The sequence below is a fragment of the Pseudochelatococcus sp. genome (genome assembly GCF_050946405.1).
Lineage (GTDB): Bacteria > Pseudomonadota > Alphaproteobacteria > Rhizobiales > Beijerinckiaceae > Pseudochelatococcus.
Genome location: NZ_JBMNUS010000002.1, coordinates 558,230 through 609,394, shown reverse-complemented (window position 1 = coordinate 609,394; position 51,165 = coordinate 558,230). Strand labels below are relative to the sequence as shown.

Genomic DNA, 51,165 nt, shown 5'->3' with positions numbered 1-51,165 from the left:
GGCTGACTCTCTCTAATAATGTCCATGGCTATAACACCGTCCATATTGACGTCGATATAGCCTGAGCTTTCCGAAAAGGCTCAGATATGCAAGGCGGCCCCCGGCGTATGGATACCGCCAAGAAGCGCGAGGAAAACAGGATCGAGCGCGAGCGGAACCCCGGCAGCCGCGTCAGGGATCCCGGCGAGATCGTCGTTGATGACGTCGTCCGCAGGGAGTTCGACCTCATCGAGGACCAAGTACGCTTCCGCTTCATCCAGCTTGGCAAGGCGTACATCGACATCCTCAACATCGTCCTTCGAGAAACCGGGCAGGAAGGGTTGATCGCCGACGTCTACGACTTCCCGTTAGCGTTGGAGCTTGGCATCCCGACGAAGTCCGGCTGGTCGTTCATGGAGCTCGGCCTGTCCCGGATCGCCGCAACGGCCCTCCAGCCGGAGTTTCCCGACAGCAACCTCACGCCGGATGCTGCACGCAGGTGGCTGGCGGGGATCGAAGACATCGGCACGCTGCGCCTCGGGCCGGTGATCGTGGATGAACTGCGGCGCTTGAAACTCATCCGCCTGGCAGGGTGATCCGATCTGGGCGGACGCTCCGGTGTAGTTCGTCTGAATAGCGACATTGCCCTCACCACGGATGCGCCATAGGGCCGTAAGCCGCCTGTCTGCTTTTAGACGGATCAGGCTGGAAGCGGACCCTGAGCTCACGACCCGTTGGACGACGTTACCACGGGGAAAGTAGGCCCTGTTGGACTGGAGTGATCGACATCGCCGTCATCCCCCCTGTCGGCCGTTCATTCAAATCGCTGTGGATATCCGCTTCCTCCTTCGAATCGAAGGGGCCGTACTGTTTCAAAGGTTGGCGTTCCCAATCACGCACCACCCAGGGCTTCCCTTTCGCACTCATCATCACAGCCGCAGTCTCATCCGGACCTCCGGAAATCATTTCCGGTTTCCGCCATCTCCGGGTGACGCCCTTGCCCACGGTGCCGGCTGCCTGGCCCTTACCCATGGAAGCAGGCGGATCGGTCTGGGTTGGATATCGTCCGTGATGATCGGGTATCTGGCGAGCGCGTCTCGCATCAGCGGCACCTCGGCGATGTTGGTGTAGCGCGTGTTGGTCTCGCCCTCGCTGAGGCGTCCCGTGATGTCGTCGATGATTTCGGGCGGTACGCCACGTTGCTTCAACGTGTCGGACAAGCCGTGGCGCAACGCGTGCAGGGTTCGCTTCCACAGCTCATCGCCGAGGGCCGTCTGCATGAGAGGCACGAACGCGTCGTAGAAGCGGTCGCCGGGATCGTTCCTGGTCAGGTGGGAGAACAGATCCGGGAACAGGGCCTGATAGCCCAGTTCGGCAATCTGTTGCCGATACTCCAGGAAATTGAGGCGTATCAGTTCGTCGGGGAGGGGGAGCTGGCGGTGGGATTGTGGATTCTTGAGGTTGCGAAACGCATTGGGGCGAAGGTCGATGACCCACCCGTGCTCGGCCTGATACACATCCCCGACCGCCAGTCCCGCAAACTCTTTGCGTCGGGCTCCGAGATAGGTGTAGAGCAGGGGCAGGTAATAAAGCGCGTCATGGTAGACGAGCGATCCCGGTGCGCCTCTGTCCTCCGATGATGCGCAGCCCGTGTGTATCGGGGTCGAGAATATCGGCCGCACATCGTTGGGCTTCGGCTTGAATTGCTGAAGGCGGATCTCCCCGGGCTTCAATTTTCTGGGGCGCAGGCCATCGAAGCTCCAGTCGAATATCTGGTAGCCGTTCGCCTTCAGATGCTGGAAGAAGGTTCCGAGATTCGCGAAATGCTTGCGGACCGTATTGCCATGCAGTCCGATGGCGGGCTTCTTGTCTTTCAGCGCCTCGGCCTTCCGCGGATCGGTCATCGCGTCTTCCCATTCGGTCACGAGACGCCGGCCTTCCGCCCTGAGTTCCGCAGGCGACATGGCGCGCATGCGGGCGCTCTGGCCCCATCGGGTGGGAATATCGTGAAAGTGCTGCCGAAGCTGCCCGACGTGATACTGCGTGATCTGGCCTGAATGCTCGACGCCGTGTTCGTGGAGGACGCCGACGAGAATGCTCACCAGCGCGCGTGCGTCACGCGCCGATTCCTCGGTCCAGTCCTGCTTCTTGTTGGCGACGAGCTTCTCGAAGATATCCATGAACTCCGCGATCGGGAGCGGCCTGCCCTTGTTGGCCGCCTCCCGGACCACGAGGATCGGTGAGGCAGACTGGGAGGTCTCGCCCGTGGGGCCGGCGGGAAGGAGCGTGCCCAGCACGATCGCTTCAGGGGCCGCGTCGGGACGGCCGGGCGGGATCGGCACGTCTGCCGTCGGTACGGCAGCGGCGGGCGCCTCCTTTCCCTGTTCGCATTCAGCCGGAGCAGGGGACCGGGAAAGCGGGGTTGAAGCCTCCTCGGCGGCCGGAGCGCTGGCGAAGCCGGGAGCCGTTCCACCCGTCAACGCGCTGAGGCTCTTGTCGGCGAAAGGGTAGCGTTCGTCGACGGCCATCAGGGCGTCGGCGCGGCCGCGTGCAACGTGCTGCAGCGTCTTCTCCCGATTGATGGCGGTGTCCTCGATGTCGAAGGCGGCCATCTTCCGCGCGAGCACATTGGCGCCGTAGCGGGAGAGGAACTCCGCCCGCAACTGGCTGTAATTGTGGAAGATGTTGGCCTGGTGGGCCTCCGGGACGCCGTTGGCGCGGAGATAGCTGCGGCCGGGGCAGCCTTCCGCGAGCGTCAGGGATACCTGTGCGCCGAACATTTCGATGAGCCGATAGGCCCAGGCGTTTTCCAGATCCATCTCGACGTCCTGGATCTGATTTACCCGGCCATGGCGGCGGGAAACGAAGACATGATCGTCTTGGCGATCGAGTTCTTCGTCCCGCTCCGCCGCGCACAGGCGTTGGAGATTCTCGCGTGTTACTGTTCTGCTCATCGGACCGAACTTCAGTTTGGCCAGCAGCGTGTTGAGGCGTCTGGCGATTATTTCCGCTCTTCCATGATCGGAAACCTGAAGACTGAGCGCAAGCCGGCTTCCCGACGGGCAGGCCTCGAAGCGACTCGGGATGCGCGGACGCCAATAGAAAATGTTGCCACGGCGGATGAGATTCTCGACGCGATAGCGCACGGCCATGACGTGCATGCCTCGACCTTTGCCGCAGGCGCCGCCCGGCCGTCGACCGGCATGGGCCTCACCTTTGGGCCTCAGTTTTGGGCATCAGACCTCCTTGATGCCAAAACGGGATCCAGCACGTCCGAAAAAACAAGCATTTCAGGGGATTTGACGAGAATTGGCTGGGGAACCTGGATTCGAACCAGGACTGACGGAGTCAGAGTCCGCAGTTCTACCGTTAAACTATTCCCCAGCAACGAGACATTTCAAAAAAGGTGATATGGCAAAAAACCGTACCGCCTGATTGGTCCCGAACGGGCGATGCAGAGTGCGTCGCCCGATGGCGGATTACTTAGACGCGCCCGCATCGTCCGTCAAGCGTTTCCGCGTATTTTATCCACCGGTGGAAAACGGCGGCGCGGAATGCCTGTCGGTTTTTACTGGCGCGAGAAACGGTATTCCGTGATCTGGCGGTAAAGGCCGCCCGGCCGCAGCACCGGATCGGGAAAGGCGGGCTGGTTGATCGCATCGGGAAAGTTCTGGGCTTCAAGGGAGATGCCCGCGCCGGGGCCGTATCTCACGCCGTCCAGGCCCGGCACCGGCACGTCGAGCTTGCCGCCGTCGTAAACCTGAAGGCCCCGTTCCGTCGTCCATACCTCAAGCGACACATTGTTGATGTACGATGAGAGCAGCGCGGCGCGCGCAAGCGGCGGGGCGTTGTCCTGCGGCGATTCGGAGGGAGGGGAGTCCAGCCGGTCGCGCCGCAGCACGAAGTTGATGTCGTAATGCACCGGCGCACCCGTTTTCGCGTCCGGGAAACGAATGGTGCGGTGGGCGCGGAAATCGTTCGGCGTGCCGCTGACCGGCACGATCGCGCCGGTCGGGATGAGATCCGCGTCGGTCGGCGTGAAGAAATCGGCTTCGATGCTCAGGCGGTGGTTGAAGATCGTCGGCTCGCCGTCGAGGTTGAAATAGGGGTGATGGGCGAGATTGACCGGCGTGGGCCGGTCGGTGGCGGCCTCAAGCTCCAGCCGCAGAACGCCGGGATCGAGCAGACGGTAGGTGCAGGCGACCCGCACCGTGCCGGGAAAGCCATCCTCGCCGTCAGGAGAGACGAGTGTCAGCGTCACACTCGATTCATCGTGCGCGGCCAGCCGCCAGAGCCGGTTTCCGAAGCCGCGGCCGCCGTGCAGCGTATGGCGGCCCGACTGATTGCGCGTCAACGTCCAGGTGCGGCCGTCGAGCGTGAAGCGGCCGTTGGCGATCCGGTTGGCGACGCGGCCCACGATGGCGCCCATATGGGGCGAGTGGGAGACGTAATCCTCAATGGTGTTGAGCCCGAGCACCACGCGCTGATATCGCCCGTGCCCGAGCCGCACCCGCAGGTCGCGGACCACGGCGCCCCACGTCATGACCTTCGCTTCGATGCCGGATTGGGGTGCGCGAATGTCGATTTCGTCGACGCTCTCTCCGTCGATCTCGCCGAACCGGCTTATGGTCATCGTCTCTCCCTGGTCTTGTCTTGTTTTCGCCGTGTGTTTCGGCAGTTTGACGATCGTGCGTTCCGCCCCGGAAAGCCGCGATGCGTAGGGGGCTATGGATGATTCGCCCGTTCGATGATATCCACGCGCCCGTATTGCGCACGGGGAAATGAATCGGCCCGGCGCACGGGGAAGGAGTTTTGTGCACCGGAAAGGCCGGTCATGAAAAAGCCGGTCATGAAGATTCGGTCATGGAAAGCAGATCATGGCAGGAGGAACGCAAACTATGGGGCATGACACAACGTATGCGCATACCCGGCACGCGCATACCCGGCACGCGCATACCCGGATTGCGCCGATGGTGAAAGCGCGTGGAGCGTCCCGCCGCGTTCTGCCGGCGCTGGTTGCCGGCGCATTGGCGGCATTGCTCGCCGGTTGCGCGACGCCCCCGCAGAAAACCGGAACGCGCGGTGTCGGCAGGCCCCCGCCGGAACAGGCTGCGGTAGAGTACAGCCAGTCCCGCCGCGGGCCGCTGATCACGCCGGAAAACGATCCCTTCGCCGTCGATTGACGCAGGGGCGCCTGCCGGGCCGCGCCTACCAGGTGCCGGTGTTGGGCAGGCTCGCCCACGGCTCTTGCGGCGGCAGCGCCTCGCCCTCCTGCAAGAGCTCGATGGAAATGCCTTCCGGCGAGCGGATGAAGGCCATGCGCCCGTCGCGCGGCGGGCGGTTGATGACGATGCCCGCCTTGGCGAGCTTGTCGCAGAAGGCGTAGATGTCGTCGACGCGATAGGCGAGGTGGCCGAAACTCCGCCCGGAAGCATAGTCTTCCGGGTCCCAGTTCCATGTCAGCTCAAGCTCCGGCGAGCGCCGCTCGCGCGCGGATTCGACATCCGCCGGCGCGGCGAGGAATACGAGCGTGTAGCGGCCCGCCTCGTTCTCCACCCGGCGCGTTTCCACGAGGCCGAACTTGTTGACGTAGAAATCGAGCGCAGCGTCGAGATCGCGCACCCTGATCATGGTGTGGACATAACGCATGAGCGTTCCTCTCCTGTGATATCTTCGCTTGACTTGCCGCCGCCGATGACGCGCCCTGCACCTGCGATGCGTTCACGCATCGCAGGTGTGCGCAGTCGCCGCGGTTCGCCCGCGCAATGCGTCAATGAGCCAACAGGTTTCAATCCGCGATGTCAAATGCGGGATGGAGATGATCGATGCGCGGCGGGAATGGCGGCCATGACGCGAATAGCGTCAGACAGGACCATCACGCGAATAGCGTCGGTCGCGGTCGCGATCTGGAGGCGATGAACCGGCGCAAGGAGCGCGTCGCGCTCATGTCGGTGCTCGTGAGCGCGGTGCTGACGGTCGCCAAGGCGATCGGCGGGTTTTCCACGGGCTCGCTGGCCCTGTTGTCGGATGCGGCCAACAGCCTGCTCGACATCGGCGCGACCACGCTGACGTGGCTCGCGGTGCGCGAGGCGCACAAGCCCGCCGACGACAAGCATCATTTCGGCCACGGCAAGTTCGAATCGATGTCGGCGCTGGCCGAAACGGCATTCCTGTTCCTGCTCTCGGGCGTCGTCGCGGTGGAGGGCGTGCGGCGCCTGTCCGCCGGCGAGGATACGGTGCAGCCGAACTGGATGGCGGCCATCATCCTCGTCGTCGCCATCTTCGTGGACGGCTGGCGCTGGTGGACGCTGAAGCGCGTCGCGCGCGAGACCGGCAGCGAGGCGCTGGAGGCGGACGCGCTGCATTTCTCGTCCGATCTGGTCAATTCCATATTCGTGCTGATCGCGCTGGGGCTCGCGGCCGCCGGCTACCAGGCGGCGGATGCGCTGATCGCCATCGGCGTTTCCGCCTACATCGCCGTCGCCGGTTTCGGGCTGGCGCGGCGCACCATCGCCAATCTGCTCGACACCGCGCCGGTGGGCCTCGCGGAGCGCGTGCGGAGCGTGGCGCAGGCCGTGCCGGGCGTCGTCGCGGTGGCGCAGGTGCGCGTGCGGCCGGCCGGCTCCGGCGTGCTGGGGGAAATCGCCGTCGATGTCTCGCGCACCCTGCCGCTGGAGCGCGTGGCCGCCATCCGCAAACGGGTGGCCCAGGCGCTTGCCGACGATCTGGAGCGGGCGGAATTCACGGTGACGGCCAATCCCGTCCAGCTCGGCTCCGAAACCGTGCAGGAGCGCGTCAACCTCATCGCGCACCGCAGCCATCTGCCCGTTCATCATGTCACGGTGCAGAACGTCAACGGCCGGCTGTCGATCAGCCTCGATCTGGAAATCGATGGCCGCACGACGCTGGGCATGGCCCATGCGGCGGCGACCCGGCTCGAAAACGCGCTGCGGGAGGAGTTCGGCGCGGAAACGGAGGTGGAAACCCACATCGAGCCGCTGGAGATCGAACCGCTCGACGGTCAGGATGCCCCGCCGGACGTGGCGGCGCGCATCGCGGAGAGGCTGCGGGCCGATGCCGCCCGCACCGGCGTCATCCACGACATCCATCATGTGCGCGTGCGGGAGACGGCCTGCGGGCTGGTCGTCAATTATCATTGCTGCGCCGCGCCGGCGCTCGACATCGCCGCCGTTCATGCCGGGGTCGACGATCTGGAGCGGGCGTTGCGGCAGGCGATGCCGGAGGTGGCGCGTGTCGTCGGCCACGCCGAGCCGGCGGCGGAAGCGGAGGGGCAGTCCTTGCCTCACGCAGTATCGATGTGACTATACCTCCGTACTTGACTTGCGAAATGGCGCGAGGTGGAATGCAGCAGAACGGTGCGGATGCCGCGTCGTCGAACTGAACGCCGTCTGTATCGCCGGTTATGGCGCGGTGTCGGGCGGGGCGCGGTTCGCATGATGCCGGCCGGCGCGCCCGGTGCGTCGTCGGGGGAGGGAGACGCCGATGTCAGTGCACAGCCCGTCCGCGCCGCCGCCTGGAACGGGCGCCATCATCACGCCGGAGCTGGCCTTGCGGCCGCGGCGGCGGTCCGATCCGCGGATGGAGACGGCGGCGCTTCAGGATCTGGCGCGGCAGATGCTGGAATATCCCGACGCTTTCCTGCCGCATCTCGTGTCGCTCGCGATGCAGGTGAGCGAGGCGCATTCGGCGGGTATCAGCCTGCATGAGCCCGATGCGCCGGAGGGCGACGTCTTTCGCTGGCATTTTCTGAAAGGGGCCTGCGCGCTGTTCATCGGGCGCACGACGCCCCGCGATTCGAGCCCCTGCGGGCTCTGTCTCGATGAGGGCGGGCCGGTGCTGATCGCCTGGCCGGCGCAGTTTTATGCGCAATACGCCATGCCGGATATCGTCAGCTACGAGGCGCTTCTGGTGCCCATCTACAAGGGCGGCAAGGAGCCGCTGGGGGCGCTGTGGGTCATCTCCCATACGCCGGAACGCCGCTTCGACGGGGGCGACGCGCAGGTGCTGACGGAGCTGGCGACCTTCGCCGGCGTGGCCATCAAGATCATCCGCGACGCGCGCGCGCTGAAGGAGGCGCTGGCGATGCAGGAGATGCTGACGCGCGAGATGCGTCATCGCATCAGCAATATTCTCACCGTGGCGAGCGGTCTCATCAGCGCTTCCGCGCGCACGGCGAAAACGCCGCAGGACCTGGCCCTGAACGTGCGCGGGCGGCTGGAGGCGCTGGGGCGGGCGCAGGCGCTCGTGCAGCCCGTCGCTCACCGCGACGAGGAGGCCGAAACCCGCGATCCCGCCGACCGTTCCGCGGAGGCGGCGCTTGCGGCGCAATTGGGCGCGCTGGTGAAGGTGATTGCCGCGCCCTATTGCGACGAAGACAAGCAGGTGGTGCTGGACGTTTCGGAAACGCCTTGCCCCGGCGTGCCGTCCATCGGGCAGAGGGCCTTGACGGCGTTGGGGCTGATTCTGCACGAACTGGCCACCAACGCGGCGAAATACGGCGCGCTGTCGGCCGGCAGCGGCCTTGTCACCGTGAGCTGGCGCGAGGACGGCGACGACTGCATCCTGACATGGGAGGAAAGTGGCGGTCCGGCCATCGCGGCGCCGCCGGCGGAAACGGGATTCGGTTCGGTCCTGATCCAGCGCACGGTGAAGGGCCAGCTCGAAGGCGATATCACCCTCGACTGGACCCCCAAGGGGCTGCGCGCCACCTTCCGCGTGGCGTGCCGCGCGCTGGCGCGCTAAAGCGTTTTCAAGCAAAGCGGATACCGCTTTGCGTGAAGAAAACGCGTCAAGTCAATAAGATAGAGCATTTCGGCGTTTCAACGAAACGCCGAAATGCTCTAGATTCTGTCCCGTTTCAATCGAAACGGGACAGAACCTCGATTTCTTTGTTTGAGCGAATTCCGATCGATCAAATGATTCCATTCGATCGGAAAGCGCTCTGAAGCCCCCTGATCGCGGCCGCCGGTCGGCTACTCCTGCGCGTCCTGCGCCGGCACGCGGCCGCCATGCGGGGCCTGCCCGCCTTTCCGCCCCGCTTCCGCCGCCAGCGTGGGGTTCTGGGAGAAGCTGCGCTTTTCGTCCGGCACGCTGCGTCCGCCCTTTCGTCCGGCTTCCGCCGCCAGTTCGCGGTTCTGCGCGAAGCTGCGCTTTTCGTTCGGCACGCTGCGCCCGCCCTTGGAGGCGATGGCGCGCTGTTTTTCACGGTCCATGGATGCGAAGCCGCGTGTCGAAGCCTTTTTGCCGGTGGTTTTCCTGTCGGAGATCGTGTTGCCGGTCGAAATGCCGTCGGCGCTCGTCATCTGATCCTCATTTGCCTGGTTTTCGTTGCACCCCTGTTTCGCAACGCGCGACGGGCGCGAAAGTTCCCGGAAAACCGGCCGGCGGGGGCTTGTATCGTCGGCCCCGGCTGTCGGATCAGCGCTGGCAGGCGGGACAGAAGAACGTGGAGCGGCCGGACTGGACGATGCGGGCCACGCTGCCGCCGCATCCCGGCGTCGCGCAGGGCGCGCCCTCGCGCCCGTAGACGCGGAACGCATGCTGGAAATAGCCCAGCGATCCGTCGGTATGCGCATAGTCGCGCAGCGTCGAGCCGCCGGCGGCGATGGCCTCGTCCAGCACGTCGCGGATGGCGCGTGTGAGACGGCGCGCCTCCTCGGTGGGGGCGCCGCCGTCGCCCGCGATGGTGCCGGCGGCGCGTTCCGGCGCAAGGCCGGCGCGGTGCAGCGCCTCGCAAACGTAGATATTGCCGAGCCCGGCGATCAGCCGCTGGTCGAGAAGCGCGGCCTTGAGCGGCGCGCGCTTCCCCGCGAACAGCCGCGCGAGCGTTTCGGCGTCGAGCGCGTTGCCGAGCGGCTCGATGCCGATGCCGCGAAACAGCGGATGCGTCTCCCGCTCCCGGGCGGGAACGAGCAGCATGAAACCGAAACGCCGCGTGTCGTTGTAGGTGACGCGCGCGCCGTTCGAGAGATGGAACACCACGTGATCGTGCGCGGGGTTGCCGCCGGCCGGCCGGTGGAACGCGCCGGGCCGGCCGGCGGCGTCCTGCGTCTCGATGAGGAAGCGCCCGCTCATGCCAAGATGCATGACGAGCAGCACGTCTCCCTCGATGTCGGCGACGAGATATTTCGCCCGCCGCGAGAGAGCCTGCACCGTGCGTTCCTGAAGGCGCTGCGCGAAGCGCTCGGGAAAGGGAAAGCGCAGATCGGCCCGGCGCAACTCCGTGCGCATGATGCGCGCGCCGGTCATGACGGGTTCGAGACCGCGGCGAACCGTCTCGACTTCGGGCAATTCCGGCATGGTGGACGAGGGAGCCTTCCGTTTCTATGGTGTAAACCGCCGGTGCAGGACCGGCGGAACAATCGAGATGAGCATAGCGGAGAGGCGGCGCTTTCGCTATGGTCCGCGAAACCGCGGCCAACGGCGCGGTATGGCGTATGCGGCGGGATGATGCTCATGACGAACGAGGCGACGACCCATTTCGGATTTACCGACGTGCCGCTGGCCGAGAAGCAGGGGCTGGTGGACGACGTTTTCCACAAGGTCGCCGGCCGCTACGACCTGATGAACGACCTGATGTCGGCCGGCATGCATCGGTTGTGGAAGGATGCGCTGATCTCCATGCTGCGTCCGCCGCGCCACCGGCCGTTCGACCATCTCGACGTCGCGGGCGGCACCGGCGACATCGCCTTTCGCGTGCTCGATGCGGGCGGACCGCAGACGCGCGTCACCATTCTCGACATCAACGGCGACATGCTGCGCGTGGGGCGGGAGAGGGCGAAACACAGATATGGCGAGCGGCTGCGCTTCGTGCAGGGCAATGCCGAGACGCTGCCCCTGCCGGCCGGCGCCTATGACGGCTACACCATCGCCTTCGGCATCCGCAACGTGCCGGACATTCCGGCGGCGCTGCGCGAGGCGCACCGGGTGCTCCGGCGCGGCGGACGCTTTCTCTGCCTGGAGTTCAGCCGTGTCGACGTGCCGCTGCTCGACACGTTCTACGACACCTATTCGTTCAACGTCATTCCGGGTCTCGGCCGCCTGGTGACGGGCGACGGCGAGCCCTATCGATACCTCGTGGAATCCATCCGCAAGTTTCCGCTGCCGGATGCTTTCGCGGGCATGATTCGCGATGCCGGTTTCGGCCGTGTGAGCTGGCGGCCGCTCAGCGGCGGCATCGTCGCCATTCATTCCGGCTGGAAGCTTTGAGCTCAGGGAACAAGGTGATCATGGCATGATCGGCGGCCTCATTCACACGGCGCGTCTGTCGCGGGTCGGCTTCGTGCTGGCGCGCGAGGGCGCGCTCGGCCTCGTCGATACGACGGAGCTGCCGCCTTCCGCCCGTCTCGCCATCCGGCTCGCGCGCCTCATCGAGCGCCCCGGCCCCGGCGGCAGCGCCGAGCGGCTCGCGGCGGCTCTCACGCGGCTCGGGCCGTCCTATGTGAAGTTCGGCCAGTTTCTCGCCACCCGCCCGGATGTCGTGGGCGCGCGCACGGCGCGGGATCTCGAATCGTTGCAGGACAGGATGCCGCCTTTCGATCAGGCGGTGGCGGTGCGCATCGTTGAGAGCGCCTTCGGCCGCACGCTCGACACGCTGTTCGCGGATTTCAGTTCGCCGATCGCGGCCGCTTCGATCGCGCAGGTGCACCGGGCGCGGCTCGTCGCCGGCGGCGACGAGGTGGCGGTGAAGATCCTGCGGCCCGGCGTGCGCGAGCGCTTCGCGCGCGATCTCGCCGCCATGCGCTTCGCGGCGCGGCTGATGCAGCGGCTGCTGCCCGACATGCGCCGGCTGCGCCCCGTGGAGGTGGTGGAAACCCTGGCCCGTTCCGTCTCCATGGAAATGGACCTGCGGCTGGAGGCGGCGGCGCTGTCCGAAATGGGCGAGAACACCCGCGACGATCCCGATTTCCGTGTGCCGAACGTGGAATGGGACGCGACCGGCCGCGAGGTGATGACCAGCGAATGGGTGCACGGCATTCCGCTCTCGGACATCCCGGCTATCGAGGCGGCGGGGCATGACCGCAAGGCGCTGGCGAAGACGGTGATCCAGTCCTTCCTGCGCCATGCGCTGCGCGACGGCTTCTTTCACGCGGACATGCATCCGGGCAATCTTTTCGTCGATGCGCAAGGGCGGCTCGTGGCCGTCGACTGCGGCATCATGGGCCGGCTGGGCCGGGCGGAGCGGCGCTTTCTGGCGGAAATCCTGCTCGGCTTCATCACCCGCGACTACAGGCGCACCGCGCAGGTGCATTTCGACGCCGGCTACGTGCCGGACCATCATTCCGTGGAGGATTTCGCGCAGGCGATCCGCGCCATCGGCGAGCCGATCCACAACCGGCGCGCCGACGAAATTTCGATGGCGAAGCTGCTGACGCTGCTGTTCGAGATCACGGCGCTGTTCGACATGGCGACGCGGACCGAACTCGTCATGCTGCAAAAGACGATGGTCGTGGTGGAGGGCGTCGCGCGCAAGCTCGATCCGCAGCTCGACATGTGGGGCTCGGCGGAGCCGGTGGTGCGGGAGTGGATCGAGCGCAATCTCGGCCCGCTCGGGCTGGCGGCGGAGGCGGGGCGGGGCGCGCGGGATGTCGGCGGGCTGCTCGCGCGCCTGCCTGCGTTGCTGTCGCGCGGCGAGCGCGTGTTCGCCCGTCTCGAAAAGGCATCGGTGGAAGGCTTCACGCTCTCGCCGGCCACCACGGAAGCCATCGGCAAGGCGGAGGGGCGCGGCAATCGCGGCGTGATGCTCGCCCTGTGGGCGATCGCGCTGATCCAGTTGACCCTGGTGCTCCTGCTGCTTGCGGCATGACGCCGAATGGATGATCGGGAGGTGATGCATGCAACACGATGCGCCTGACGACGATACGCGCGGAACTCACGGCAGTTCTCCGGCCGGCGGCTCTCTGGCGGGAAAACGCCTGCTTCTGGTGATCGGCGGCGGCATCGCGGCCTACAAGGTGCTGGAGTTGATCCGCCGCGCCAAGGATCGCGGCCTTGCCGTGCGCGCCATCATGACGCGCGCCGCGGCCGAATTCGTGACGCCGTTGTCGGTGGCGAGCCTCACCGGCGAGAAGGCGTTCACCGATCTCTTCTCGCTGACCGACGAGGCGGATATCGGCCATATCGCGCTCTCGCGCTCGAGCGATCTCATCGTGGTGGCGCCGGCGACGGCGGACCTGCTGGCGAAGATGGCCAACGGGCTGGCCGACGACCTCGCCTCGACGGCGCTGCTCGCCACCGACACCCCTGTGCTCGTCGCGCCGGCCATGAACCCGCGCATGTGGGCGCATCCGGCCACCGCGCGCAACGTGGCGCGGCTGCGCGCCGACGGCGTGCGGTTCGTCGGCCCCAACAGCGGCGCGATGGCGGAGCGGGGCGAATCGGGTCTCGGGCGCATGGCGGAGCCGGCGGAAATCCTCGCCGCCATCGAGGCGCTGCTCGCGCCCGCGCTGCTGCTGCCGGGCGAGGAACAGGGCGCTCATGCGCCCACGCCCGACAGGCAACTGGCGGTGCTGCCGCTGGCCGGCAAGCGCGTGCTCGTCACCTCCGGCCCCACGCATGAGCCCATCGATCCCGTGCGCTACATCGCCAACCGGTCGTCCGGCCGGCAGGGCCACGCCATCGCCGGGGCGGCGGCGCGCGCCGGAGCGCAGGTCGTGCTCATTTCCGGCCCCGTCAATCTGCCCGACCCGGAAGGCGTGACCGTGCGCCGCGTCACCACCGCGCGCGACATGCTGGCGGCCGTGCTGGCGGCGCTGCCGGTCGACGTCGCCATCTTCGCGGCCGCGGTGGCGGACTGGCGCACCGCGGAGGAGGCCGACGCCAAGATCAAGAAGGGCGCGGGTGCGATGCCGCAATTCACCTTCGTGGAAAATCCCGATATCCTCGCGACCGTCGCGCAGGGCTCGCCGCGCCCGGCGCTCGTCATCGGCTTCGCGGCGGAGACGGACACCGTGCTGGAGCACGCGCAGGCGAAGCTCGCGCGCAAGGGCTGCGACTGGATCGTGGCCAATGACGTCGGCAAGGGCACCGGCGTGATGGGCGGCGAGCGCAACACGGTTCATCTCATCAGCAGGGACGGTGTCGAAAGCTGGCCGACGATGGACAAGACCGAGGTGGCGCGCCGCCTGATCGCGCGGGCGGCCGCCTTTTTCCAGACGTCGACGGGAGCGGGCGCGGATGGCTGACATCAGGTTCAGACGGGTGGAGGGCAATGCGGACCTGCCGCTGCCCGCCTATGCGACGGCGGGCGCGGCCGGCATGGACCTGCGCGCCTTCCTGCCGGAAGGGCCGCTCACCTTCACGCATGGCCGTTTCGCGCTGGTCTCCACGGGTTTTTCCGTGGAACTGCCGCCCGGCACCGAGATGCAGGTGCGCCCGCGCTCGGGGCTCGCGCTGCGGCACGGGCTCATCATTCCCAACAGCCCCGGCACGGTGGATGAGGATTATCGCGGCGTGCTGATGGTCGGCCTCTACCATCTCGGCGCGGAGCCCTTCACCATCCACCACGGCGACCGCATCGCCCAGGCCGTTATCGCCGAGGTGCGACGCTATCCGGTGACGGAAGCCGAAGCCTTGTCGGAAACGGCGCGCGGCGAGGGCGGTTTCGGATCGACCGGGCTGAAATAGCGCGTTTGCGGCAAATGACAGCGCATTTCACGTGCATCGGTGTATGATTGGAAAAGACCGGTACTTACAGAAAATTCATGGAGATGGCTTTTATTTCCCTACTATTCCGGTAATTTGAGTCCGATAGTCGATGCGTCATGCCTCCCGGCGGTGCTGCCGGGGGCGCGGCGACAGACGGGGTAGAGCGTTTTCAAGCGAAACGGGTGCCGCTTTGCGTGAAGAAAACGCGTCGGATCAATAAGATAGAGCCTTTCGGCGTTTCAACGAAATGCCGAAAGGCTCTAGTCCAGGGATAATCGATGAATCTGTTGTCCAGGCGCAGTTTGCTCGCCATTGCCGCGGTTGTCGATGTCGCGATCCATGCGCGGCCGACGCCTGTCGCCGCAAAGTTTCTCGCCGCGCGGCATCATCTGCCGCCGCGTCATCTCGAAACGATTTTGCAGCAGCTCGTGCGGGCGGGTATTCTCAAGGGCGTTCGCGGGCCGCGGGGCGGCTACGAGCTCGCCCGCGAGAGAAGGCGCATCAGCGCCGGCGAAATCGTACGTGCGGCGATGGCGGCGTCGGCGGAGGAAAATCTGCCGCCGGTGCCGGATTCGGAACTGGTCGAACGCGTGATCGCACCCGTCGTCAAGGAGGCGTCGGGTGCGTTCCTGTCGCTTCTGGACGCTGTCACCGTAGAGGATATCTGCCGCCGCGCCGAGAAGACGACCGCGTTCGGTCCGCCGGAGGTCACGACCGATTTCACGATCTGAACCGGTGAATGCGATGGTCGCATTTGCCGAAGGCATTCATGCAGGAGTTTGACGAATGACCGCAACCAGCAATGCAGACAGGCCAAACAAGCCGGGCAGGGGGCGAATCTACGATTCGATTACCGAGACCATCGGCGACACGCCGCTGGTGCGCCTCAACCGGCTGGAGGCTGAAAAGGGCATCAAGGCCCACCTGCTGGCCAAGCTTGAGTTTTTCAACCCGATCTCCAGCGTCAAGGACCGTCTCGGGGTGGCGCTGGTCGACGCGCTCGAGCAGAGCGGCGTGCTGCAACCCGGCGGCACCCTCATCGAGCCGACGTCCGGCAACACCGGCATCGCGCTTGCCTTCGTCGCGGCGGCGCGCGGCTATCGTCTCATCATCGTGATGCCGGAAACGATGTCGGTGGAGCGGCGCAAGATGCTCGCGCTGCTTGGCGCGGAGCTTGAACTGACGCCCGGCGCGCAGGGCATGAAGGGGGCCATCGCCCGCGCCGAGGAGCTGAAGGCGGCGATTCCCGGCGCGGTCATCCCGCAGCAGTTCGCCAACCCGGCCAATCCCGATATCCATCGCCGCACCACGGCCGAAGAGATCTGGAACGATACCGAGGGCTCGGTCGACGTGCTGGTGTCGGGTGTCGGCACCGGCGGCACCATCACCGGCGTGGGGCAGGTGTTGAAGGGCCGCAAGCCCTCCGTGCGCGTCGTCGCGGTCGAGCCCGAGGATTCGCCCGTGCTGTCGGGCGGCACGCCGGGCCCGCACAAGATTCAGGGCATCGGCCCCGGCTTCGTGCCGCAGATCCTCGATCGTTCCGTCATCGACGAGGTGGTGACGGTCGGCAACCAGACCGCGTTCGACACCGCGCGCCTGCTCGCGCGTCTGGAGGGCATTCCGGTCGGCATCTCGTCGGGGGCCGCGATCGCCGCGGCGCTCGAAATCGGCGCGCGTCCCGAGTTCGAGGGCAGGAACATCGTCATCGTCATTCCCTCCTTCGCCGAGCGCTATCTGTCGACCGCGCTGTTCGAGGGGCTTTGACAGCCGCGGCCGATTCCTGATCGGCCGCCATATCATCGCCAAAAGAAAAACGCGGGAAGCACAAGCTTCCCGCGTTTTTTGCAAGCTTGACGAGGCCGCAGGTCGAGCGGCGCTCTCAGGCGGCGCTTTCCTTCGACCGCTCGGCGCGCTTGCGGTCGTTGGGATCGAGATGGATCTTGCGCAGGCGGATGGACTTGGGCGTCACCTCCACCAGCTCGTCGTCCTGGATCCAGGCGAGCGAGCGCTCCAGCGTCATGCGGATCGGCGGCGTCAGGCGCACGGCCTCATCCTTCGAGGTGGTGCGGATGTTGGTGAGCTTCTTGCCCTTGAGCACGTTCACTTCGAGGTCGTTCTCGCGGTTGTGCTCGCCGACGATCATGCCCGTATAGACCTTCCAGCCCGGCTCGATCATCATCGGGCCGCGATCCTCGAGGTTCCACAGCGCATAGGCGACGGCCTCGCCCTGATCGTTGGAGATCAGCACGCCGTTGCGGCGGCCGGGGATCTCGCCCTTGTACGGCGCGTAGTCATGGAACAGCCGGTTCATGATCGCGGTGCCGCGCGTGTCGGTCAGCAGCTCCGACTGATAGCCGATGAGGCCGCGCGTGGGGGCGTGGAACAACAGGCGCTGGCGGTTGCCGCCGGAAGGGCGCATCTCGATCATCTCGGCGCGGCGCTCCGACATCTTCTGCACCACCGGACCGGAGAACTCCTCGTCGACGTCGATGACGACTTCCTCGATCGGCTCAAGCAGATTGCCGTCCTCGTCGCGGCTGAAGACGACGCGCGGACGCGACACGGCCAGCTCGAAACCCTCGCGGCGCATGGTCTCGATCAGGATGGCGAGCTGCAACTCGCCGCGGCCGGAGACGAAGAACGAATCCTTGTCGCCCGATTCCTCGATCTTCAGCGTCACGTTGCCCTCCGCCTCGCGGAAGAGGCGGTCGCGGATCATGCGGCTCGTCACCTTGTCGCCCTCGGTGCCGGCGAGCGGCGAATCGTTGACGAGGAACGACATGGTCACGGTCGGCGGATCGATCGGCTGCGCCAGGATCGGCTCCTCGACCTCCGGCGCGCAGAACGTATCCGCCACCGTGCCCTTGACGAGCCCGGCGATGGAAACGATGTCGCCGGCCTCGCCCACCTCGATCGGCTGGCGCTCGATGCCGCGGAAGGCGAGGATCTTGGACACGCGGCCCTGCTCGACGAGCTTGCCGTCGCGGTCGATCACCTTGATGCTCTGGTTCGGCTTCACGGTGCCCGCCGAAATGCGGCCGGTGATGATGCGGCCGAGGAACGGGTTCGACTCGAGCAGCGTGCCGAGCATGCGGAACGAGCCTTCCTCGACCTTCGCGGGCGGAACATGCTCCAGCACGAGATCGAAGAGCGGCGCGAGTCCCTGGTCCTGCGGTCCCTCGGGAGAGCGCGCCATCCAGCCGTCGCGGCCCGAGCCGTAGAGGATGGGGAAGTCGAGCTGCTCGTCGGTGGCGTCGAGCGCCGCGAAGAGGTCGAACACCTCGTTGACGACCTCCTGGATGCGCGCATCCGGCCGGTCCACCTTGTTGACCGCCACGATGGGGCGCAGGCCGATCTTGAGCGCCTTGGAGACGACGAATTTCGTCTGCGGCATCGGGCCTTCCGCCGCGTCGACGAGCACGATCGCGCCGTCCACCATGTTGAGGATACGCTCCACCTCGCCGCCGAAATCGGCGTGGCCGGGCGTGTCGACGATGTTGATGCGCGTATCGCCCCAGACGACCGACGTCGCCTTGGCGAGAATGGTGATGCCGCGCTCCTTCTCGATATCGCCCGAGTCCATGACGCGCTCCGCCACGCGCTGGTTTTCCCGGAACGCTCCCGATTGCTGGAGGAGTTTGTCCACGAGCGTGGTCTTGCCGTGGTCGACGTGGGCGATGATCGCGATGTTGCGCAGCTTCATAGGGTTTCCTGACCGCGCCGGTCGCGCGCGGTGGTGCTCAAAAGTGACGAAGCCAGATGCCATTGCGAGATGACAACGTGATGTCACCGCAGGCATCCGACGATTTCGTATGATCAGCCCCCGGACCCGACCCGCCAGGTGGCTTTACCGCGCTGCATATAAGGCAATTCGCCCCTAACGGCAATGTTTTCCGGCGCGGGAGGCCGCGAAAAAGCGGATCGCGGGTGCATGCGGCGCCCTGCCGCCTACACCCGCGATCGGTTTCCGCCGTCCGGTCTGCCGGAGCGGCTCCTGACGGCCTGTCCGCCGGGCGCAGGGGTTCCCGGCGGGATCGCGCGGCTCAGGCCGCGCGGATTTCCGTGAAGAAGCGTCCGATCCGCTCGTGCAGGTTGTCGGCCTCCCGCGTCAGTTCGGACGCGGAGTCGCGCACGTTGGCGGCATGGTTGCGGGTATCGGTCGCGCCCGTGGAGATCGCGTGCATTCTGGCGGAAACCTCCTGCGTGCCGACCGCGGCCTGCTGGATGTTTTCGGCGATTTCCCGCGTCGCCAGCCCCTGCTGGGAGACCGCCGAGGAAATTTCCTCGAAAATGCTGTTGATGGTCTCGATGACCGAGCCGACTTCCCGGATCGCGGTGACAGCCGTCTGCGACACGTTCTGGATGGCCTTGATCTGCTCGGAAATGTCCTCCGTCGCCCTTGCCGTCTGGTCGGCCAGCGACTTGACCTCCGTCGCCACGACGGCGAAGCCCTTGCCGGCGTCGCCCGCCCTGGCCGCCTCGATCGTGGCGTTGAGCGCCAGCAGGTTCGTGCGCTGGGCGATGGAGCTGATGAGCGCCACGATTTCGTCGATGCGCTCGCTGGCCGTGACGAGCTGTTGCGCCGTGCTGTCGGTGACGCGCACCGATTCCGAGGCGCGATCGGCGATCTCGCGGGATTCGTCCACTTGCCGCCCGATCTCGCTGATCGAGGCCGCCAGCTCCTCCGACGCCGAGGCGACGTTGTTGACGTTGGAAGAAGCCTGCTCGGCAGCCGTGGAGACGGTGACGACGCCGCCCGCATTCGCATCCGCAGTCGTGTTCAGCGACTGGGCGGTGCCCTCCAGGGTGCCGGAGGAATTTCTGATCAGTTCGAGCACCTTGGCGATTTCATGGTCGAAGTCGCCGATGAGCCGGTCCACCGCTTCCACGCGCTGCACCTGGGCCTCGGTGGCCTGGCGTTGCTGCTCTTCCAGTTCGTAACGCTCGGCGGTGTTCTTCTTGAACACTTCCAGCGCCGACGCCATCGCGCCGATCTCGTCACGCCGCTCCGCGTCGGGGATGGCGGTTTCGAGTTGTCCTTTGGCCAGCCCCTCCATGGCGATCGTGATGCGCTTCAGGGGCTTGGAGATGCCGCGGCTCAGGAGCTGGATCAGCAGCAGGATGGTGAGCAGAACGGCCGTCAGGGTGGCGACGGCGGCGGTGATCCTGAACTCCCGGATCGGCGCGAAAGCCTTGTCCGGGTCGATCGCCGTCACGACGCGCCACTTGACGCCGGGCAGGTCATTGACTGCGGCGGTGGCGACGAGCCATCGACGGCTGCCATCTGAGACTTCCACTATGCCTTCGTTCGGCAAGGAAGCGGAAAAGACGTCCCTGAACTTCTTCTGGACAAGCTTTTGATCAGGATGGATGAGAATAAGCCCCTGATCATCGACAATGAAGACATGCCCCATGCCGCCGAGGTCGACGCCTTTTATCTGCGAAATCAGTGCGCTCAGGGTGAAATCACTTCCCGCGACACCGAAATCGCTGCCCACGACGCCGACGACCTGCTGACCGGACTTCACCGGCACGGCGACGGTGACGACGAGTTCGCCGGTCCCGGCGTCGAGATAAGGAGCGGTCAGCACGGGGCGATGCGCACGCTCGGCGTCCTGATACCAGGGGCGCTTACGGGGGTCGTAATCCTTGGGGAGCGTATCGTCGGACGGCCACTGGGCATACTGCCCTTCCACGCTGCCGAAGTAGGTGAACGAAAACTGTTCTTCCAGCGTTTTGCTCCGGAGCAGTTCCGCCGCGGCTCCCGGCTGCCGGGCAATTCTGTCCGCCACATCCTCGACCAGCCTGACGCGGCCGATAAACCAGTTGGCTATGCTGTCGGAGGCAAGGCTGCCAGCCATGTTCAGCGTGCGAGCGATATGGTCGCGCATGAGGGTGTTTTGCCACCGGTCAATCACGAAAGAAAATGCAGCAAAGGAAAAGGTGACAACGATTGCCGTTGCAATAATGATTCGACGCATCAGGTTCGACTGCCGACCTTTGTTGACGCTGCTCATGCCGTTTCCTTTCCACGAACATCCCGTGCCGCAATGTCGCTTTTTCTCCCGCATCAGGCGGCGAGAGAGGAAACTACGCGCTATATATTTCGCATAAATGACAAATATTACGCGATACTCACCCGATACGAACGGCATGCATGCCCTGCCCGAAGGTTCGTTCATGCCGCCGTTCGGGGATCATGCAGCCGCTCAGGGATAAAGCCGGCTTTTTCGCCAGCCGGCCGTGCCTTCGTTCGCCTCGTCGCGCGCGAATCGCACGCGTTCGTGCAGCCGGAAGGGCCGATCGTGCCAGAACTCGATGGCCAGCGGGAGCACGCGATAGCCGTGCCAGTAGGGCGGACGGGGAATATCGCCGATGGCGTATTTCGCCGCGTGGAGCGCCACTTCCTTTTCCAACGCGAAACGGCTTTCCAGCGGGCGTGACTGCTGCGACGCCCATGCGCCGATTCGGCTGCCGCGCGGACGCGACGCATAATATGCATCGGATTCCGCTTCGCTCACCCACTCCACCGGGCCGCGCACCCGCACCTGGCGGCGCAGGCTCTTCCAGTGGAAAAGCAGCGCCGCCTTCGGCACGGTGGCGAGCTGGCGCCCCTTGGCGCTCTCCTCGTTGGTGAAGAAGACAAAGCCATGCGAATCAAAGGACTTCAGCAACACCATGCGCACGTCCGGCAGGCCGTCCGCATCGGTCGTGGCGAGCGCCATCGCGTTGGGATCGTTGATTTCGGATGCCTCCGCCTCTTTGAGCCAATCCGAAAACAGTGCAAAAGGGTCGTTGTGGTCGTAAAAGTCACCGCTCATTAACGTCTCCGGGGTCAGATGTTTCCTGTCGGATCGCGTGTGCAGGGCCGGCTGCGCGAAGAGTTGCCTGAAGAAGGCAGGTTTTGGAGAAGGCAGGTGAGGCTGTACCGCAGGATGTACGGGTTTATCGTGCCGGGCAAGCCGCGCGTTTTGTCGCTGCGGCTTTCTCTCCCTGCATCCGCCCGCCCGCTGGCCGGCGTCTCGCTGGTCGCCGCCGCCGTGCTGCTCGGCGGGTGCAGCATCGCCGTGCCGGTCGGCGATATGTTCGGCGCCGACGAAACCCTGACCACTTCCTCCCTCGCCGCGAATTCCTCCCCTGCCGCGAACGGCGCGACGATGCTCTCGCCGGAGCTGGCCCCGGAGGACTGGCCGTTCGCCCGCATGGCGCTGGGCACGGCCCTCGATCCGCTCGGGTCGGGGCAGGTCGCGCCGTGGGCCAATCCGCGCACGGGCATCCGCGGCGATGTCGTGGCCGTCGGCAAGCCCTATCTGCACAACGATCTCGTTTGCAGGCGATTCAAGGCCAACCTGTATTTCCAGGGCCAGTCCGACGCGCTCGCAGGCGCGGCCTGCCGCCTTTCCGACGGCCAATGGGCGACGATGGATGTCTCCGCCCTGTGAATGTTGCAAAAGCCGCTTGACCAGTCCGATATTCCACAGAACATACCGACGCACTGTCCTGCGGCGTCGAGAAGCATGTTGCTATTTTGCAACATCCTGACCATATGTTGCGGACGGTTGGTAGTGCGGCGGTGCCGCTGGAGTGGATTGATGCGCAACCCTTACGACATACTTGGCGTTCCCAAAACGGCGAGTGAGGCCGACATCAAGAAGGCGTTCCGCCGTCTGGCGAAGACCTTGCACCCCGATCGCAACGCGGACGATCCCAAGGCCAAGGACAGGTTCGCGGAGCTGAACACCGCCTATGAGGTGTTGGGCGACAAGGACAAGCGCGCCCAGTTCGACCGCGGCGAGATCGATGCCGAGGGCAAGCCGCGCGGCTTCGCCGGCCAGGCGGGGCCCGGGTCGGGAACGGGGCCGGGCGGTTTCGGCTTCCGCTACGGCACGGGCGGGGGCGCGCGCTCGGGCGGCTTCGATCCCGGCGACCTGTTTTCGGATCTGTTCGGCGAGGCGATGCGCTCGGGCGGCAGGGCCTCCGCCGGCGCGCGGCCGGGCCCGGGGCGCGAGCGTCCGCGCGGGCAGGATCTGGAGGCGGAAATCGTGGTGACGCTGGAGCAGATCGCGAGCGGCGGCAAGTGCCGCGTCGCGCTGCCGACCGGGCGGGAGGTGGAAGTGACGTTGCCCGCCGGCGTGAGGGACGGGCAGACGATTCGGCTGCGCGGCCTCGGCGACCCGAGCCCCTTCGGCGGCGAATCGGGCGATGCGCTGCTGACGGTGCACTTCGCGCCGCATCGCGACTTCATCGTGGAGGGACAGACTTTGCGTCTTCGCCTGCCCGTCTCGCTGGAGGACGCCGTGCTCGGCGCCAGCGTGCGCGTGCCGACGCTCGACGGCGCGGTTTCGATGAACATTCCGCCCTATTCGAGTTCGGGAAAGAATTTCAGGTTGCGCGGCAAAGGCTTGCCTGGAAAACCCGCAAACGGGGATCTTATCGTCACCCTCGATATCCAGTTGCCGAAAACGCCCGACCCGGAGCTGGAGGCGCTGATGAGCAAGCGGCGCGCGGCGGCGGGCGCGTGATCGCGGGCGGGAAGCCCCGGCGGCGCGCCATATGGCAGCCCGTTGTTTCGGACGGCTTTTTCGCCCGTTGCTCCCGGCGTCGCGCTCGGGTAATAAGTGACTTTCCCGGACGACAAGGTCCCAGTTCCGAAAGAGAATACCGACGTCATGGCAGACATAATTGCGACGCCCTCTCCCTTGATGGCAGGCAAACGCGGTCTCATCCTGGGGGTTGCGAACAACCGTTCCATCGCCTGGGGCATCGCCCGCGCGGTGCGCGCGCATGGTGCCGAGGTGGCCTTCACGTATCAGGGCGATGCGCTCAAGAAGCGGGTTGAGCCGCTCGCGGCGGAAATCGGCGCCCATGTCGTGGGCCATTGCGACGTGACGGCGCCCGAGACGATCGACGCCGTGTTCGCCGAAATCGAGCGGCTTTGGGGCGGGCTGGATTTTCTCGTCCACGCCATCGCCTTTTCGGACAAGGACGAGCTGACCGGCCGATACATCGATACGTCGGAAGAGAATTTCAGCAAGTCCCTGCTCATTTCCTGCTATTCGCTCACCGCCGTCGCCCAGCGGGCGGAGAAGCTGATGACGAACGGCGGCTCGATCCTCACCATGACCTATTACGGCGCGGAAAAGTGGATGCCGCATTATAACGTCATGGGTGTCGCCAAGGCGGCGCTGGAGGCCAGCGTGCGCTATCTCGCCGCCGATCTCGGCCCGCAGAACATCCGCGTCAACGCCATTTCCGCCGGGCCGATCAAGACGCTCGCGGCCTCCGGCATCGGCGATTTCCGCTATATCCTGAAGTGGAACGAGTACAACGCGCCGCTGCGCCGCACCGTCACGCCGGAGGAAGTCGGCGACACCGGCGTTTACCTGCTGTCGGACCTGTCGCGGGGCGTGACCGGCGAGATTCACCATGTCGACGCGGGCTATCATGTCGTGGGCATGAAGAACCCCGAGGCGCCCGATATCGTTCTGGCAAAGGAATAGCGCGTGAGCAGCCGCCCCACCCTTTACTTCGTTCGCCATGGCGAAACGGACTGGAACGCGGAGGCGCGGCTTCAGGGAACGCGCGACATGCCGCTGAACGCCACCGGGCGCGGCCAGGCGCGGCAGGCGGGCGGGCATTTGCGGGTGCTGCGCCGGGATTTCGATTCGCTCGGCTATGTGGCCAGCCCGCTGACGCGCACCCGCGAGACCATGACGCTGTTGCGCGACGCGCTCGCGCTGCCGCAGGATGGCGTGACGTTCGACGACCGTCTGCGCGAGATCGCCTTCGGTGCGTGGGAAGGGCTGACCTGGCCGGAGATCCGTGCCCGCGACGGCGAGCGCGCCCGCGCCCGCGATGCCGACCGGTGGCACTACACGCCGCCGGAAGGCGAGAGCTACGCCGGCGCATCGGTGCGCGTGCAGGCGTTTCTGGACACGATCGAGCGTGATACCGTGATCGTGGCGCATGGCGGCATTGCGCGCGTCATGCTGGCGCTCCTGGCCGGTTTGCCGGGACAATCGGTCGTTCAATTGCCCATCTGGCAGGGCCGCATTCTCGTCTTCGCCAATGGGCGCCACCGTTGGGTGCCCGCCTGAGCGGGGTGGGGGCGGCCGGCCAGCGGGCTTTCATGCGGGCCTTCCATGCCGGCATTTCCGGCATCGCAACGGAGCACCTTGGTTCATGGCTGAAAACTTTACTCCCGAATCCGTCGAGGCCGCGGCGGAGCGGCTGCTGGCCGCCCGCAACGGCGGTCCTCGCATCATCGATCTGCCGCCCGCGCTGCGTCCGTCGGACTGGAAAACGGCCTATGCCGTTCAGGACGCGCTGATTTCCCGCCTCGGTCCGGTCGTGGGCTGGAAGGTGGGGGCGGCGGACCCGCAGGCCGAGCCCTTCCGCGCCGCGCTGACGGGGCAGACGGTCTCCCTGTCGCCGGCCAGCGTCGCCCACGCCGGACATGCGGTGCTCGGCGTCGAGGCCGAGACGGTCTACCGTTTCGACAAGGCGTTGCCGCCGCGCGAAAAGCCCTACACGGAGGACGAGGTGCTGGCGGCCGTCGGCTCCGTTCATGCCGCCATCGAACTCGTGGATACGCATTTCGCGGCGTGGGGCGCCGCCACGCGCCTCAGCCAGATCGCGGACCAGTTCAACCACGCGCATCTGATCGTCGGCTCCGGCCGTGAAGCGGGCGCGATCGTCGACGCGGAGAACCAGCCCGTCAAGCTGCTGATCAACGGCGAGGTCGTGATCGACCGTCGCGGCGGCAATGCGGCCGGTCCGGCGGCACGCCTGATCGCCTGGCTGGCGAACGGCGGCGCTACCAGCCTCGGCGGACTGAAGGAAGGCACCTACGTGACGACCGGCTCCTGGACGGGCATCACGTTCGTCGCGCCCCGCAGCCATGTCGAAGTGGCGTTCGAGGGTATCGGCACGGCTGTGGTGGATATCGGCGAGTAACGCTCGGGGCCGGCGAGCCTGGAGCGGCGTGCATTCAAGTGGAATCGTCACGCCGCTCTAAATTCTATATTTTACCGCAACTTGCATTCAATTCGATGGATCGGCTTGAACGCAGGTTGCGGTAAAATGTGGAACTGAGAGCGGGATTCAACCTGATCGCATCCCGCTCTAAACGATTCCGCTCAATCGGGAGGCGTTTTTAGTTCCACCGGTCCTTCCAAACAGCACGCTCCACGCGGTGCCGCCAGACGCTTCTGTCTTTGCGTTTCTGCGCCTGCTGAAATTCAGCCTTCGACGTTTCAACATGATTATCGAGTTCCGCATGCGACCGCCTGAAGGGTATGGCATTTTGCGACGTTCCTGCGGGGTATCCTGCTGCTATATACCGCATGTCGACACTCCAGCGGCAACTGCTCGACAGGTTTGGCAAAGAACGGTGTGGTGTAAGCTGTGTGAACAGGATCACGTCGCCACGTTTCATCTCACAGATTTCGGTCTTGAAGGTATTGACCGTTGACGGTTCTATCTCCAAATACCACGACGAGTTTCCAAGCTCCTCGTATTCCTCGGCAACGTGACGTTTCTCGCCGTCACGATGCTGGCCTACGGCCATTTCCATACAGCCATTGTCAACAGTCGCATCCACGAGCGGGACCCAAAAAGTGAGCTGAGGCGACAATTGGGCGCCGTTGGCCAGATACGAGCTGTCCTGATGCCAAGGCACGACAAATAAATCTATTTCGGGCGGCTTGGGGCGTACTGCGAAGAAAGGATGTCCATCGATATCACCTCCGAGTATGGATTCCGCGATATCCAAAGTTTTCTTCGATGACCAAATATTAAATAATCCATCGCCAATGATGTTCGAGTGAGTAAGAGTCAATGCCGCTCCAGGGTGAGCTTTTTCTAAAGCCATCATTCTATCATTAATAGACTGACTCACGCCGCCCAAATCGACCTTCAGATAGCCGGCAAGTTCATCGATCCTTTCGAGAAGATCGCGCTCAACCGGCTTGAATTCGTCATCGGAAAACAATCCTTTGACAACGAAGAATCCTTTTTCATTGAATTCAGCCAAATCTTCCGGCTTAAGCATTGAAGGGCCCCTTAATCTAAACTTGCGAACAGAATGGTATCCGTGCAGCTTTTCGATTGATGCTTTAGTCTGAGTTTGTAGTCGGGGACCAGATTCAGCAGCAACTCGGCGATTCTGACAAAATCCTCAACCTTGTGATACAGGCAGATCGCAAGCTTCGGTCTGAATTTTTGTATCAGCTGCGCCGCGCCCTGAAGAGCCTCATATTCTCCCCCCTCAATATCCATTTTGACAATCGAAACGTCTTCGTTCAGCAACAAGGAATCCAGTTTGGTGACGGGAATAGAAATCAAATCCTCCTCGTCGGCTGCATCAGCTCCGACGATGTTGGAATAAACGCCATTCGTCCTGAAGCTGAGGGTGCCGTCACTATTCGATACGCCTTTCGGAATAATCCTGATTTTTCCGTTTTCGCTGTCCGACACCGCATTCAGGCTTCTTTGCATCGCGGGGTCGGGCTCAAAGGCGAATATTTTGTGATATCCTTCATCGGCCGCCTTCAAGAACAACTTAAGCGTGTCGCCATCGTAAGCCCCACAGTCAACATAGACGGTTTCGGCCGTTGGCTTGAGAAGGCTCTGAAATAAATACCAATCATCATTTCCGGTGAAAGCATCCTCAAAATCCTCTCGCCTCCCGCTCATATGGGCCTTGATGATTTTGAAGTACGTTTCTTTCGATTCCTCGTCTTCTAAGCTTTCATGAATTTTACGGAGGCGCGGTAATTCGGATGTAAAAAATTCATTGAATTCACCCTTCTCAAAATAATGGGCGCATTCCAAGTCCACGTCGCAGAGGTTACGTTCATCAAGCGATTCCCTGAGAAATGAATATATTTCGGCAAAATAATCGGGACTCGATATTACGAAGCGCGCATGGGGAAAATCCCGGCGCGCCGCTTCAAAAGACATAACAGGGTAAGTATCGCGAAATTTCCGGCCGTGTTTTCGGGTGTCGGAGTCACAGACCGCAAGAATTAAAAATCCATACGATTCCAGTTTTCGCAAGATCGCGGGCATGGCAAAACCGGCGCCATACAATACGACAGAAGGATTATCCTTAGACGTTTCCAAGAATTCATCAATCTTACTGGTTGTTTCCAAGAGACGCTCCAGCATTGAACACACCCTTGTTCCTGCGGCGAGCGAGACCGTTTCCCAATTGGAATAGCCTACTCAGCATTGCAAATTGCTTCGCGATAGAAATTGATTCAAAGAAAAAACACAAGGATGTTTATCGTCTACGATGCAAATAACGTCGCAACCCGCATTGCCCCGGTTAAGCGGAAAGCGCTCCGGAGGTTGTTCAGGGGTTGGTTGCCACTGAATACTTAAAAATTTTCTTGCTTTTAGCTTGGTCGCGCTTATCGCAACTGGATATCAGTGCTTATATAGACTTACCGATGACGGAATGACCAGTCACTCCGTCAGAAAGCCGCAGGCAAATCTCTTTTTTTAAAGAAGTAGATTTGTATTCCCGGTTCATAACGATCTTTAATGCGGCAACCGATACTGCGCCAGCTTGAGCGGCGCGGCGCTGAAGGAACGGGCGCGCATGAGCGCATCGTCCGCCGGCCCGGTGAAGGAAACCTTGGTGGCGGAAACAAGGGCCGGCGTCGGCGCTGCGGCGGTGATGGCGGCAGCCGCATCCGTCGTCTGCGGGCTCACGGTCGCCTTGACCGTCGTATCGGCGCTCACGTCGACCGCGGCGATTTGCGGCGCGTCCTCGGCTTTCGCCTCGGCCGGCCGGGCCGTCGCACCGGCATAGGCGAGCACCGGCCCGGAGGTGACGCGCGGCGCATTGCGGCCGACCTTCGTGTAGAAAATGTTGCCTCCCGCGACTTGCAGGTAGCGCATGTTCGGATATTTGTAGCGGCGCGAGGCGACATGGAAGAACATGGCGTCGCCGATGCCCGTGTGACGCTTGCCGGCCAGCACCTCGTCGGCCACCGCATCGGCATGGATACGCTCGCGCTCCGTCATGGCCCGCGTCAGCACGCCCGGCGCGAACTGGTTTTTTTGCCCGACGACGGAGCAGATGGTTCCCGGATAGCTCGACGAGTTGAGCCTGTTCATCACCACCGTGCCGACGGCCAGCAGACCCTCGCGGCTGGAGCGATGCGATTCGAAATACATGGCCCGCACGAGGCATTCGCGTTCACCGCCAGCGGAAGCCATCTGCCTGCGCGGAGCCGTCCGCGTGTTCGCCGCGGCGACATCGCGCGATTTCCTGTCGGGGGCTTTGGCATGCGCCGCCGGCTTGCCATCGCCGCCCTTGACCTTCGCGGTATTCTGCGTCTTCGGACTATTTTGCGATTTCCCGGAAACCGCCGCGGAGGATGCCGTCAATGATCGCTCGGGAGAATATCCGCAACCACCGAGGGCCAATCCGATCAGCAGGACGGGCATCGTCAGGGCGGCCCTGGTCGTCAGGGGACGGCAACGCGCGGGGATGTTCACAGGCAGCCTCTCGTGTGTCCGTCGCGCTCATTGGGCGACACAAAGCTGTTAACCAAACATAAAGCTTGTGGCAACCCCGTCGCGTTCGATTTAACGATGGTTCCCCACCACTCCGCTGTGCAAACGTTTGGAAAACCGGTACGACGCATGACTTCCATCTCGCGGAAAATCGCCCAGGAACTTGGCATCGAGGCGCGGCAGGCCGAGGCCGCGATCGCGCTGCTCGACGAGGGCGCGACCGTTCCGTTCATCGCCCGCTACCGCAAGGAGGCGACCGGCGCGCTCGACGACGCGCAGTTGCGCGCGCTGGAGGAGCGGTTGCGCTACTTGCGGGAGCTGGAGGAACGCCGCGCCGCCGTGCTCGCCGGCATCGAGGAGCAGGGAAAGCTGACGGAGGAACTGCGCGCGGCCATTCTCGCCGCCGATACGAAGGCGCGCATCGAGGACATCTATCTGCCGTACAAGCCCCGGCGCCGCACCAAGGCGCAGATCGCCCGCGAGGCGGGGCTGGGGCCGCTCGCCGACGCGCTGCATGCCGATCCTTCCCGCCCGCCCGAGACGCAGGCGGCCGCTTTCGTGGACGAGGCGCGGGGCGTGGCCACCGTTCAATCCGCGCTCGAGGGGGCGCGCGCGATCCTTGTCGAGCGGTTTGCGGAAGACGCCGACCTGATCGGCGCGCTGCGCGAAGACATGTGGCGGCAAGGGCGGCTCGTGTCGAAAGTGCGCGAGGGCAAGGAGACCGAAGGGGCGAAGTTCGCCGACTACTTCGATTTTTCGGAGCCGTTCGGCAAGTTGCCGTCACATCGCATTCTGGCGCTGTTTCGCGGCGAGAAGGAGGAGGTGCTCACCCTTGCCTTCGAGCCGGAACCGGCGAGCGACGCCCCGCCTTCCGGCCCCGGCCCCTATGAGCTGGGCATCGGCAGACGCTTCGCCATCGCGGATCTCGGCCGCCCCGGCGACGCATGGCTGCGCGATGCCGTGCGCTGGGCATGGCGCACGCGCATTCTGGTTTCCCTGTCGCTCGATCTGCGCGCGCGTCTGTGGCAGGCGGCGGAGGACGAGGCCGTCCGCGTATTCGCGGGCAACCTGCGCGATCTGCTGCTCGCCGCGCCGGCCGGCATGCGCGCGACCATGGGGCTCGATCCCGGCTATCGCACCGGCGTGAAGGTGGCCGTGACCGATGGCACCGGCAAGGTCGTCGCCACGACCGCCATCTTCCCCCACGAGCCGCAACGGCGCTGGGACGAGGCGCTGGCGACGCTCGCCGCGCTCGCCGGCCGGCACAAGGTGGAGCTCATCGCCATCGGCAACGGCACCGCCTCCCGCGAGACGGACAGGCTCGCGGCCGAGCTCATCAAAAAATATCCGCAGCTCGGGCTGACGAAGATCGTGGTGTCGGAAGCGGGCGCATCGGTCTATTCCGCTTCCGCCTACGCCTCGCAGGAATTGCCCGAGCTCGACGTAACCTTGCGCGGCGCCGTCTCCATCGCGCGCCGCTTGCAGGACCCGCTGGCGGAACTCGTCAAGATCGATCCGAAATCCATCGGCGTCGGCCAATACCAGCACGATCTCGCGGAAGCGAAGCTCTCGCGTTCGCTCGATGCGGTGGTCGAGGATTGCGTGAACGGCGTCGGCGTCGACGTCAACACCGCCTCCGTGCCGCTGCTCGCGCGCGTGTCGGGAGTGGGCGAGGGGCTCGCGCGCAACATCGTGCTCCATCGCGACGAGAACGGCCCCTTCCGCAAGCGCGCCGACCTGAAGAAAGTGTCCCGCCTCGGGCCGAAGGCGTTCGAGCTTTGCGCCGGCTTTCTGCGCATCCGCGGCGGCGATGATCCGCTCGATGCGTCCGGCGTTCACCCCGAATCCTATCCCGTGGTGCGGCGCATTCTGGCGGCGGCGAAGAGCGACATCCGCGCGCTGATCGGCGACACACAGACGCTGCGCGGTCTTTCGCCGGCGCGGTTCACGGACGACACGTTCGGCGTGCCCACCGTGACCGATATCTTGCGCGAGCTGGAAAAGCCCGGCCGCGATCCGCGTCCCGCCTTTCGCACGGCGACGTTCCGCGAGGGCGTGGAGAAGATCGGCGACCTTGCCCCCGGCATGGTTCTGGAGGGCGTCGTCACCAATGTCGCGGCCTTCGGCGCCTTCGTCGACATCGGCGTGCATCAGGACGGGCTGGTGCATATTTCCGCCATGGCCAGCACTTTCGTCAAGGACCCGCGCGACGTCGCCCGGCCCGGTGACGTGGTGCGGGTGAAGGTGCTGGAGGTCGATGCGGCGCGCAAGCGCATCGCGCTGACCATGCGGCTCGACGACGAGGCGGGCGGCAACCGCAGAAATACCCCCGACCCCCGGCCGCAGCGGGCCGAAGGGCGTCCGCAGGCCAACCGCAAGAGCGGCGGGGCGGAAGCCTCCGGCGCCGGTTCCGCCAATGGTTCCGCCAATGGTTCCGCCTTGGCGGAGGCGCTGCGCCGCGCGGGCCTTTCACCTGGCAAGAAAGGCTGAAGGTTTACGCGCCATCCCCACGAGAATGGATGGAGCGTTTCCGCGCAAGGTGGGCGTCATTGGCAGAATTTTTTTGCCTCCGGCGTCCAGTTGCCGAATCCCGTCGCGACCATGTTGGTGATGACGCGGCAGATGTAGCGTTTTTGCGCCGGATTGTTGTTTGGGCCGGCGTGATAGCGCGCTACCGCCATCGTCCAGTTGCCTTCGCGCCGGTGCAGTTCCTTCAGGAAGCGGGCGGCGTAGTTGACGTTGGCGCGCGGGTCCAGCATCTGGGCCGCCGATGCGAACCTGTCGCTGTGGTAGTGATGGTTGATCTGCATGCAGCCGAGGTCGATCAGCTTCACGCCCCTCGCGCGCTCGGCGTTGAGACGCCTGACGGCGTCTTGCGCGCTCGCGGCGAAATAGGCCGTGCCGGCGATGTTCATCGCATAAGGTTGCAACGACCCGCGCCGGCCGGTCTCCGTCAGGCCGACGGCGTAGAGAATGTTCACCGGCACGCCGAACTCGCGCGCGGCGCGGATCATCTCCCGCTCGCAGGCGTTGCGCGCGGACGCGGCCATTTCCGATGCCGCCGCCGCATCGGCTGTTCCGCTGCTCGCGGCGAGCGCGAGAAAAGCGCCCAGACATCCGAGCAGGCGGCTTCCGGCCGGAGGCTTTCCGCGTTTTACTGAAACGCAAGAAGCTCCCGGGTTTCTGACTTTGAGCGAATCCTCATCGATTGAATGTTTCCATTCAATCGGAAAACGCTTTGGAGCGGCATTTGCCCGAATGCGGGAAATCCGGGCGCACGCGGTCCAGGTGCGCGAATGTAGCATCGCCCGGCGCAGGAGATCGTCAAAGATAAACCGCATCCGCATCGTGCCCGGTGCGCAAGCGGGCTTCCGCATGCGCGTCGTCCGTCTCCCGCTCGCTTGCCTGCCTGTCGGCGGTCTCCCGCTCCTGCCGTCCGTCGCCGCCGGCAAGGTTCGTGCCGCCATTGCCGTCCTGCGCCATCGGCTGCCCGGCCGCTTGTCCGGCCGTCTGTGCCGTCGGCTGCGAAGACAGGGATGGAGCGGGAGTATGCGGACGCGCGAAATCGATTGAGGCGATCTCCGCCTTGTAGCCGGCGCGGCGCAGCGTTTCCAGCAATCCCTCCTGATCGCGGCGCAGCGCCTCGACGGACTGCTGCCGGTCCGCGGTCAGCCGCACTTCCAGCACGCCGCCGACGATGCGCAGTCGCGCGGTGACGAGTCCGAGCTCCTCAGGCTGCAATTGCAGCCGCAGGATACGCACCGGCCCGCCGTCTTGCACGGCCGTGAAAGCCGGGGTGCTCCGCGCCACGTTCGCTGGCGCAGCGGCGGCAGCGGGAGCCGACAAGCCCGCGAGTTCGCGCGCCTGAGCGACGATCTGCTCGACAGCGCCGGAAAGCGCGCCGCTCACGCTGTCCACGCCCCCGACGTTGACGGCCGCCTTGCTCGCGCCGGCGAGGGCAGGAGCATCCGGGGAACTGACATCGGAAGTCCCGGCGCTGACCAGCCTGGCATCGACAAGCTTTGTGTCGGCGGATTTCGTGTCGGGAGATCCCGCGTTCTCGATCGAGATGGGGAGGGCGTCCGCGTCCGGGGAAGCGGCGGGGGAAGAAATACCGGGCGCCTGGCGGGCGGGCGAAGAGGTGCCCGTCGAAGAAACGCCGGCGGAAGATATGAGGGTTGATAACTGCGCGGAGACGCGTGCATCCGCATCCGCGGAAACGGGGAGGGAAGAAGCGTCGGGCGCCTGGCGGGCGGCCGAAAAGACGCTGGCCGAAGACATGCCGGTCGACGAGAGGCGGGCGGAAGATATGAGGGCCGACAAACGCGCGGATACACGCGCATCCGGCAGTCGCTCGGCGGGAATGTCGGCTTGATCGGCTGCGGTCGCGCCGCCGCCGTTCTCGCCATCGGTGACGGGGGAAGTGCCGCCGGCCGGCACGGCTTGCGAGTTCAGCGAGGGACCGGAAGCAGTTTCACCGCGGTGCAAGGGTGCGCCGAGGACCGGGGCGAAATGGGTTTCCCGCCCGATGATCGTCACGCGCGCCGCTTTCTGGCCGGTGGTCGCGTCCGCTGCGCGCTCGCCGTCGTCTTGTTGTGTCGCCGGCGCCGCTCGCGCGCCCCTGCTATCGGCCCGCGCAGGCGTTTGCGGGGCGTCGGCCTGTGCGCCCACGTCCAGGAGCAGCGCGAGCGCGATAGCGGGATCGGATGCCGATTGCGCCGTTGCCGACCCGTCTCGCACGTTTTCGCTGCTATCGTCGGCGGCGCGGGAGGGGCTCGGCCTCGTTTGCAGGCCGGCATCGCGCGCGGGCTTGTCCGCCTTGCGGGTGGTAGAGCGGTCGCCCGGCAGATCGTCTTTCGCGGCTTCGCCGCCGGCAAGCGAATCGTAAACGATCGAGAAGCTGCCGTCGTCATCCGTCTCGCCGCTGCGCGGCTTCAAGCTTGCGGCGCCGGCGGCGCCGGCGGCCAATGGGGTGGCGATCGTGCTCATGAACCCGACTCCTCGTTGATCAACCTGTCGCTATCGCCGATCAATTGCCTGATCCTGTCCACCGTGGCGTTGAAAGCCGGCTCCGTCTCGACGCTGCCGCCCCGTCCGGCCGGAGGGGCGGGGGGAGCGGCCGCCGACGCGGCGTTGGCCTGCTGCACGGGCGCGGGAATCGCCCCCGGCATGCGCGGCAGTTCCCGGATGCGCGTGGCGAGATAGGTCGCGGAATCCAGCAGGCCGATGTCGTCCGCCGGCAGCAATTGGCGTCTGATGGTTTGCAGCGCCTGTTTTCCGGCAAGGAAATCGCTCTCGTTGATGATAATCGCCGCCGCATTATAGAGCTTGGCCCGCTCGTGGGCGGAAGTGTCGGGCGGCGCGATTTCCATGAGGCGCCGGGCCACGAGCACCGCCATGCGCGTCTTGCCGTTCGAGATGGCCTGCTTGGCGAGAATGAGGCTGATGTTGATCTGCGCGGGCATGTCCAGCGCCGCCAGCAGATCGGTGAGCCATTTTTCATCCTCGCTGGTGCCGCTCATGTTGAACCGGACGAGGACGGTCGAAAAGCGATGATGGAAATCGCCCGCGTAGACCGATTGGGGATAGCGCTGCAAATAATGCTTCGAGAGCGTCTTGAACCGCTCGTCGAGGCCGAGCTGGCCGGCGAGAAACACCTGGCGGCGCAAGGCGCCTTCATCAACCAGCGTCCCGGGAAGGAGCAAGCGGCTGAGGTCGAGATACGCCATTGCCTTCGCGCCGTCCCGGCGGGCGTAGAGCGCCGACTGTATGAGCGCGATGCGGCCGTTGAGGCCGGGCGCCAGGGTCCGGGGATCTATCTTTTCAAGCTCCCGGATCGCCTCGTCCTCGTCGCCTTCGACATAGGCGTGCACCCCCTTGAGCAGCTCCGGCGCGATCGCGGGCGGCGGCTCGAGTCGGGCAAGCTTGCGCAGAATGGCCGGAGAGCCGCCGCTGAGAGCGAAGGACAGCGCGGCGCGGGCGTTGCGGGGCTCCTGCCAGGTCTCGTTCGGCGCAGCCATCAGTTGCCGCTCGATCTGCGCCAGCAGCGGCGATTGCGCCGTCAGCGCCTCCCGCGAGCCATGCGCGGTGCGATCCTGTATGGCCTGCAACGTGCGCACGAGCTGGTACGGCTCTTTCTGCGCCGTCGCTTCCTGTTCCGGGGCGGTTTCCTGCGGGGTTGTTTGCGCTACGGCGTGAGCTGTCGGCAGGAACATGCCGAAGCAGGCGAGGCCGGCCAGAAAGGCGCGTACATGAGCAAAGAGGCATTGGGCAACGCGGCGACGGGCAACGGGGCGCGATACGATCATACGCGCTTCTCCCGCAGCAGGATCTCGATGCGCCGGTTTTCCGGCGCTCGCCCGTCCGCCGAGTTGCGCGGCAGGCGGTCCGCATATCCCTCGATGCGCTCGATACGCGCCTCCTTGAGCCCGCCGCGCATCAGCATGTAGGAAGCCATATGCGCGCGCGCGGAGGAAAGTCGCCAGTTGTCATAGGTATCCGACTTGAAGGGAACCGAATCCGTATGCCCGCGAATGACGATCGTGCCCGGCCGGTCGGCGAGGGAAGCCGCGATGCGCGCAAGCGCGCGCACCACCGCCGGATTGGGCTCGGCCGAGCCGAGCGCGAACATGCTGAACCGATCGGCGTCCGTCAGGCTGATCAGGATGCCCTCGTCGGTGCCCTCCACCTTGATATCGGGCGCGCCGGCCCGGCGGCTCTCATTCTTCAACGCATCCGCGATGTCGGCTCTCAGCTCGGATACTTCCTGCGCCTGCGCTGCCAGCGACTGCAAGCTGCCTGTCCGGGCGGCATCGGCGGCCGGCGGCTCGGACGCCGGCGAGGCGGCCGCATCGGCGGTGGCGGAAGCCGCGCCGCCTGCCGTGCCCGCCTGCGGCTGGCCGTCCTGAGAGATCGCGGAAGGTCGCCCCTCGGGCGCCAGACGCCAGTAGGAGGGATCGAACGGATCCCGGATCACGGGAGAACTGGAGGCGCCATTGTCGTCCGCGGAGGATGATTCCCGCGCGCCGGACGGATTCACCGGCTTTTCCTCTTCCGCAATCTTGGCGAGAATTGCATACGGGTCCACGAACAGGGCGCCGTCGGGATATTTCGGCTTGCTCGTATGAATGGATTCACCCGCCATGTTTTCGGTAGCCCCGGCGCGGTCGTCCTCGACCCTGCCCGTGCCGCCTTCGTCGGTCTGCGTGGGGCCGGGGTCCTTCCCGGTGGCGTCGCTGTCCCGGATGGTTTTCCGCGGGTCGACCACGCCCTTGCGGGCAGGAGACGCATCGGAGAGCTTGATCGGGTTGAAGTAGTTGGCGACGGAAGCGCGCTGCTCCTTGCTCGTCGAACTCAGCAGCCACATGATCAGGAAGAACGCCATGAGCGCAGTCATGAAGTCGGCATAGGCGATCTTCCAGATGCCGTGGGCCCCGTGCTCCTCGGGCTCCTCATGGCGACGCTGGATGAGGATCATATCCTTATCGCTCTTGTCCATACCGTATCCTCACACCAGCGGGCGCGCGCGAACGCTACCTCGCATTCAGGGCGTTCTCGATCAGCCTGTTCCAGGCTTCCAGTTGCGTCGCGCAAACAATATCCCCCGCGACGACCCGGACATCCGGCCCGTCGGCGGTCGCGAAAGCGATCCGCTGCACGCGCTCGGGCACGCTCGCGGCGATCGCCTCACGGAGAGCGTCGATCAGGTCGCCGGGACCGCTGATCGCGATCGTCGCGTGGCTCGCGTCGTCGAGAAGGGTGAGAACGCTCTCGCGCAGCCCCGCGATCGCTTTCTCGCGGACGGCCGCCGTGAGAAAGGGCGTGAAGATGCGCGTCACCGTTTCGCAGAGGCCGTTTTCGATCTCGCCCAGCGTCGCGCGCAGCCGTTCGGCCAGGACGCCGGCCTCGTCGGCCGCCCAGCGCGCGCGCGCCTGCGCAAGCTGCTCGGCATGAAGCGCGCGCTCCTTCTCAAGCGCCGCAGCCAGCGCGATCCCGGCCTTCTTCGCCTCCTCGTCGCGCACCTTGTCGCCGTGCTCCTTGAGCAACGCGTCGATATCGACAGGCGGGGTCGGCTCGACGAGCGGAGCGATGAAAGGCTCGTCGGCCAGCCCGATCTGCCGCACGACAGACCGCAGCTTGCTGCGCGCGGACTTGATCGTCGCGCCGGCCGGAACCTTCCGGGTTTCATCCCGCACGACGGATTTCGACACCGGCGCAGCCGGCTTCGCCGTTGCCGGGGAAGCCGGCCTGGCGGTGCCGGCGGCCGGAGCCTTGGCGGTCGTCGCGGCGGAAAAATCCTCGATGTCGGAGGCGTCGGTTTCGGTGCCGAAGTCGGGCAGACAGGCGGCAAGAGACGTGTTCATCAAGCGGCACTTTCACGATAGAGCCATTCACGCAGAACGGCGGCGGCCCGCTCTTCGTCATGCGTGATAATCTGTTCGAGTTGCTTTTGCGCCTTGTTGTGAATGCCGGAGGCGATGTTCTCGAGAAAGTTGATATCCTCGGGGGGAGCGGCAAGGGCGCCGGTCGCGTCGAACGCCACTTGCGGCAGCGCCCCGTCCGGCGCATCCGCCAGCGCCAGCGCCGTCTCTGCGCTCTCCGGGCTCTGCGGACGCGCCAGAATGGCGTTGACCGCCGGACGCAGGCCGAACCAGATCAGCAGCAGCGAGACGACGAGGATCGTCGCCGCGTTGATGACGTTGCCCATCTGGCGCAGCAGCAACTCGGTGATGGAGAGCGGCGGATAGGGCTCGAGCAGCCTGCCGTCGTCCGGGAAATCGACCGCCAGCACCTTGATCGTGTCGCCCCGGCTCTCCGAATAGCCGGCGGCGGAGCGCGTCAACTGCTCGAGTTCAGCGACTTGCCTGTCGATAGCCTCGTCGGAAGCGTTCTGGCCGATCAACTGCCGGATGCGGGCGCGATTGATCAACACCGCCACCGACATCGATTCGATGCTGTAACCGTCGCGGACCGTCTGCACGGTCTTGGACGAGATTTCGTAGTTGGTGATATCCTCGCGCCGGTTGGACTCGGCGCTGGCCGTCTCGCCCGGCCCCGCGTCCGGCCCCTGCTGCGGAATGTTCTGCTGCACCGTCGTCGGCGTCTGCTGGTTGGCGTTCTGCGAGGTCTCGGTTTCGCGCACGGCGCGCGTCGACCGCTCGACGCGCGACTCGGGATCGAAAATCGTTTCCTGCGTGCTGGTCCTGTCCGTGTTCAGATTGACCGCGATGCTGACCTCGAAGTTGTCGACGCCGAGGAAAGGGGACAGCGACCGCCTGACGTTCTCCTGCAAGTCGCGGGCGATCGATTTCTCCATCGCGTTCGCCTGGCTGGTCATCACGCCGCTGCGTCCGTCGCCGGCCGCGAGCAGGACGCCGTCCGTGTTGAGCACCGACACCCGCTCCACCGTCATGCCCGGAATGGCCGAGGCGACGAGGCTGCGGATGGCCTGCGCGGAACTCGCGTCGTCGGACGGCTCGGTGCGGATGACGACCGACGCGGATGCCGGCTGCTGATCCCGGCGGAATGAGCCGCGGTCGGGCATCACGATATGCACGCGCGCCGCCTTGACGCCCTTGATCGACTGCACCGTGCGCGCGATCTCGCCTTCGAGCGCGCGCACGCGCGTCACTTCCTGCATGAAGGAGGTGAGGCCGAGCGAACCCAGATCGTTGAACAGCTCGTAGCCGGAACTCGCGCTTTGCGGCAGCCCCTTGCCGGCCAGCAGCATGCGCGCGGTGGCGGTGTTGCCGTGCGACACGTAGACGCTCGTGCCGTCCGCGCTGACGTCGAACGGAATGTCGCCGTCGCGCAGCGCGGAGCCGATCCGTGTTACGTCCTCCCGGCTGAGGCCCGTATACAGAACCTCCATCTCCGGGCGGCTCAGATAATAGGCGCCTATCGCGACGGCGAAGAACACCGTCAGGCCGATGACGGCGAGCGCCGTGAGCTTGCGCGCGCCAAGGCCCCTGATATTGCCCCAAAGCCTCTCGGCATGTTCGCGACCGGTCATTACCATCCCACGTCAAAAATGCATGAACGCGACATCAACCAATTGTTAACCAAAATGCTGTTTTGTCGAAACCCGAACGGAATCAGCCAATTCAGACCTTGCGTTAAGATTGCCACGACAACCTTGTCTGGAGATTGCGCCGCCGTTTTCCTGCCGGGGCGGCGTTGGCGGCGGGCGCGGAAGCGTTTATCATCGCGCCATGAGATACTTCTTCCTCGCGAGACGCGGCTTTCTTCGCCCGCATGCTGCCGGAAAGCGGCATTGGTTCCTGTGCGCCTGCGCGGCGGCGCTTGCGCTCGTGCCGCAGTCTTCTCGCGGCGCACCGACCGTTGCGGAGGTGGCCGCCGTGTCGGCGCCCGGCGATGAGGCGCGCCGGGAAACCGACAGGCGGGCCGACGGCGGCGCCGGCAGCCCGCTCGACACACTCTACGATCGTCTGGCGGACGCACGCGATGCGTCGGAGGCGCGACGGGTCGAGGCCGCCATTGTGCGTAGCTGGCTGCGCTCGGGCAGCGACACCGCCGATCTGCTGCTGACCCGCGCCCATACCGCGCTGGGCATCGACGACCCGGCGCTCGCCATAGAACTGATCGACAGGGCGCTCGTTCTCGCGCCCGATTGGGCGGAAGCCTATGCCGTGCGGGCGCAGGTGTTCGCCGCGCTCGGCGATGACGAACGGGCCGTCGCCGATCTCAATCAGGTGTTGTTACGGGATGCGCGGCATTTTGTCGCGCTTCGGACTCTTGCCGATATCTTCGGGCGCACCGGCGTCCGGGCCGGCGCACTGGCGCTCTACGAGCGGACGCTGTCGATCCATCCGTATCTGGAGGGCGTGCGCGCCGCGCTGGAAAAGTTGCGCGCGGCGGTCGAGGGGCAACCGCTGTGAGGCATGTGGCTCCCGCCGCGCCGGGGGCGCATGCGGTCTTTTCGCGGAATCGGCAACACGCGCCGGGTTGCCGATTTCAAGAAATTTCCGTCCGTTCGGACCATTTCGTCTGAACGGATGATGCCGCAACTCCCGATCCAATGATTCCGTCTGAATGAAAAACACCCAGGCGCTACGCGGGCTTAGAGCGTTTTCAAGCAAAGTGGATACCACTTTGCCTGAAGAAAACGCGTCAAGTCAATAAGATAGAGCATCTCGACGCTTCAACGAAATGCCGGGACTAAACACTTAGAATGCGAGCTCCTGCTGTCGGTCGAGCTGTCGGCTCGGGCAGGCGCGCGAGGTCGAGGCCCGCTCACCCTTCAGCACCCGAGCGATCGCCTGTCCCGCAGCCTTCGCGAGTGGCGGCGGGACGGCGTTGCCTACTTGGGTTCTGACGTCCGTGCGATTGCCGAGGAAGCGGAAGTCGTCCGGGAAGCCCTGGAGGCGCGCCGCCTCGCGAGGGGTGATGGCTCGATGCTGGGTAGGGTGTCCGTATCTGCCTCGCGTGAAGCTGTCGAAGCCTACCGTGATGGTGGGGCACTGCCCCTCCCACGTCAGGCGTCCGTAGACGTCCGGCCATCCGCCGCTCTTCACGTCGGCGACCTTGTGGCACGGCAGCCTCAGGTCCCATGGGATGTCCTGCCAGCCACCGCCCGGAGGGACGTGGGAGAACCTTTCCTCGTTGAGCGCGGTGATCCTACACTTCCGATGGTTGTAGTGGTCCGGATGCTCGCTGTAGTCGTCGGGAGGGGGAGGCAGGTCCCCTATGACGTCCCTGACCGAGACATACTCGTCGGATGTTTCCAGAAACGGGCTGGGTCCACCGACGTCGTTTCTGATACCTATTATCAGGAATCGGCCGCGCGTCTGCGCCAGCCCGAAGTCGGAGCCGCAGACCTGGAAGCAGGTGATGGAGTAATCGCTTAAAACCTCCGCAATCTCCTTGATGAAGGGAGCGCCCCGCTTCTGTCCGAACATCGCCACGTTCTCGAAGAGAAACGCCTTCGGATACATCTCGTTCGTCAGGCGGGCGAAGTCCAGGACCAGCCTGTTCCGCGGATCTTGCAGCAGAGCCGCCCCTCTCCTTTGCTTGGAGAAGCCTTGGCAAGGCGGTCCGCCGGAGAACAGGTCGAGCTCGCCGCGCCGTATACCGGTCATGGCCAATAATTCGGCACCGCCCACCTTGCTGGCGTCCATGACGTGTGAGTGCGGGCCCAAATTGTGATTGTACGTCTTGGTGTGGGCGGGATCATTGTCGAAGGCGAGCTTCACGTCGAAGCCCGCCTCCCGGATGCCGAGAGCCATTCCACCGGCCCCGCAGAATGACTCTATCGAACTCAGCATCGACTTCCCTTCAATCGAGTCACTCTCCAGAATCACAACTCGAGTTTTTCCACCGTAATCGCATCTTTCGGCTTTCGCAGTAAGCTCCGGGAGTTGCGCGCAGTTTTTCGCGTCCGATTTCCGTCATGGCAGTGCCTTTCGGTTCCCGCGACGCCGGTCGGGGCAGCGTGGATCCGTTGTCATATCCTCTTGCGGGACCGGCGATTGCAAATGCCGATGTTAGAGCCGTATTCGGACGGACAATCGCACCTGTTCCTGCTTCTGCGGCCAGGTTTGTCTTGCCAATGGCATTCGCACCGATCAGCGGCCATCGGTTCAGGCGGGAACGAGCCCGTGGTGGAGCATGATCTCGTTTGCTTTGGCCAGGTCGAGTTTGCCGGGCACGTTGATTACCTCGGCGATTTCCTCGAAATAGCGGCGGCCGATCGTTCCCGGTGTTATCGCCACGAGGGCCTTCGCGGTGGTTCCATGCAGGTTTTCATGATGATGCACGGCGCCTCGCGGGACGAATACGGCGTCGCCCACGCCCAGTTCCTGCGTCCGGCCGTCGACGGTGACTGTCAGGATGCCCTCCAGTCCATAGAGAAACTCGTCGGCATCCTTGTGATAGTGCGGCGCGGGTACGCGGGCCTGCGCGGGCACGGTGAGTTCGAAGACCGTCGCTCCTTCTTCGTTGACAATGAAGCGCAATTCCAACTGACCAATCCGCACCGTATCGATTTTATCAGATTGCATTGCTTTACTTTCTTATATAAGTCTATTTTAATAAAAAATATAAAATTACTTTATAAATATGTCAATGCGTATCGCTGAACGGTCCGCTGGCGGCATCCGGGCCGGCTCACCCTTCTTCGGACGTTCCGCCCATCGTCGGCTCATGCCGGCGTCGTAACGAAACGGTGACATGCGCTAACATCGCGCGGTGTTCCGTATTGCTCTCGCGAGGACTGTGAAAATTCTCTCGTGTGCGAGTTGCGTGACATTGAAGCGCAGGAACGAGGAGGCGGATTGCGAGGCGCTGAACACGTTTCCCGGCGCGAGGATGATCTTTTCCGTCATACAATGCCGTGCAATCGCCGCCGCGTCATGTCCGTCCGGCAAACGGCACCAGAGATAGAACCCTCCGCGCGGCAGCGTCCAGGGAACGAGGCCGAGGGGCGCCAGCCGGGTTATCGCCTCCGCGCGGGCGCGCGCCAGGCGTCGGCGTATCCCGTCCATGTGTTTGCGGTAGCCGCCGCCGGCCAGGACACCCGCTATCAGCGCCGTTGCGACCGGACTGGGGCCGCCGAAGCTCGTGGCGACCTGGAGATTGACGAGACCTTCGATCCAGTCCGGCCGGGCCGCGATATAGCCGCAGCGCATGGAGGCCGAGAGCGTCTTGGAAAAGCTGCCGATCCTGATGACGCGATTCAGGCCGTCGAGGACGGCGAGGCGTGGCGACGGCGCGGGCTCGAAATCCGCGAAGATGTCGTCCTCGACGATCGTCACGCCATGGGCTGCTGCGGCGCTCAGGACGCGATGCGCGGTCTGGGGCGAGATGCTGGCGCCGGTCGGATTGTGAAGGGCCGAATTGGTGATGTAGAGGCGGGGACTTGTGTCGCTGACGGCCCGCGCGAAGGCGGCGGTGTCCGGCCCCGTCGGTGTGAAGGGAACGCCGACGATCCGCACCCGATGCGCCCGCAACAGCGCCTGAAAATTGAAGTAGCAGGGATCGTCCACCAGAACGGCGTCGCCGGGTTGCAGCAACAGGCGGCATATCAGGTCGATCGCCTGCGTGCCCGAGCCGGTCAGCATGATCCGGTCGGCCGTAGTCGCGATCCCCTCGTCGGCGAAGCGGCCCGCCAGCAGGCGGCGCAGCGCGAGCGCGCCGTGCGCGCTGCCATAATCGGACAGCAGCGTGTCATCAGCCCGGCCGAGCGCCCGCAATCCTTTCCTGAGCGCGGCATGGGGCATCCAGTCGGCGGGCAGCCATCCGCAGCCCGGCTTGAGCACGGATGAATCGGCGTCCAGCGATTGTCTCGAAATCCAGAACGGATCGACGTCGCGCTCTCGCGCCGGCCCCATCTCCGCCAGAGCCATCGGCGGAAGATCGGCGCCCGTCACGTAGAAGCCGGAGCCGCGCCGCGCGCGGATGACGCCTTCGGCTTCCAGGCGGTCGTAAGCCTCGACCACGGTGGACGGCGATACGCCCATGGTCTCCGCGAAGCGCCGGATCGAGGGCAGGCGCTCTCCCGGCCCGGGCGCCCTGTTCGCGATCCTGATGCGGACGGCATCCATGAGCGCCTCCGTGCGCGTCTTTCGCTCCGAATCCACGATCTGCTCCGCTTGAAACCGTATGAGTCATCTTATCAATACGGATTTCCGCAATTGTATGGATCTGTGCCTGTTCGCGCCAGCCCTCGTCCCTGTATTTTCCAACGCGGAAAGGTGAGGGCAGATGGAACGAACAGCAACCGGATGGGGCAGCGGCCTTCTCGGCGTGATGATATTCAGCGGGTCTTTGCCCGCGACCCGTGTCGCGATCGCGGATTTTTCGCCGATGTTCCTGACTTCGGCGCGCGCGGTGATCGCCGCGCTGCTCGGGGCCTTGTTTCTGCTGGCGTTGCGCCAGACGCGGCCCGGACGCCGGGATGTCATTTCCTTGACGCTGGTCGCCGTCGGCGTGGTGATGGGATTTCCGCTGCTGACCGCGCTCGCGCTTCAGCACGTCACCGCCGCCCATTCCATCGTCTTTGTCGGATTGCTCCCGCTCGCCACGGCCATCTTCGGCGTGCTGCGCGGAGGCGAGCGGCCGAAGCCGGCCTTCTGGCTGTTCTCGCTCGCCGGCGCGGCCGTGACGGCGGGATTCGCGCTCTTCGGCAGCGAAGGCGGAACCGTTGCAGGCGATCTGCTGATGGTCGCCGCCGTGCTCGCATGCGGCCTCGGCTATGCGGAAGGGGCGACGCTTTCCCGGCGTCTCGGCGGCTGGCAGGTCATTTCATGGGCGCTGCTGCTGTCCTTGCCGGTCATGGCGGCCATCGCCCTGCTCACCCTGCCTGCCGCGTGGGGCGGCATCGGCTTTCCCGCCTGGATCGGCCTCGCCTATGTGTCGGTCTTCAGCATGATGGTGGGGTTCATTTTCTGGTATCGCGGCCTGGCCCTGGGCGGCATCGCGGGGGTGGGCCAGTTGCAGCTTCTGCAACCGTTCTTCGGCTTCCTGCTGGCGGCGATCTTTCTGGGCGAGCCGATCGCCTGGACCATGGTCGCATCCGCGGCGATCGTCGTCCTGTGCGTGGCGGGCGCAAAACGTTTTGCCTGAACGGCCGCGGCCGGCCGCGGCTCGCGCGGGCTTCAGGGCGAGCCGGCGATCACGGGTCGGGCGGCCGTTTCCCCGACGATGCGCCGCAGGTCGCTTTCGGTCAGCGTCTCCTTTTCCAGCAGCAGCTTCGCCGACCGCTCCAGCGTATCGCGGCGCTTGCCGAGCAGCGCCACCGTCCTGTCGAACGCCTCATCCACGATCCGGCGCACCTCGCCGTCGATCGCCGCCGCCGTCGCTTCCGAATAGCTGCGCTCCGGCGGGCCGAAGAAGGGCTGATCGGCGGTGAGAAAGGAGCTTCTGTCCTTCTCCAGCGCGATGTGGCCGAGCTTCTCCGCCATGCCGTAGCGCGTGACCATGGCGCGCGCGATATCCGTCACGCGGGCGAGATCGTCGGCGGCGCCCGTCGACAGATGGTGGAAGACGATCCATTCCGCCGCGCGCCCGCCCAGCAGCACGCACATCTTGTTCTCCAGTTCCTCCCGCGTCATCAGGAACCGGTCCTCGGTCGGCCGCTGGATCGTGTAGCCGAGCGCGCCGACGCCGCGCGGGATGATCGAGACCTTGTGCACCACGTCCGTTCCCGGCAGCGACATCGCCACGAGCGCGTGGCCCATCTCATGACAGGCGACGATCTCGCGCTCCTTCGGGTTGAGCAGCCGGTTGCGCTTTTCCAGCCCCGCGACGATGCGCTCCACCGCGTTGCCGAAGTCTTCCATTGCCACGGCATCGGCATTGCGGCGGGTGGCGAGCAGCGTCGCCTCGTTGACCAGATTGGCGAGATCGGCGCCCGTGAAGCCCGGCGTCAACGCGGCGATCTGTTCCGGCGATACGTCCGCCGCGAGTTTCGCCTTCTTCAGATGGACGCCGAGAATCTGGATGCGTCCGATCCTGTCGGGCCGGTCGACGAGCACCTGACGGTCGAAACGGCCGGCGCGCAGCAAGGCGGGATCGAGGATCTCCGGCCGGTTGGTGGCGGCGAGCAGCACGAGCCCGGCAGAGGGGTCGAAACCATCGAGCTCGGCGAGAAGCTGGTTGAGCGTCTGCTCCTTCTCGTCCTGCCCGCCCATGCTCGGCCCAAAGCCGCGGGCGCGCCCCAGCGCGTCGAGTTCGTCGATGAAGATGATGGCCGGCGCCCGCGCGCGTGCCTGCTCGAACAGATCCCGGACGCGCGCCGCGCCGACGCCGACGAACATCTCCACGAATTCCGAACCGGAAATGGAGAAGAACGGCACGCCCGCCTCGCCCGCCACGGCGCGCGCGAGCAGGGTCTTGCCGGTGCCCGGCGGGCCGACCAGCAGGATGCCCTTCGGCATGCGCCCGCCGAGCCGGCCGTAACCCTTCGGATCCTTCAGGAAGGCGACGATCTCCTTCAGCTCGTCCTTGGCCTCGTCAACGCCCGCGACATCCTTGAAGGTGACGCCGGTGTCGGCCTGCACGTAGATGCGCGCCTTCGACCTGCCGATCTGCATCAGCCCGCCGCCGTTGGCGCCCATGCGCCGCAGGAAGTAGATCCAGACGACGATGAACAGCCCCACGGGAACGATCCACGACAGCAGATCGCGCAGGAAGGTGCTCTCGATCCGCCCGGTGACGACGACGCCGCGCGACTGGAGATCGCGGGCGAGATCGGGCTCCACCCGCGTCGTGACGAACATCGGCCGGCCGTCGACGGGTTCCCTGAACCGCCCCTGAATGAAGCGGTCCGAAACGGCGACCTCGGCGATCTGGCCGTTGTCGAGATAGGTCGCGAACTGGCTGTAGGGGATTTCGGCGACCTGCGTGGCGGTCGAGAACACGTACTGGAATGCCATCAGCCCCAGAAAGGCGGCGGCCCAATACCAGATGTTGAACTGCGTTTTCCCGTTCATTCCCATCGCCATGGCCTTACGCTCCCGCGCCGTCGGATCCGCGCGCAGCATAACGCATCCGTCCCGGAAACGGGTATCGTTGTCGGGAAAAACACGATGCGCGGATGGCGGGACGGAGCGGCATTCGCTTCGTCCCGCCGTCTGTGCCGGGCTGGCCCGGCCGCCGATGTTACAGGGCGTAGCGCAGGATGGCGGCCAGCGCGCCGCCGCCGGGAATGTCGGCCTTGCGCGCGGCGACCACCCGCCCGCCGGATTGCAGCACGCGCCGGGCGATTTCATCCGTCACGCCGTAGTTCACCGCGTCGGGCGCCTCGTCGAACGTGACGCTGCCGTCATCGTCCGAGACGGTGCCCGATATCGTGGCGTCGATATCGGTGATGAGCGTGTCGACGGCGCCGAACGTCGCCGCGCGGGCGGCGGCCGCGATGTCGGTGGTGGCGCGTCCCTGTGCCTCGCGCGCCGTGTAGAGATCGCCCAGCGCCCGGATTTCGGCGGCGTAAACATTGTCGAGCACGCCGCGCGCGGCGGTGGCCAGCACGTTTTCGGAGGTTTCCCCGGCGCTGCCGGGAATGACCTCGGCCGCGACATGGGGATAGCTGCTGACGGAGCGGAACAGCGACGCCAGCGGCTCGGTGGCGGCGATGATCAGCGGGCGCTCGTCGCCGGCGAGCACGGGACGCAGCCCCCGGTCGATGGCGCGCACGTAGCGCAGCAGGTTGGCGTGTTCGCCGGGGCCGGCGCCGCCGCGCGGGTCGCGATCGCGCTCCAGATGATTGCGACCGCTCGGCAATTCGCCGAGGTTGCGCGGCAGGCCCGGCACGCTGACCTCGTGGGGCGGCAGATCGGCGGAGACTTCGATCAGCCGCACGGCGCCGACGCTGATCGCCAGCACGTAGGCGTGGTGCGGGAAGGTGACGGAGCGGATGAGCGGCTTCAGGTGGAAGCGGTCGGACACCTCGACGATATTCGTCAGGTTGTTGGGAAGCCGGAAGGTGCGGATGTTCTCGGGCGTGGCGAAGATCGCGAGGCTGTTGGCCTGCTCGATCCAGAAACCGTCATCCTCGATCAGCGCCTCGATCCCTTCCTGGATCGGCCATATCGAACGCTTGGGCGTATCGGCTTCCTCCAGCTCGGTGATCGCCTGCCTGAGAAGGTTCTTCAGCGTGATGCGGTCGGCCTTCGCTTCCGGGTCCTGCGGCGTGGTGCGCAGATAGATCGACACCGCCGGCGCGCTGCGGTAGCGGGCGAGCGCGTCGATCTGGGACCGGGTGGGAAGATCAATGTGCAACATGTGTCGTTTCCTGCCTGTCGTTCGGATATGTGATTCGGTATCGCGCCGAATGAAACATGCCCTCACTCTAGGCGGTGCCGGCGGATCGCGTGTTGATCGAACACAAATCGCTGCACGGCGCCGGAACCGGCGGCGGAGCACCTGACGGCCTTGCACCTGACGGCCTTGCGCTCGGCGGCCTTGCGCTCGGCGGAGCGTTGTGACAAGAACGTCCCGGAGTACTTTCCAATTCCGCGAAATCGGAAAGCATTCCGCGATTCTTCCCGGAAGCAGGTTCTGATCGGTGAATCCAGATCGGGGTGCTTCGGGCCTTTCGACAGAGGGATGGCGGCACCGCGCCGTCCTGTCGCGATTCTCCGGTCGGCGGGTTGCGCTTGCGGAAGGCGGAAATCGCTTCTCCCGGCTTCGGGCCAGTAGCTCAATGGTTAGAGCCGGCCGCTCATAACGGTCTGGTTGGGGGTTCGAGTCCCTCCTGGCCCACCAAATCCAGATATAGCATTGAAATTTCAGGACGTTTCAGGTTCGCGGCGATCGGCGCCGCCCGGCGTTTCCGTTGTATTGCGCCATCCTGCTTCGCGCCGCTCCGCGAAAATCCGCGCCATTCGCCAATGAGCCCGCTGCGGCGAAAAGAGGGGGAGATATCCTCTTCAGTGAGAGTCGACTTTTCCTATAGATAATATAGATGTTTTTTGCCGCAAGCGGCGGCGGGGCGCCGCGCGGCGAAGGTTGTCGATTGGTCAATTATCGAGGATAACGACAAATGACGGTGACGATAGATTACTTCTACGGGATCGGCTCTCCATGGGCCTTCATCGGGCTTGAGCCGTTTGTCGCGCTCGCCCGCCGTTTCGATGCGGAAATCCGGCCCTACCTCATTCCCCTGATCGAAGAGAACGGCGCCATCTATTCACGCAACCGCCCGGAAGCGCGGCGCGTCTATGGACGGACGGACCTGAAGCGCTGGGCGGCGCTGCGCGGAAAGAAGCTCGATCTGGACAACCGCGCCGGATTGTCCGACCCGACGCCGGCGGGCTTTCTGGCGCTCGCCGCGCAGCTCGAGGGTCAGGACTGGCTGCGCTTGACGGCGGCGTTGCAGGAGGCGCTCTGGGTGAGGGCCGAGGATATCGGCAACGCCGATGTGCGCCGCGCGATCGCGGACGCCGCCGGCTTCGACGGCGCGGCGCTGGAGGCGCGCGCGCAGCAGGACGACGTGCAAGGCGTCTGGAAATCGAACTACGCGGTGGCGAAGGCCGCCGGCGTTTTCGGCCTGCCCACCTTCCGCTACGATGGGGAACTCTATTGGGGGCAGGACAGCCTGCCGTTTCTGGAGCGCCACCTGAACGGGGAAAATCCGGCGCACTGATTTCCGCGCGCGTCGGAGGGAAATCACGGCCGTGACGACCCATCGCACGGCCGTTGTCCCGGACGGAAGCCCCGCCAGCGGGGCCGACGTTCCGATCCGGTAGACGGCGCCGCCGGCCCGAAGCAGCCGCGCCTTACCAGTCGCTGCCCGCGACATAGGTCGCCGCGAGTCGCTCGAAGCCGATACGGTCGGCCTCGCTGAAGCGGCCGGGCAGGGGGCTGTCGAGGTCGAGTACGCCGAGCACTGTACCAGGTTCGGTGCCGCCCTCGCGGATCAGCGGCACGACCAGCTCCGAACGCGAGGCGGCATCGCAGGCGATGTGGCCGGGAAAGGCGTGAACGTCCTCGACGACGATCGATTGCCGCCGCTGCGCCGCCGCGCCGCAAACGCCCTTGCCCACCGCGATGCGCACGCACGCCGGCTTGCCCTGGAAAGGGCCGACGACAAGCTCCCGCTCCGTGTGCAGAAAGTAGAAGCCCGCCCAGTTGAGACCGGGCACGAGCTGGAAGATGAGCGCCGATGCGTTGGCCGCGTTGGCGATCCTGTCGCGCTCGCCCGCGATCAGGGCGCGCAGTTGCCGGTCGAGTTCCGCGTGGAACCGCAGCGGATCGGAAGCGTCGACGGGAACGGCCTCGAACATTGAAAATCCCCCGGAGGCTTTCCGCGTTTCGCTGATTGGAGCGCATTCTCGTCGATCGGATGATTCCATTTGATCGGCAAGCGCTCCGGCATGGAGCCTCATTGCATCGGGCCTCGCGGCGGGCGTCAAGCGGATGTTGCGTCTTTTCCGGCGGTCCGGGTGCTCCCGGACACGTCGCGCGCGCCGGCGCGGTCGGCGGCCGGATTGACGCGCCGTCCCGCAGCCCTTCATATGGGGGCGTGAAGCGGAAGGGGGCTCACGCTTCGGGGCGGCGGACGTGACATGCCGAATCGTGTCGCTGCTCCGTCAACCTGTTTACGCATCAGGTTTTTCGGCCCAAAAGGCTGCGAGGCGATAAAGTGCGCGCGCTCGTCGGCTTGATGCTCCTGACGACGCCAATTGCGGGAAATGCAGTGTCATGATGCCCTTGTCCATTCTCGATCTCGTCCGCGTCACGCAGGCGACCGACGCACGCGGCGCGCTGCTCAACGCGCGCGATGTCGCCGTCCATGCCGAAACGTGGGGCTACAGCCGCATCTGGATCGCGGAACATCACAACATGGCCGGCGTCGCCAGCGCCGCCACCGCCGTCGTGATCGGCTTCATCGCCGATGGCACGCAGCGCATCCGCGTGGGAGCGGGCGGCATCATGCTGCCCAACCACGCGCCCTATGTCGTCGCGGAGCAGTTCGGCACACTGGAGCGGCTGTTTCCGGGGCGCATCGACCTGGGGCTCGGCCGCGCGCCGGGCACGGATCAGCTCACCCTGCGCGCCTTGCGCCGGTCGCCGGAGGCATCGGACCTTTTCCCGCAGGATGTGCTGGAGTTGCAGGCGTTTCTCGCGCCCGCCGGCCCCGATCAGCGCATCGTCGCGGTGCCGGCCGCGGGCACCGAGGTGCCGCTCTGGATTCTCGGCTCCAGCGGCTTCGGCGCTTCGCTCGCGGCCGAACTCGGCCTGCCGTTCGCCTTCGCGTCGCATTTCGCGCCCGATTATCTCCTGCCGGCGCTCGATCTCTATCGCAGCCGCTTCAAGCCGTCCGAGCAACTCGCGAAGCCCTATGCCATGGTGGGCGTCAACATCGTCGCCGCCGACAGCGACGCCGAAGCGCGGCGGCTGGCCACGACACAGCAGATGTCCTTCGCCAATCTCGTCGTCGGCAAGCGCGGCCTCAGCCTCCCGCCGATCGACGACATCGAGACCTATTGGTCCGGCGGCCAGAAGGCGCAGGCGCAGCGGATGCTCGCG

Annotated in this window: 43 protein-coding genes and 2 tRNA genes (1 of these 45 running past the window's edge); 21 read left to right on the top strand and 24 right to left on the bottom strand. The window is 65.3% G+C overall.

The genetic code is table 11. From position 1 onward, the window contains the following. Nucleotides 1–107 precede the first annotated feature (107 nt). On the top strand, nucleotides 108–575 hold the full coding sequence (locus tag ACOYJQ_RS06415) for a hypothetical protein (RefSeq protein WP_433457172.1): 468 nt from the start codon (nucleotides 108–110) through the stop codon (nucleotides 573–575). Between the two features lie 366 nt (nucleotides 576–941). Here ACOYJQ_RS06415 and ACOYJQ_RS06410 read toward each other — a convergent pair whose 3' ends face one another. From ACOYJQ_RS06410 to ACOYJQ_RS06400, 3 genes are all read right to left on the bottom strand, one after another. Then, a complete protein-coding gene (locus tag ACOYJQ_RS06410) occupies nucleotides 942–3,131 on the bottom strand; it encodes a DUF6538 domain-containing protein (RefSeq protein WP_433457171.1) in 2,190 nt (729 codons plus the stop codon). Between the two features lie 158 nt (nucleotides 3,132–3,289). After that, nucleotides 3,290–3,363 (bottom strand) — tRNA-Gln (locus tag ACOYJQ_RS06405). A gap of 184 nt (nucleotides 3,364–3,547) precedes the next feature. After that, complete coding sequence (locus ACOYJQ_RS06400; RefSeq protein ID WP_433457170.1) at nucleotides 3,548–4,612, bottom strand: aldose epimerase family protein; 1,065 nt, start codon at nucleotides 4,610–4,612, stop codon at nucleotides 3,548–3,550. Between the two features lie 337 nt (nucleotides 4,613–4,949). On the opposite strand from ACOYJQ_RS06400, the gene ACOYJQ_RS06395 reads away from it, so the two are divergent. Then, nucleotides 4,950–5,162 (top strand): hypothetical protein, encoded by a 213-nt coding sequence (locus ACOYJQ_RS06395; protein WP_433457168.1) that lies wholly within the window; start codon nucleotides 4,950–4,952, stop codon nucleotides 5,160–5,162. 25 nt (nucleotides 5,163–5,187) lie between these two features. Here ACOYJQ_RS06395 and ACOYJQ_RS06390 read toward each other — a convergent pair whose 3' ends face one another. Further along, a complete protein-coding gene (locus tag ACOYJQ_RS06390; RefSeq protein ID WP_433457167.1) occupies nucleotides 5,188–5,628 on the bottom strand; it encodes a VOC family protein in 441 nt (146 codons plus the stop codon). Between the two features lie 266 nt (nucleotides 5,629–5,894). Here ACOYJQ_RS06390 and ACOYJQ_RS06385 point away from each other — a divergent pair, with 266 nt between their 5' ends. Beyond that, a complete protein-coding gene (locus ACOYJQ_RS06385) occupies nucleotides 5,895–7,301 on the top strand; it encodes a cation diffusion facilitator family transporter (RefSeq protein WP_433457166.1) in 1,407 nt (468 codons plus the stop codon). Between the two features lie 181 nt (nucleotides 7,302–7,482). Further along, a complete protein-coding gene (locus ACOYJQ_RS06380) occupies nucleotides 7,483–8,742 on the top strand; it encodes a sensor histidine kinase (RefSeq protein ID WP_433457165.1) in 1,260 nt (419 codons plus the stop codon). 230 nt (nucleotides 8,743–8,972) lie between these two features. Here the strand turns inward: ACOYJQ_RS06380 and ACOYJQ_RS06375 are convergent, their stop codons facing one another. Both ACOYJQ_RS06375 and mutM read right to left on the bottom strand, forming a co-directional pair. After that, nucleotides 8,973–9,302 carry a KGG domain-containing protein gene (locus tag ACOYJQ_RS06375; RefSeq protein WP_433457164.1) on the bottom strand — a complete coding sequence of 110 codons (330 nt, stop codon included), beginning with the start codon at nucleotides 9,300–9,302 and terminating at the stop codon, nucleotides 8,973–8,975. Between the two features lie 115 nt (nucleotides 9,303–9,417). After that, a complete protein-coding gene (gene mutM / locus ACOYJQ_RS06370) occupies nucleotides 9,418–10,299 on the bottom strand; it encodes a bifunctional DNA-formamidopyrimidine glycosylase/DNA-(apurinic or apyrimidinic site) lyase (protein WP_433457163.1) in 882 nt (293 codons plus the stop codon). A gap of 156 nt (nucleotides 10,300–10,455) precedes the next feature. Between mutM and ubiE the strand changes: the two genes are divergently transcribed. From ubiE to cysK, 6 genes are all read left to right on the top strand, one after another. Beyond that, entirely contained in the window at nucleotides 10,456–11,208 is a 753-nt protein-coding gene (gene ubiE / locus ACOYJQ_RS06365; protein WP_433457162.1) for a bifunctional demethylmenaquinone methyltransferase/2-methoxy-6-polyprenyl-1,4-benzoquinol methylase UbiE, read from the top strand. 25 nt (nucleotides 11,209–11,233) lie between these two features. Next, nucleotides 11,234–12,805, top strand: a complete 1,572-nt coding sequence (gene ubiB, locus ACOYJQ_RS06360) for a 2-polyprenylphenol 6-hydroxylase (RefSeq protein ID WP_433457161.1) — start codon at nucleotides 11,234–11,236, stop codon at nucleotides 12,803–12,805. A gap of 28 nt (nucleotides 12,806–12,833) precedes the next feature. Beyond that, the gene (locus ACOYJQ_RS06355; protein ID WP_433457160.1) at nucleotides 12,834–14,183 is read left to right on the top strand and encodes a phosphopantothenoylcysteine decarboxylase domain-containing protein; all 1,350 of its coding nucleotides are present in this window, start codon (nucleotides 12,834–12,836) and stop codon (nucleotides 14,181–14,183) included. Continuing rightward, a complete protein-coding gene (gene dut, locus ACOYJQ_RS06350) occupies nucleotides 14,176–14,625 on the top strand; it encodes a dUTP diphosphatase (RefSeq protein WP_433457159.1) in 450 nt (149 codons plus the stop codon). The genes ACOYJQ_RS06355 and dut overlap by 8 nt, the downstream gene beginning before the upstream one ends. A 299-nt stretch (nucleotides 14,626–14,924) precedes the next feature. Beyond that, complete coding sequence (locus ACOYJQ_RS06345; protein ID WP_433457158.1) at nucleotides 14,925–15,377, top strand: RrF2 family transcriptional regulator; 453 nt, start codon at nucleotides 14,925–14,927, stop codon at nucleotides 15,375–15,377. Between the two features lie 55 nt (nucleotides 15,378–15,432). Beyond that, nucleotides 15,433–16,410, top strand: a complete 978-nt coding sequence (cysK, locus tag ACOYJQ_RS06340; RefSeq protein ID WP_433457157.1) for a cysteine synthase A — start codon at nucleotides 15,433–15,435, stop codon at nucleotides 16,408–16,410. A gap of 115 nt (nucleotides 16,411–16,525) precedes the next feature. Here cysK and typA read toward each other — a convergent pair whose 3' ends face one another. From typA to pdxH, 3 genes are all read right to left on the bottom strand, one after another. Beyond that, entirely contained in the window at nucleotides 16,526–18,349 is a 1,824-nt protein-coding gene (typA, locus tag ACOYJQ_RS06335) for a translational GTPase TypA (RefSeq protein WP_433457156.1), read from the bottom strand. Between the two features lie 340 nt (nucleotides 18,350–18,689). Beyond that, nucleotides 18,690–20,801 (bottom strand): methyl-accepting chemotaxis protein, encoded by a 2,112-nt coding sequence (locus ACOYJQ_RS06330; protein WP_433457155.1) that lies wholly within the window; start codon nucleotides 20,799–20,801, stop codon nucleotides 18,690–18,692. Nucleotides 20,802–20,855: 54 nt separating this feature from the next. Then, nucleotides 20,856–21,467, bottom strand: a complete 612-nt coding sequence (pdxH, locus tag ACOYJQ_RS06325) for a pyridoxamine 5'-phosphate oxidase (RefSeq protein WP_433457154.1) — start codon at nucleotides 21,465–21,467, stop codon at nucleotides 20,856–20,858. A gap of 114 nt (nucleotides 21,468–21,581) precedes the next feature. On the opposite strand from pdxH, the gene ACOYJQ_RS06320 reads away from it, so the two are divergent. The 5 genes from ACOYJQ_RS06320 (at nucleotide 21,582) to ACOYJQ_RS06300 (ending at nucleotide 25,602) form a co-directional block, all read left to right on the top strand. Next, nucleotides 21,582–22,088, top strand: a complete 507-nt coding sequence (locus ACOYJQ_RS06320) for an RT0821/Lpp0805 family surface protein (RefSeq protein ID WP_433457153.1) — start codon at nucleotides 21,582–21,584, stop codon at nucleotides 22,086–22,088. Nucleotides 22,089–22,238: 150 nt separating this feature from the next. After that, nucleotides 22,239–23,168 carry a DnaJ C-terminal domain-containing protein gene (locus ACOYJQ_RS06315; protein WP_433457152.1) on the top strand — a complete coding sequence of 310 codons (930 nt, stop codon included), beginning with the start codon at nucleotides 22,239–22,241 and terminating at the stop codon, nucleotides 23,166–23,168. Between the two features lie 159 nt (nucleotides 23,169–23,327). Further along, complete coding sequence (fabI, locus tag ACOYJQ_RS06310) at nucleotides 23,328–24,146, top strand: enoyl-ACP reductase FabI (protein WP_433457204.1); 819 nt, start codon at nucleotides 23,328–23,330, stop codon at nucleotides 24,144–24,146. A gap of 3 nt (nucleotides 24,147–24,149) precedes the next feature. Next, entirely contained in the window at nucleotides 24,150–24,743 is a 594-nt protein-coding gene (locus ACOYJQ_RS06305) for a histidine phosphatase family protein (protein WP_433457151.1), read from the top strand. Between the two features lie 85 nt (nucleotides 24,744–24,828). Next, nucleotides 24,829–25,602, top strand: a complete 774-nt coding sequence (locus tag ACOYJQ_RS06300; protein WP_433457150.1) for a 2-keto-4-pentenoate hydratase — start codon at nucleotides 24,829–24,831, stop codon at nucleotides 25,600–25,602. 199 nt (nucleotides 25,603–25,801) lie between these two features. Here ACOYJQ_RS06300 and ACOYJQ_RS06295 read toward each other — a convergent pair whose 3' ends face one another. The 3 genes from ACOYJQ_RS06295 to ACOYJQ_RS06285 all read right to left on the bottom strand — a co-directional run bounded on the left by ACOYJQ_RS06295 (nucleotide 25,802) and on the right by ACOYJQ_RS06285 (nucleotide 29,046). After that, complete coding sequence (locus tag ACOYJQ_RS06295; protein ID WP_433457148.1) at nucleotides 25,802–26,698, bottom strand: phytanoyl-CoA dioxygenase family protein; 897 nt, start codon at nucleotides 26,696–26,698, stop codon at nucleotides 25,802–25,804. An 11-nt stretch (nucleotides 26,699–26,709) separates the two neighbouring features. Further along, nucleotides 26,710–27,816 (bottom strand): FkbM family methyltransferase, encoded by a 1,107-nt coding sequence (locus ACOYJQ_RS06290; protein ID WP_433457146.1) that lies wholly within the window; start codon nucleotides 27,814–27,816, stop codon nucleotides 26,710–26,712. 375 nt (nucleotides 27,817–28,191) lie between these two features. Continuing rightward, nucleotides 28,192–29,046, bottom strand: coding sequence for a cell wall hydrolase (locus ACOYJQ_RS06285; RefSeq protein WP_433457145.1), 855 nt, complete (start codon nucleotides 29,044–29,046; stop codon nucleotides 28,192–28,194). Nucleotides 29,047–29,304: 258 nt separating this feature from the next. Between ACOYJQ_RS06285 and ACOYJQ_RS06280 the strand changes: the two genes are divergently transcribed. Continuing rightward, nucleotides 29,305–31,665 carry a Tex family protein gene (locus ACOYJQ_RS06280; RefSeq protein WP_433457144.1) on the top strand — a complete coding sequence of 787 codons (2,361 nt, stop codon included), beginning with the start codon at nucleotides 29,305–29,307 and terminating at the stop codon, nucleotides 31,663–31,665. 56 nt (nucleotides 31,666–31,721) lie between these two features. Here the strand turns inward: ACOYJQ_RS06280 and ACOYJQ_RS06275 are convergent, their stop codons facing one another. The 6 genes from ACOYJQ_RS06275 to fliF all read right to left on the bottom strand — a co-directional run bounded on the left by ACOYJQ_RS06275 (nucleotide 31,722) and on the right by fliF (nucleotide 39,187). Next, complete coding sequence (locus tag ACOYJQ_RS06275) at nucleotides 31,722–32,225, bottom strand: transglycosylase SLT domain-containing protein (RefSeq protein ID WP_433457143.1); 504 nt, start codon at nucleotides 32,223–32,225, stop codon at nucleotides 31,722–31,724. Nucleotides 32,226–32,499: 274 nt separating this feature from the next. Next, nucleotides 32,500–34,164 carry a flagellar hook-length control protein FliK gene (locus tag ACOYJQ_RS06270; RefSeq protein ID WP_433457142.1) on the bottom strand — a complete coding sequence of 555 codons (1,665 nt, stop codon included), beginning with the start codon at nucleotides 34,162–34,164 and terminating at the stop codon, nucleotides 32,500–32,502. Next, nucleotides 34,161–35,483, bottom strand: a complete 1,323-nt coding sequence (locus tag ACOYJQ_RS06265; protein ID WP_433457141.1) for a chemotaxis protein MotC — start codon at nucleotides 35,481–35,483, stop codon at nucleotides 34,161–34,163. Before ACOYJQ_RS06265 ends, ACOYJQ_RS06270 begins: the two co-directional genes overlap by 4 nt. Further along, entirely contained in the window at nucleotides 35,480–36,673 is a 1,194-nt protein-coding gene (locus ACOYJQ_RS06260; protein WP_433457140.1) for a flagellar motor protein MotB, read from the bottom strand. The genes ACOYJQ_RS06265 and ACOYJQ_RS06260 overlap by 4 nt, the downstream gene beginning before the upstream one ends. Nucleotides 36,674–36,707: 34 nt before the next feature. After that, nucleotides 36,708–37,538 (bottom strand): hypothetical protein, encoded by an 831-nt coding sequence (locus tag ACOYJQ_RS06255; RefSeq protein ID WP_433457139.1) that lies wholly within the window; start codon nucleotides 37,536–37,538, stop codon nucleotides 36,708–36,710. Further along, entirely contained in the window at nucleotides 37,538–39,187 is a 1,650-nt protein-coding gene (gene fliF, locus ACOYJQ_RS06250) for a flagellar basal-body MS-ring/collar protein FliF (RefSeq protein ID WP_433457138.1), read from the bottom strand. The genes ACOYJQ_RS06255 and fliF overlap by 1 nt, the downstream gene beginning before the upstream one ends. A 298-nt stretch (nucleotides 39,188–39,485) precedes the next feature. On the opposite strand from fliF, the gene ACOYJQ_RS06245 reads away from it, so the two are divergent. Then, nucleotides 39,486–40,073, top strand: a complete 588-nt coding sequence (locus tag ACOYJQ_RS06245; RefSeq protein ID WP_433457137.1) for a tetratricopeptide repeat protein — start codon at nucleotides 39,486–39,488, stop codon at nucleotides 40,071–40,073. A 288-nt stretch (nucleotides 40,074–40,361) separates the two neighbouring features. Here ACOYJQ_RS06245 and ACOYJQ_RS06240 read toward each other — a convergent pair whose 3' ends face one another. The 3 genes from ACOYJQ_RS06240 to ACOYJQ_RS06230 all read right to left on the bottom strand — a co-directional run bounded on the left by ACOYJQ_RS06240 (nucleotide 40,362) and on the right by ACOYJQ_RS06230 (nucleotide 43,772). After that, nucleotides 40,362–41,459, bottom strand: a complete 1,098-nt coding sequence (locus tag ACOYJQ_RS06240; protein WP_433457136.1) for a DNA cytosine methyltransferase — start codon at nucleotides 41,457–41,459, stop codon at nucleotides 40,362–40,364. A gap of 315 nt (nucleotides 41,460–41,774) precedes the next feature. Next, a complete protein-coding gene (locus ACOYJQ_RS06235) occupies nucleotides 41,775–42,194 on the bottom strand; it encodes a cupin domain-containing protein (RefSeq protein WP_433457135.1) in 420 nt (139 codons plus the stop codon). Nucleotides 42,195–42,368: 174 nt separating this feature from the next. Then, nucleotides 42,369–43,772 carry a PLP-dependent aminotransferase family protein gene (locus ACOYJQ_RS06230; protein ID WP_433457133.1) on the bottom strand — a complete coding sequence of 468 codons (1,404 nt, stop codon included), beginning with the start codon at nucleotides 43,770–43,772 and terminating at the stop codon, nucleotides 42,369–42,371. A 124-nt stretch (nucleotides 43,773–43,896) separates the two neighbouring features. On the opposite strand from ACOYJQ_RS06230, the gene ACOYJQ_RS06225 reads away from it, so the two are divergent. Further along, complete coding sequence (locus tag ACOYJQ_RS06225; protein WP_433457132.1) at nucleotides 43,897–44,757, top strand: DMT family transporter; 861 nt, start codon at nucleotides 43,897–43,899, stop codon at nucleotides 44,755–44,757. Nucleotides 44,758–44,789: 32 nt separating this feature from the next. On the opposite strand, the gene ftsH is transcribed toward ACOYJQ_RS06225, so the two are convergent. Both ftsH and ACOYJQ_RS06215 read right to left on the bottom strand, forming a co-directional pair. Beyond that, entirely contained in the window at nucleotides 44,790–46,631 is a 1,842-nt protein-coding gene (ftsH, locus tag ACOYJQ_RS06220) for an ATP-dependent zinc metalloprotease FtsH (protein ID WP_433457203.1), read from the bottom strand. 163 nt (nucleotides 46,632–46,794) lie between these two features. Then, a complete protein-coding gene (locus ACOYJQ_RS06215) occupies nucleotides 46,795–47,916 on the bottom strand; it encodes a hypothetical protein (RefSeq protein WP_433457130.1) in 1,122 nt (373 codons plus the stop codon). A 407-nt stretch (nucleotides 47,917–48,323) separates the two neighbouring features. On the opposite strand from ACOYJQ_RS06215, the gene ACOYJQ_RS06210 reads away from it, so the two are divergent. Beyond that, nucleotides 48,324–48,399 (top strand) — tRNA-Ile (locus ACOYJQ_RS06210). 277 nt (nucleotides 48,400–48,676) lie between these two features. Beyond that, nucleotides 48,677–49,279 carry a 2-hydroxychromene-2-carboxylate isomerase gene (locus tag ACOYJQ_RS06205; protein ID WP_433457129.1) on the top strand — a complete coding sequence of 201 codons (603 nt, stop codon included), beginning with the start codon at nucleotides 48,677–48,679 and terminating at the stop codon, nucleotides 49,277–49,279. 133 nt (nucleotides 49,280–49,412) lie between these two features. Here ACOYJQ_RS06205 and ACOYJQ_RS06200 read toward each other — a convergent pair whose 3' ends face one another. Further along, the gene (locus tag ACOYJQ_RS06200; RefSeq protein ID WP_433457127.1) at nucleotides 49,413–49,919 is read right to left on the bottom strand and encodes a GAF domain-containing protein; all 507 of its coding nucleotides are present in this window, start codon (nucleotides 49,917–49,919) and stop codon (nucleotides 49,413–49,415) included. 418 nt (nucleotides 49,920–50,337) lie between these two features. Between ACOYJQ_RS06200 and ACOYJQ_RS06195 the strand changes: the two genes are divergently transcribed. Then, nucleotides 50,338–51,165, top strand: partial view of an LLM class flavin-dependent oxidoreductase gene (locus tag ACOYJQ_RS06195; RefSeq protein ID WP_433457126.1) — the 5' portion only. Its footprint extends 171 nt past the window's final position; 828 of the gene's 999 nt are visible here — the first part of the coding sequence; it begins with the start codon at nucleotides 50,338–50,340; its stop codon lies beyond the right edge, outside the window.

Coding starts and splice junctions, on each gene's coding strand:
- ACOYJQ_RS06415 (WP_433457172.1), top strand. CDS start 108: ATGGATACCGCCAAGAAGCGCGAGGAAAACAGGATCGAGCGCGAGCGG.
- ACOYJQ_RS06410 (WP_433457171.1), bottom strand. CDS start 3,131: ATGGCCGTGCGCTATCGCGTCGAGAATCTCATCCGCCGTGGCAACATT.
- ACOYJQ_RS06400 (WP_433457170.1), bottom strand. CDS start 4,612: ATGACCATAAGCCGGTTCGGCGAGATCGACGGAGAGAGCGTCGACGAA.
- ACOYJQ_RS06395 (WP_433457168.1), top strand. CDS start 4,950: ATGGTGAAAGCGCGTGGAGCGTCCCGCCGCGTTCTGCCGGCGCTGGTT.
- ACOYJQ_RS06390 (WP_433457167.1), bottom strand. CDS start 5,628: ATGCGTTATGTCCACACCATGATCAGGGTGCGCGATCTCGACGCTGCG.
- ACOYJQ_RS06385 (WP_433457166.1), top strand. CDS start 5,895: ATGAACCGGCGCAAGGAGCGCGTCGCGCTCATGTCGGTGCTCGTGAGC.
- ACOYJQ_RS06380 (WP_433457165.1), top strand. CDS start 7,483: ATGTCAGTGCACAGCCCGTCCGCGCCGCCGCCTGGAACGGGCGCCATC.
- ACOYJQ_RS06375 (WP_433457164.1), bottom strand. CDS start 9,302: ATGACGAGCGCCGACGGCATTTCGACCGGCAACACGATCTCCGACAGG.
- mutM (WP_433457163.1), bottom strand. CDS start 10,299: ATGCCGGAATTGCCCGAAGTCGAGACGGTTCGCCGCGGTCTCGAACCC.
- ubiE (WP_433457162.1), top strand. CDS start 10,456: ATGACGAACGAGGCGACGACCCATTTCGGATTTACCGACGTGCCGCTG.
- ubiB (WP_433457161.1), top strand. CDS start 11,234: ATGATCGGCGGCCTCATTCACACGGCGCGTCTGTCGCGGGTCGGCTTC.
- ACOYJQ_RS06355 (WP_433457160.1), top strand. CDS start 12,834: ATGCAACACGATGCGCCTGACGACGATACGCGCGGAACTCACGGCAGT.
- dut (WP_433457159.1), top strand. CDS start 14,176: ATGGCTGACATCAGGTTCAGACGGGTGGAGGGCAATGCGGACCTGCCG.
- ACOYJQ_RS06345 (WP_433457158.1), top strand. CDS start 14,925: ATGAATCTGTTGTCCAGGCGCAGTTTGCTCGCCATTGCCGCGGTTGTC.
- cysK (WP_433457157.1), top strand. CDS start 15,433: ATGACCGCAACCAGCAATGCAGACAGGCCAAACAAGCCGGGCAGGGGG.
- typA (WP_433457156.1), bottom strand. CDS start 18,349: ATGAAGCTGCGCAACATCGCGATCATCGCCCACGTCGACCACGGCAAG.
- ACOYJQ_RS06330 (WP_433457155.1), bottom strand. CDS start 20,801: ATGCCGTTCGTATCGGGTGAGTATCGCGTAATATTTGTCATTTATGCG.
- pdxH (WP_433457154.1), bottom strand. CDS start 21,467: ATGAGCGGTGACTTTTACGACCACAACGACCCTTTTGCACTGTTTTCG.
- ACOYJQ_RS06320 (WP_433457153.1), top strand. CDS start 21,582: ATGTACGGGTTTATCGTGCCGGGCAAGCCGCGCGTTTTGTCGCTGCGG.
- ACOYJQ_RS06315 (WP_433457152.1), top strand. CDS start 22,239: ATGCGCAACCCTTACGACATACTTGGCGTTCCCAAAACGGCGAGTGAG.
- ACOYJQ_RS06300 (WP_433457150.1), top strand. CDS start 24,829: ATGGCTGAAAACTTTACTCCCGAATCCGTCGAGGCCGCGGCGGAGCGG.
- ACOYJQ_RS06295 (WP_433457148.1), bottom strand. CDS start 26,698: ATGCTTAAGCCGGAAGATTTGGCTGAATTCAATGAAAAAGGATTCTTC.
- ACOYJQ_RS06290 (WP_433457146.1), bottom strand. CDS start 27,816: ATGCTGGAGCGTCTCTTGGAAACAACCAGTAAGATTGATGAATTCTTG.
- ACOYJQ_RS06280 (WP_433457144.1), top strand. CDS start 29,305: ATGACTTCCATCTCGCGGAAAATCGCCCAGGAACTTGGCATCGAGGCG.
- ACOYJQ_RS06275 (WP_433457143.1), bottom strand. CDS start 32,225: ATGGCCGCGTCCGCGCGCAACGCCTGCGAGCGGGAGATGATCCGCGCC.
- ACOYJQ_RS06270 (WP_433457142.1), bottom strand. CDS start 34,164: ATGAGCACGATCGCCACCCCATTGGCCGCCGGCGCCGCCGGCGCCGCA.
- ACOYJQ_RS06265 (WP_433457141.1), bottom strand. CDS start 35,483: ATGATCGTATCGCGCCCCGTTGCCCGTCGCCGCGTTGCCCAATGCCTC.
- ACOYJQ_RS06260 (WP_433457140.1), bottom strand. CDS start 36,673: ATGGACAAGAGCGATAAGGATATGATCCTCATCCAGCGTCGCCATGAG.
- ACOYJQ_RS06255 (WP_433457139.1), bottom strand. CDS start 37,538: ATGAACACGTCTCTTGCCGCCTGTCTGCCCGACTTCGGCACCGAAACC.
- fliF (WP_433457138.1), bottom strand. CDS start 39,187: ATGACCGGTCGCGAACATGCCGAGAGGCTTTGGGGCAATATCAGGGGC.
- ACOYJQ_RS06240 (WP_433457136.1), bottom strand. CDS start 41,459: ATGCTGAGTTCGATAGAGTCATTCTGCGGGGCCGGTGGAATGGCTCTC.
- ACOYJQ_RS06235 (WP_433457135.1), bottom strand. CDS start 42,194: ATGCAATCTGATAAAATCGATACGGTGCGGATTGGTCAGTTGGAATTG.
- ACOYJQ_RS06225 (WP_433457132.1), top strand. CDS start 43,897: ATGGAACGAACAGCAACCGGATGGGGCAGCGGCCTTCTCGGCGTGATG.
- ftsH (WP_433457203.1), bottom strand. CDS start 46,631: ATGGGAATGAACGGGAAAACGCAGTTCAACATCTGGTATTGGGCCGCC.
- ACOYJQ_RS06215 (WP_433457130.1), bottom strand. CDS start 47,916: ATGTTGCACATTGATCTTCCCACCCGGTCCCAGATCGACGCGCTCGCC.
- ACOYJQ_RS06205 (WP_433457129.1), top strand. CDS start 48,677: ATGACGGTGACGATAGATTACTTCTACGGGATCGGCTCTCCATGGGCC.
- ACOYJQ_RS06200 (WP_433457127.1), bottom strand. CDS start 49,919: ATGTTCGAGGCCGTTCCCGTCGACGCTTCCGATCCGCTGCGGTTCCAC.